The sequence below is a fragment of the Klebsiella sp. CN_Kp066 genome, assembly GCF_040065135.1.
GTDB classification, from domain to species: Bacteria; Pseudomonadota; Gammaproteobacteria; order Enterobacterales; family Enterobacteriaceae; genus Klebsiella; species Klebsiella oxytoca.
Genome location: NZ_JBEAIU010000032.1, coordinates 1 through 57,671 on the forward strand (window position 1 = coordinate 1; position 57,671 = coordinate 57,671).

General features: G+C 56.2%; 50 protein-coding genes, 4 tRNA genes and 1 pseudogene (1 of these 55 running past the window's edge). 17 read left to right on the plus strand and 38 right to left on the minus strand.

Annotated elements, in window-relative coordinates:
- The first annotated feature begins 220 nt into the window (after nt 1-220).
- Nucleotides 221-844: a hypothetical protein gene (locus tag ABLV75_RS11020; RefSeq protein ID WP_004107716.1), complete on the plus strand. Its 624-nt coding sequence runs from the start codon at nt 221-223 to the stop codon at nt 842-844.
- The gene (locus tag ABLV75_RS11025; RefSeq protein ID WP_004107715.1) at nt 844-1,692 is read left to right on the plus strand and encodes a fumarylacetoacetate hydrolase family protein; all 849 of its coding nucleotides are present in this window, start codon (nt 844-846) and stop codon (nt 1,690-1,692) included. The genes ABLV75_RS11020 and ABLV75_RS11025 overlap by 1 nt, the downstream gene beginning before the upstream one ends.
- A gap of 139 nt (nt 1,693-1,831) precedes the next feature.
- On the opposite strand, the gene ABLV75_RS11030 is transcribed toward ABLV75_RS11025, so the two are convergent.
- The 5 genes from ABLV75_RS11030 to metE form a co-directional block, all read right to left on the minus strand.
- Nucleotides 1,832-3,124, minus strand: coding sequence for an anaerobic sulfatase maturase (locus ABLV75_RS11030; protein ID WP_004107713.1), 1,293 nt, complete (start codon nt 3,122-3,124; stop codon nt 1,832-1,834).
- Between the two features lie 40 nt (nt 3,125-3,164).
- Entirely contained in the window at nt 3,165-3,887 is a 723-nt protein-coding gene (locus ABLV75_RS11035) for a GntR family transcriptional regulator (protein ID WP_004107711.1), read from the minus strand.
- Nucleotides 3,888-3,930: 43 nt separating this feature from the next.
- Nucleotides 3,931-5,676: a sulfatase gene (locus ABLV75_RS11040; protein ID WP_004107708.1), complete on the minus strand. Its 1,746-nt coding sequence runs from the start codon at nt 5,674-5,676 to the stop codon at nt 3,931-3,933.
- Between the two features lie 22 nt (nt 5,677-5,698).
- Complete coding sequence (locus tag ABLV75_RS11045; RefSeq protein ID WP_004107706.1) at nt 5,699-7,114, minus strand: PTS transporter subunit EIIC; 1,416 nt, start codon at nt 7,112-7,114, stop codon at nt 5,699-5,701.
- 300 nt (nt 7,115-7,414) lie between these two features.
- Complete coding sequence (gene metE / locus ABLV75_RS11050; RefSeq protein ID WP_004107704.1) at nt 7,415-9,676, minus strand: 5-methyltetrahydropteroyltriglutamate--homocysteine S-methyltransferase; 2,262 nt, start codon at nt 9,674-9,676, stop codon at nt 7,415-7,417.
- Between the two features lie 231 nt (nt 9,677-9,907).
- On the opposite strand from metE, the gene metR reads away from it, so the two are divergent.
- A complete protein-coding gene (gene metR / locus ABLV75_RS11055; RefSeq protein WP_004107703.1) occupies nt 9,908-10,861 on the plus strand; it encodes an HTH-type transcriptional regulator MetR in 954 nt (317 codons plus the stop codon).
- Here metR and ABLV75_RS11060 read toward each other — a convergent pair.
- The 3 genes from ABLV75_RS11060 to pldB form a co-directional block, all read right to left on the minus strand.
- A complete protein-coding gene (locus tag ABLV75_RS11060; RefSeq protein ID WP_004107702.1) occupies nt 10,749-11,648 on the minus strand; it encodes a carboxylate/amino acid/amine transporter in 900 nt (299 codons plus the stop codon). The genes metR and ABLV75_RS11060 overlap by 113 nt on opposite strands.
- Before the next feature lie 67 nt (nt 11,649-11,715).
- Nucleotides 11,716-12,537 (minus strand): sugar/pyridoxal phosphate phosphatase YigL, encoded by an 822-nt coding sequence (gene yigL / locus ABLV75_RS11065; protein WP_348854942.1) that lies wholly within the window; start codon nt 12,535-12,537, stop codon nt 11,716-11,718.
- A 43-nt stretch (nt 12,538-12,580) separates the two neighbouring features.
- Complete coding sequence (gene pldB, locus ABLV75_RS11070) at nt 12,581-13,573, minus strand: lysophospholipase L2 (RefSeq protein WP_004107700.1); 993 nt, start codon at nt 13,571-13,573, stop codon at nt 12,581-12,583.
- Nucleotides 13,574-13,682: 109 nt separating this feature from the next.
- On the opposite strand from pldB, the gene rhtB reads away from it, so the two are divergent.
- Complete coding sequence (gene rhtB / locus ABLV75_RS11075; protein WP_004107699.1) at nt 13,683-14,303, plus strand: homoserine/homoserine lactone efflux protein; 621 nt, start codon at nt 13,683-13,685, stop codon at nt 14,301-14,303.
- Nucleotides 14,304-14,306: 3 nt separating this feature from the next.
- Nucleotides 14,307-14,588 (plus strand): annotated as a pseudogene (locus ABLV75_RS11080) (ISNCY family transposase); the annotation flags it as partial.
- A gap of 42 nt (nt 14,589-14,630) precedes the next feature.
- Here ABLV75_RS11080 and rhtC read toward each other — a convergent pair.
- From rhtC to pldA, 3 genes are all read right to left on the minus strand, one after another.
- Nucleotides 14,631-15,254 (minus strand): threonine export protein RhtC, encoded by a 624-nt coding sequence (gene rhtC / locus ABLV75_RS11085; RefSeq protein ID WP_004107695.1) that lies wholly within the window; start codon nt 15,252-15,254, stop codon nt 14,631-14,633.
- A gap of 61 nt (nt 15,255-15,315) precedes the next feature.
- Nucleotides 15,316-17,142 carry an ATP-dependent DNA helicase RecQ gene (gene recQ, locus ABLV75_RS11090; RefSeq protein ID WP_004107693.1) on the minus strand — a complete coding sequence of 609 codons (1,827 nt, stop codon included), beginning with the start codon at nt 17,140-17,142 and terminating at the stop codon, nt 15,316-15,318.
- Between the two features lie 67 nt (nt 17,143-17,209).
- Nucleotides 17,210-18,082: a phospholipase A gene (gene pldA / locus ABLV75_RS11095; protein ID WP_004107691.1), complete on the minus strand. Its 873-nt coding sequence runs from the start codon at nt 18,080-18,082 to the stop codon at nt 17,210-17,212.
- Between the two features lie 155 nt (nt 18,083-18,237).
- Here pldA and yigI point away from each other — a divergent pair, with 155 nt between their 5' ends.
- Nucleotides 18,238-18,702, plus strand: coding sequence for an acyl-CoA thioesterase YigI (gene yigI, locus ABLV75_RS11100; protein WP_004097567.1), 465 nt, complete (start codon nt 18,238-18,240; stop codon nt 18,700-18,702).
- Between the two features lie 49 nt (nt 18,703-18,751).
- Nucleotides 18,752-19,645: an EamA family transporter RarD gene (rarD, locus tag ABLV75_RS11105; protein WP_004107689.1), complete on the plus strand. Its 894-nt coding sequence runs from the start codon at nt 18,752-18,754 to the stop codon at nt 19,643-19,645.
- A 42-nt stretch (nt 19,646-19,687) separates the two neighbouring features.
- Here rarD and corA read toward each other — a convergent pair whose 3' ends face one another.
- The 7 genes from corA to ABLV75_RS11140 all read right to left on the minus strand — a co-directional run bounded on the left by corA (nt 19,688) and on the right by ABLV75_RS11140 (nt 26,605).
- The gene (corA, locus tag ABLV75_RS11110) at nt 19,688-20,638 is read right to left on the minus strand and encodes a magnesium/cobalt transporter CorA (RefSeq protein ID WP_004107687.1); all 951 of its coding nucleotides are present in this window, start codon (nt 20,636-20,638) and stop codon (nt 19,688-19,690) included.
- A 354-nt stretch (nt 20,639-20,992) separates the two neighbouring features.
- Nucleotides 20,993-23,155, minus strand: coding sequence for a DNA helicase II (uvrD, locus tag ABLV75_RS11115; protein WP_016808216.1), 2,163 nt, complete (start codon nt 23,153-23,155; stop codon nt 20,993-20,995).
- A 77-nt stretch (nt 23,156-23,232) separates the two neighbouring features.
- Nucleotides 23,233-23,949 (minus strand): 5-amino-6-(5-phospho-D-ribitylamino)uracil phosphatase YigB, encoded by a 717-nt coding sequence (yigB, locus tag ABLV75_RS11120; protein WP_016808215.1) that lies wholly within the window; start codon nt 23,947-23,949, stop codon nt 23,233-23,235.
- Nucleotides 23,949-24,851 carry a tyrosine recombinase XerC gene (gene xerC, locus ABLV75_RS11125; RefSeq protein WP_004107682.1) on the minus strand — a complete coding sequence of 301 codons (903 nt, stop codon included), beginning with the start codon at nt 24,849-24,851 and terminating at the stop codon, nt 23,949-23,951. The genes yigB and xerC overlap by 1 nt, the downstream gene beginning before the upstream one ends.
- Complete coding sequence (locus ABLV75_RS11130) at nt 24,848-25,555, minus strand: DUF484 domain-containing protein (RefSeq protein WP_348854943.1); 708 nt, start codon at nt 25,553-25,555, stop codon at nt 24,848-24,850. The genes xerC and ABLV75_RS11130 overlap by 4 nt, the downstream gene beginning before the upstream one ends.
- Nucleotides 25,552-26,376, minus strand: coding sequence for a diaminopimelate epimerase (gene dapF, locus ABLV75_RS11135; protein WP_004107680.1), 825 nt, complete (start codon nt 26,374-26,376; stop codon nt 25,552-25,554). The genes ABLV75_RS11130 and dapF overlap by 4 nt, the downstream gene beginning before the upstream one ends.
- A 25-nt stretch (nt 26,377-26,401) precedes the next feature.
- Nucleotides 26,402-26,605 (minus strand): lipoprotein, encoded by a 204-nt coding sequence (locus ABLV75_RS11140; protein WP_016808214.1) that lies wholly within the window; start codon nt 26,603-26,605, stop codon nt 26,402-26,404.
- Nucleotides 26,606-26,743: 138 nt separating this feature from the next.
- Here ABLV75_RS11140 and cyaY point away from each other — a divergent pair, with 138 nt between their 5' ends.
- Complete coding sequence (gene cyaY, locus ABLV75_RS11145) at nt 26,744-27,064, plus strand: iron donor protein CyaY (RefSeq protein ID WP_004107678.1); 321 nt, start codon at nt 26,744-26,746, stop codon at nt 27,062-27,064.
- Between the two features lie 156 nt (nt 27,065-27,220).
- Here the strand turns inward: cyaY and cyaA are convergent, their stop codons facing one another.
- Complete coding sequence (cyaA, locus tag ABLV75_RS11150) at nt 27,221-29,770, minus strand: class I adenylate cyclase (RefSeq protein ID WP_016808213.1); 2,550 nt, start codon at nt 29,768-29,770, stop codon at nt 27,221-27,223.
- A gap of 346 nt (nt 29,771-30,116) precedes the next feature.
- Between cyaA and hemC the strand changes: the two genes are divergently transcribed.
- Genes hemC through hemY form a run of 4 tightly spaced genes read left to right on the plus strand, consistent with a single transcriptional unit; the run spans nt 30,117 to nt 34,207 of the window.
- Nucleotides 30,117-31,058, plus strand: a complete 942-nt coding sequence (gene hemC / locus ABLV75_RS11155) for a hydroxymethylbilane synthase (RefSeq protein ID WP_016808212.1) — start codon at nt 30,117-30,119, stop codon at nt 31,056-31,058.
- Nucleotides 31,055-31,795, plus strand: a complete 741-nt coding sequence (gene hemD / locus ABLV75_RS11160) for a uroporphyrinogen-III synthase (protein WP_004107673.1) — start codon at nt 31,055-31,057, stop codon at nt 31,793-31,795. Before hemC ends, hemD begins: the two co-directional genes overlap by 4 nt.
- 21 nt (nt 31,796-31,816) lie before the next feature.
- On the plus strand, nt 31,817-33,007 hold the full coding sequence (hemX, locus tag ABLV75_RS11165) for a uroporphyrinogen-III C-methyltransferase (protein ID WP_004107672.1): 1,191 nt from the start codon (nt 31,817-31,819) through the stop codon (nt 33,005-33,007).
- Between the two features lie 3 nt (nt 33,008-33,010).
- Entirely contained in the window at nt 33,011-34,207 is a 1,197-nt protein-coding gene (hemY, locus tag ABLV75_RS11170; protein WP_004107671.1) for a protoheme IX biogenesis protein HemY, read from the plus strand.
- A 583-nt stretch (nt 34,208-34,790) separates the two neighbouring features.
- Here hemY and ABLV75_RS11175 read toward each other — a convergent pair.
- The 19 genes from ABLV75_RS11175 to trxA form a co-directional block, all read right to left on the minus strand.
- A tRNA-Pro gene (locus ABLV75_RS11175) sits at nt 34,791-34,867 on the minus strand.
- 45 nt (nt 34,868-34,912) lie between these two features.
- Nucleotides 34,913-34,999: transfer RNA gene (locus tag ABLV75_RS11180), tRNA-Leu, on the minus strand.
- Between the two features lie 22 nt (nt 35,000-35,021).
- Nucleotides 35,022-35,097, minus strand: a tRNA-His gene (locus ABLV75_RS11185).
- Between the two features lie 55 nt (nt 35,098-35,152).
- Nucleotides 35,153-35,229 (minus strand) — tRNA-Arg (locus tag ABLV75_RS11190).
- Nucleotides 35,230-35,334: 105 nt separating this feature from the next.
- Nucleotides 35,335-36,717, minus strand: a complete 1,383-nt coding sequence (locus ABLV75_RS11195) for an amino acid permease (protein WP_004107670.1) — start codon at nt 36,715-36,717, stop codon at nt 35,335-35,337.
- Nucleotides 36,718-36,948: 231 nt separating this feature from the next.
- Nucleotides 36,949-37,689 carry a lipopolysaccharide N-acetylmannosaminouronosyltransferase gene (gene wecG / locus ABLV75_RS11200; protein WP_004107669.1) on the minus strand — a complete coding sequence of 247 codons (741 nt, stop codon included), beginning with the start codon at nt 37,687-37,689 and terminating at the stop codon, nt 36,949-36,951.
- An 11-nt stretch (nt 37,690-37,700) separates the two neighbouring features.
- The gene (wzyE, locus tag ABLV75_RS11205; protein ID WP_004107667.1) at nt 37,701-39,047 is read right to left on the minus strand and encodes an ECA oligosaccharide polymerase; all 1,347 of its coding nucleotides are present in this window, start codon (nt 39,045-39,047) and stop codon (nt 37,701-37,703) included.
- Entirely contained in the window at nt 39,044-40,123 is a 1,080-nt protein-coding gene (locus tag ABLV75_RS11210) for a TDP-N-acetylfucosamine:lipid II N-acetylfucosaminyltransferase (RefSeq protein ID WP_004107664.1), read from the minus strand. Before ABLV75_RS11210 ends, wzyE begins: the two co-directional genes overlap by 4 nt.
- Nucleotides 40,120-41,370, minus strand: coding sequence for a lipid III flippase WzxE (wzxE, locus tag ABLV75_RS11215; protein ID WP_004107662.1), 1,251 nt, complete (start codon nt 41,368-41,370; stop codon nt 40,120-40,122). Before wzxE ends, ABLV75_RS11210 begins: the two co-directional genes overlap by 4 nt.
- A 1-nt stretch (nt 41,371) precedes the next feature.
- Nucleotides 41,372-42,502 (minus strand): dTDP-4-amino-4,6-dideoxygalactose transaminase, encoded by a 1,131-nt coding sequence (gene rffA, locus ABLV75_RS11220; protein ID WP_004107661.1) that lies wholly within the window; start codon nt 42,500-42,502, stop codon nt 41,372-41,374.
- A 4-nt stretch (nt 42,503-42,506) separates the two neighbouring features.
- Nucleotides 42,507-43,181, minus strand: a complete 675-nt coding sequence (rffC, locus tag ABLV75_RS11225) for a dTDP-4-amino-4,6-dideoxy-D-galactose acyltransferase (RefSeq protein ID WP_004107660.1) — start codon at nt 43,179-43,181, stop codon at nt 42,507-42,509.
- Complete coding sequence (rfbA, locus tag ABLV75_RS11230) at nt 43,159-44,040, minus strand: glucose-1-phosphate thymidylyltransferase RfbA (RefSeq protein WP_004107659.1); 882 nt, start codon at nt 44,038-44,040, stop codon at nt 43,159-43,161. The genes rffC and rfbA overlap by 23 nt, the downstream gene beginning before the upstream one ends.
- A 17-nt stretch (nt 44,041-44,057) precedes the next feature.
- A complete protein-coding gene (gene rffG / locus ABLV75_RS11235; protein ID WP_004116976.1) occupies nt 44,058-45,125 on the minus strand; it encodes a dTDP-glucose 4,6-dehydratase in 1,068 nt (355 codons plus the stop codon).
- Entirely contained in the window at nt 45,122-46,384 is a 1,263-nt protein-coding gene (wecC, locus tag ABLV75_RS11240) for a UDP-N-acetyl-D-mannosamine dehydrogenase (RefSeq protein ID WP_004116973.1), read from the minus strand. The genes rffG and wecC overlap by 4 nt, the downstream gene beginning before the upstream one ends.
- Nucleotides 46,381-47,511, minus strand: a complete 1,131-nt coding sequence (gene wecB, locus ABLV75_RS11245) for a UDP-N-acetylglucosamine 2-epimerase (non-hydrolyzing) (protein WP_004107651.1) — start codon at nt 47,509-47,511, stop codon at nt 46,381-46,383. The genes wecC and wecB overlap by 4 nt, the downstream gene beginning before the upstream one ends.
- 56 nt (nt 47,512-47,567) lie before the next feature.
- Nucleotides 47,568-48,614, minus strand: coding sequence for an ECA polysaccharide chain length modulation protein (gene wzzE / locus ABLV75_RS11250; RefSeq protein ID WP_024274881.1), 1,047 nt, complete (start codon nt 48,612-48,614; stop codon nt 47,568-47,570).
- Between the two features lie 21 nt (nt 48,615-48,635).
- Nucleotides 48,636-49,730 carry a UDP-N-acetylglucosamine--undecaprenyl-phosphate N-acetylglucosaminephosphotransferase gene (wecA, locus tag ABLV75_RS11255; RefSeq protein WP_004107647.1) on the minus strand — a complete coding sequence of 365 codons (1,095 nt, stop codon included), beginning with the start codon at nt 49,728-49,730 and terminating at the stop codon, nt 48,636-48,638.
- 242 nt (nt 49,731-49,972) lie between these two features.
- On the minus strand, nt 49,973-51,232 hold the full coding sequence (gene rho, locus ABLV75_RS11260; protein ID WP_002883293.1) for a transcription termination factor Rho: 1,260 nt from the start codon (nt 51,230-51,232) through the stop codon (nt 49,973-49,975).
- 329 nt (nt 51,233-51,561) lie between these two features.
- Nucleotides 51,562-51,891, minus strand: a complete 330-nt coding sequence (gene trxA / locus ABLV75_RS11265) for a thioredoxin TrxA (protein ID WP_004097507.1) — start codon at nt 51,889-51,891, stop codon at nt 51,562-51,564.
- 343 nt (nt 51,892-52,234) lie between these two features.
- Here trxA and rhlB point away from each other — a divergent pair, with 343 nt between their 5' ends.
- The 5 genes from rhlB to ABLV75_RS11290 form a co-directional block, all read left to right on the plus strand.
- Nucleotides 52,235-53,500, plus strand: a complete 1,266-nt coding sequence (rhlB, locus tag ABLV75_RS11270; protein ID WP_024274880.1) for an ATP-dependent RNA helicase RhlB — start codon at nt 52,235-52,237, stop codon at nt 53,498-53,500.
- A 126-nt stretch (nt 53,501-53,626) separates the two neighbouring features.
- Complete coding sequence (gppA, locus tag ABLV75_RS11275; RefSeq protein ID WP_163470876.1) at nt 53,627-55,135, plus strand: guanosine-5'-triphosphate,3'-diphosphate diphosphatase; 1,509 nt, start codon at nt 53,627-53,629, stop codon at nt 55,133-55,135.
- An 18-nt stretch (nt 55,136-55,153) separates the two neighbouring features.
- On the plus strand, nt 55,154-56,074 hold the full coding sequence (locus ABLV75_RS11280; protein ID WP_016808204.1) for a LysR family transcriptional regulator: 921 nt from the start codon (nt 55,154-55,156) through the stop codon (nt 56,072-56,074).
- A 136-nt stretch (nt 56,075-56,210) separates the two neighbouring features.
- Entirely contained in the window at nt 56,211-57,209 is a 999-nt protein-coding gene (locus ABLV75_RS11285; RefSeq protein ID WP_004116967.1) for an amidohydrolase family protein, read from the plus strand.
- Between the two features lie 61 nt (nt 57,210-57,270).
- Nucleotides 57,271-57,671, plus strand: the 5' portion of a protein-coding gene (locus ABLV75_RS11290) for a DUF554 domain-containing protein (protein WP_047720463.1). 322 nt of this gene lie beyond the right edge of the window; 401 of the gene's 723 nt are visible here — the first part of the coding sequence; it begins with the start codon at nt 57,271-57,273; the stop codon falls past the right edge of the window.

The window sequence follows — 57,671 nt, forward strand, 5'->3', positions numbered from 1 at the left end:
GTGAATCGTTACCTTTCCCCGGATTGCGCCGTAAACGGCTTATCCGGGCTACCGGCCCGCAGACGGCTGTAAACCCGTAGCCCGGGATAAGGCGTCAGCCGCAACCCGGGGATTCTCCCGGAAGCGGCGCTTAACGCGCCTTGTCCGGGCTACCGGACTGCACGGACCCATAGCCCGGTCAGCGCAGCGCCATCGGGAGATTTCCCATAAGGAGAAGAATATGTCTGAAACAACAATGCCCAAATATACTGCCGCCCGGATCACCAGACCCATACTGGCGAGCTACCTTTACCAGTCGCTGGAGCAGGTCTGCGAACTGGCCTCCGGCTTAAAAATACTCCAGCTGCCGGTCAACGACACCACGAGAACCGCGACGGTGCTGACAGAGCCCGTCTACGCGGCCGCCGGGTTACGCCTTGCCCGTCAGCAACCTCTGGCACAAAACCCGCTCTGCGATGATGTTCTGCGGCGTTTTCGTCATGCGCCAGCCCTGACGGCGAATCTGCCCGACCTGATTGAGACCGTGCGCAGCGTAGCGCTGCCGGTCTGGTCACGCCTGCGCCGCGACGGACACAGTGACAATATCGCCGTTCGCCAGACGCTACTGCACATTCTCGCCTGGAGAAGCAAGTCGCCATGGCTGCAGGATCAGGCGCAGAGAATACTCTGGCAGGGTGGCGTGCTGGGTGAAAGGGGGGACCGCGTGCTAGCCTCCCTCGACGATGAAGCGGCCCACCGATGCATCGGGTTCTGCGGGCTGAGTGAACTACTGACCACCACCGGTTTTTTAGTCCACTTTCCGGCAGGGCCTCTGTTTTCTGATGAAAATAGTGAGAGTCATTAATGAAGTTAATCAGTTTTAGCGTAAGCAATATTCCCCGATACGGTTTTCTGCGGGAGGAAGGCGTTGTCGATTTAACCCGCCATTTCCTGCAATATCCGTCGCTAAAATCCTTTCTGGCGGCCATGGATAACATGCCGGCAGAAATGCTTTCGCATATGGAGATCGACTACGCCATGGAGGAGATCGAATTTTTGCCGCTGATCCCTGACCCGCAGAAGATCCTTTGCGTCGGGATGAACTACCAGGCGAAACGGCTGGAGTTTGATGAACAGGATCCCGATCCGACGCTGTTTATTCGCTTCCCCGATTCTCAATGCGGCCATCTGGGCGACATCATTAAGCCGGCCGCCAGCAACGAGTTTGATTATGAAGGCGAGCTGGCGCTGGTTATCGGCAAACGCGGACGCAATATTCCTGTCGCGCGGGCGCTGGAACATGTTGCCGGCTACAGCTGCTATATGGACGGCTCTGCTCGCGACTGGCAGCACGCGTGGTTTACCGCCGGGAAAAACTGGCCGTCGACTGGCGGCTTCGGCCCCTGGCTGGTGACGCGGGATGAAATTACCGATCCGAACGCACTGGCCATCCAAACCCGGCTCAACGGTGTGGAGGTACAGAATGACAATACCGCCAGTATGATCCATCGCGTCCCCGAGCTGATTGCTTATATCAGCACCTTCTGCCTGCTGACGCCGGGCGACGTGATTCTGACCGGCTCGCCGGGCGGCGTAGGCAAAAAGCGCACTCCGCCGTTGTTTTTGCAGGATGGCGATATGATTGAAGTGGAAATTGAAAAAATCGGCTGCCTGCGGAACCGCATCGTTAATGAGGTGCCGGAAGCCGTTTGATACGGGCCCCGGGTCGCGGCTAACGCCTTACCCGGGCTACCGGACCGCTGACAGTTGTAAACCGGTAGCCCGGCTAAGCACAGCGCAAGCCGGGGAGAAGCCGCAGCGCCAGCGTAAGTTTCAGCATTGACCAACAATCTCAATGCTGCGCGCCGCAGCATTTTTTATATTTACGTCCGCTGCCGCAGGGGCAAGGGTCGTTGCGGGAAGCCGTTTTCGGCTGCTGCTCTTCTTGCGCCAGCCACTGCATCATGGCCGGGAGCGGATAGCCGTTTTCCAGAAGCTGCCGCCAGACGTTCATATACGGCGTCACGTGTTTGAAAAAGTGCTGGTAGCCTGCGCACAGGTAGCTATGGCCGGGGCGACCGCTCGGGGAAACGGCGAAGCGATGTTTCGGACAACCGCCGTGGCAGGCAAAGCGAAACTCGCAGCTGCGGCAATCCGCCGTTAGCGTCTCTTGTTTTGCCTGACCAAAGGCGATGGCCTGCTCGCTATTATTCAGCTCGTGGATGCTCTGCTGATGAATATTACCCAGCTTATGCTCCGGATAAACAAAGTGATCGCAGTTATACAGATCGCCGTTCGATTCCAGCGCAAAAGCGTGCCCGCATGTTGGCGAATGTACGCAAAGTACCGGCGGCTGACCGGTCCATGCCGCCAGGGCAACGTCAAACATCTGCACGTAGACGCGATCGACGTCGCGACGAACCCAGATATCGAAAATTTGGTTAAGAAACTCGCCGAACTGCCAGGAGGGTACCGTCCAGGGCGCCAGCCGCGCCGCGCTCTCACCCGGGAGCACCAGCTGGAGCGGCGCCGAGGCGTCGCTGCTCATCCGTTCGACCAGCGGGATAAACTGCATATAGCGCGAACCGGCCGCCAGCAGGAAATCATACACTTCACGGGCATGATCGACGTTATGCTTGCCGACGACGGTCAGGGTATTGAACTCGACGTTATGCGCCTTCAGCAGCGCCATCGCCGCAACAACCTTTTCGTGGGTACCCTTTCCGGCGCGGTTAACGCGGTACTGGTTATGCAGATGCGCCGGGCCGTCTATCGACAAACCCACCAGAAAACCCTGTTCGGCAAAAAAACGCGCCCACTCTTCGTCCACCAGGACGCCGTTAGTTTGCAGCGCATGTTCTATCTTCTTACCGTTGGCGTACTGGCCGCACAGCTCAACGACCCGGCGAAAAAACGGCAGCCCCATCATGGTCGGCTCGCCGCCCTGCCAGGCAAAGGTCACCGCATCGCCGGACTGGGCGGCAATATGCTGGCGAATATAGTTTTCCAGCGTCTCATCGGACATGCGCCAGTTTTTATTCCGTTCCGGATAAAGCGCTTCTTTTTCCAGATAAAAGCAGTAGGTGCAATCGATGTTACACACCGAGCCGCTCGGCTTTGCCATCACGTGGCAGCCATGAATCATGCTAATTTCCCCAGATTTGATGGCCCGGTAAATGCTGCCATTAACTGTTCTCTACAATGTACTGATAGCAGCTGGCGATATGGCGGGCGATGGTATATTCCACCAGCTCGCCGCGATCGTTAAATCCCTGGCGAGTCTTCACCAGCAGCGGCTCGCCTGCGGCAACCTGCAGAATGTCGCAGTCCTGGGCCGTCGGCAGCTCGGCGGTAATGGTGTCTTTATAGCTGTCAATATTCTCGCCGCGCTGTTCCAGCGCACTATACAAACCTTCTTTAAACGCGTCTAAAGTCAGCTCGCCCAGACGCGGCGTCAGCCAGATATAGTTTACCTGCGCGGGCAGTTCATTTTGTCGATAGATCGTGCGGGTGAGACGCTGAATTTTCTGCCCCGCCGGGAGAGCGAAGGCCTGCGCCACTTCCGCCGGCGGCAACAGCTGCTCGAGTGTCAGATTATGTCGCGAAATAGAGTGCTGCTGCTGGCCATCAACCAGCCGGATACGGGTTTTGACGCCCTGTTTCTCTGAGGTGCTGATAACCATAGTGCCGATTCCAGCCTGGCGTTTTACCAGCCCTTTCGCGGCCAGCTCGGCCAGCGCGCGCCGGGCGGTGATGCGGCTGACGCCGAACAGCTCTTCAAACTCGGCTTCGGTCGGCAGGACATCATTCTTTTTGTAGGCCCCGGTTCTCAGCTTTTCCAGCAGGATATCGTGAAGCTGGGCGTACAATGGTTTCGCGCCGCGAGAATAGTCCAGTTCTTCTTTCATTAACTTCGCACTCCTGTTCCCCGGCCGCAGCCGGGGGTACCCCTTAATCAAGTCGCATTTCTAACGCCATCTTATAGTACACGCTCTGATGCTGCTCCTCCGGAACCTCGTTCTGCACGAAAGCCCACAAATTTTGCCGCGCCCAGTCCGGCTGACAGGCGGCCCGCAGTTTGTCAGCCAGAACATGCTGCCCGCTGCCCTCCAGATGCTGCAGTAGCGCAAACAGGCCGTAGCGCACCTGCGGCGTAAAGGCGGCCAGCTCCGGTAGCAGATGCGGATCCAGCCCCAGCAGCGGGCTTTGCGCATCATCCAGGCCATAGCGCGCATACAGCTCAGCGGGCGCATCGTTCTCCTTCATCATGCAGATCATCTGCTCCCGCAGCCGCCGCGCCGCGTGTTCATCCCGGCACTGGGTTTGCTGCGTCGGATCGGTGTGTAAATCATATAGTCGATGACCGAAGCGATCGGCGCCGCGGGTCATCACCGACTCAGCGGGAATTTTCATTACCGGACAGCCCTTGGTAAAGCGAAACGGCGGATGCAGCGTCGTTTCGCGCAGCTCCTGTGGCGTGAAGCGACGATTGATACGGGTCGGCATCAGGGTGTATTCGAACAGGCCATCGACGCCTTGCTCAACGGGCGAGCGCATATAGACGTAGCGACCATCGGTAATATTAATATGGCAACCGTGATAGCCAAACAGAGCATAGTCGCGGACCGGGGTATCGTCGCGCAGCGCGGGCAGCAGCGACACGCCCTGCATATCCGCCGGTTTATTCAGGCCAAAACAATCCAGCAGCGTCGCGGCGATATCGATGGTCTGCGCCAGCGCCTGACGAGACTCGCCCGCGCCGCCATACTGCGGATGCCAGATAAACAGCGGAATATTTGCCACTTCGTTATACAGCGGCATAATATTTTTCCCCCACCACTCGTGCTCGCCGAGCAAAAAACCGTGGTCGGTGTTGACGATCAGCATCGTGTCGCGCCAGAGATCGTAACGATCCATATAGTCCAGCACCTTACCGACGTACGCATCCACCATCGTCAGCAGCGCCATATAGTATTTCTGGATCATGCTCTTGCGTTCGTCGCTTTCGGTGACGAAGTAGTAAGGCGGCCAGCCGTCGAACTGCGCAGGATCGTCAATGCCGTACATCTTGAGATATTTTTCCGGCACGAAAAACGGCTCATGCGGGTCGAAACACTCCAGCTGCAGAAACCAGTTATCGCTGGCATGGTTGGCGTCGATAAAACCCAGCCCTTTGCCGATCGTCTTCGCCAGATGATGATCCTCTTCGTTCTGCATAAACTGCACGTTGATCTGATGCTGAATCCGGCTGGCGATCCGCCGCTGTTTGATCTCCTCCGGCTCGCCGGATTCGTAGCGATATTGTGGCTTATCCACCACCCCTTTCCAGGCATCGCCCTCCTGACCGCGCACAAACTCGTAGGTGCTGTAGCGAGAGTGATAGGTCGCTCCGCCGTCGCGCCAGTAGTGTTTGTGATCCGTCACCAGGTGGGTGTGAATACCGTTCTTCTTCAGCAGCTCGGGAACCGAATCATCGAACGGCTCGATTGGCGACCAGCCGCGATGTAAAAAGTTATAGCGTCCGGTATGCAGCTCCCGGCGTGCGGGCATGCAAGGCATGCTGCCGACATAGCAGTTGTCAAAACGAACCGTACGCTCCCTCAGCCGCTGGAAATTCGGCGTGATCGCCCTGTCGCTGCCGTAGGCCGACAGCAGGCGCTTATTCAGCGAATCAAACATCAACATTATCGCTTTCATGCTTTACTCCTTCACTCTTCCTTCACGCCGTTTCTTTATCGTAACCGCGTACTTTGCCGACGATATAGGTCAGCACGAAGGCTGCAGCGCAGCCGGTTAACCATGAGATGATGTACTGCAAATATTTGCCGTCGGCGATGAGCGGCAGCGCGGACAGCCCGGCGGCGCCAACGCCGTTGGTTGAGACGCCCAGCAGCACCACCATCATTCCGCCGAAACCAGCGCCGATGGAGCCGGTTATAAAGGCAAATCCTGCCGGAATATTGACGCCGAAAATGGTCGGTTCACCCACCGCCAGAATAGAGGTCGGGATCGCCCCTTTAGCGATTTTCTTCATCATCGGGTCGCGCGTCAGCAGCAGCACCGCCGTCGCGGCACCCACCATCCCGGCGTTGGACATAATCTGGATGGCAAAAAGCGGCGCGTGGCCGGTCGCGTTAATCATCTCCAGATGAATAGGGAACAGGCCGTGATGCAGACCAAGCGAAATCAGGAAGGGGAAAAGCGCGGAGAGGACAAACCCAGCCGCAATGCCGCCGGTAGAGAGCAGGCCGTTTAGCCCGTGCAGAATACCGTTAGAAATGACGCCCGCCACGGGCATAATCACCAGCAGCAGCGCCGCTGCCATCACCACCAACACGATAGTTGGCGTGACCACAACATCAACAATATCCGGGACAAAGCGCCGCACCCGTTTTTCCAGCAGGCACATTAGCCAGGCGCAAAGAATGACGCCAATCAGCCCGCCCTGCCCCGGGATCAGCCCCAGCGCGGTAATCTGCGGCACGATGGTGATCGCCCCCAGCAGGCCGCCCATCACCGCGTTTCCGTCAAACTCCTTCGCCGCCGTCGCGCCGGTATAAATGGCGAGGAAGCCGAACAGCGCTTTAGAGACGATATCAAGGAACTGGCTGATGCCGAGCATATGCCGTTGATCGAGCACCACCTGGGTAGGCGACAGGTCTCCCGGCGCCGCCACATGATGCGCCAGCGCCCAGGAAGCGGCTGAGTTCACCAGCACGTTATTAATTCCCATCAGGATACCGGCGGCAATCAACGATGGCAGGATCGGCACAAAAATATTGGCAATATGCTTAAGGATAACTTTGGTGCGGGTCTGTTTTTTCGCCTTTTCCCGCGCCAGCTGAGCTTTTTGCTCAACGTTGCTTAACGGAGTAGCGTCCGCAGGCTGGCCCTTAAGCAGATCGTTAATCACATTTGCGACCTTCGACGATTTTCCCGGCCCGACAATAATCTGCAGGGTATCGTCCTCAACGACCCCGAGTACGCCTTCAATGCTTTTAAGCGCGGCGATATTGACTCGTGTTTGATCGCTTATCGTCATTCGTACGCGCGTCATACAGTTGGTCACATGCAGAAAATTAGCTAAGCCGCCACAGTGCCCCACAATCGCGTTTGCCACCTGGTTGTAGTCCATACAGAGGTTCCTTTATTATTTTACTGGCAATTGTTATAACAATATAATGTTATTATGTTTGTGAGGATCGTCATAAAGGCGCACCAGCGATCGATTTTTGGCAGGGAAGAACAAAAAAGGAGGCCGAAGCCTCCTTGAGCAGAGAGTGGTCAGGATAAGCACATTCGCCGGGTTGCGCTGTGCTTACCCGGGCTACCGGCCCGCAGGCGGCGGCGATCCGTAGCCCCCACCGGGGGAAAGAGCACTGAGTGGCTCAGGGGTTATTATGCTGTCATCCGGACGCCGGAAAGCGTGGTTATACTATGCCTGACGCAGGTTCTGCGCGGCTTTAACCATGTTGGCCAGCGCAGCACGGGTTTCCGCCCAGCCGCGGGTTTTCAGGCCGCAGTCCGGGTTTACCCACAGGCGCTCTGCCGGGATGCGCTGCGCGGCTTTCTTCAGCAGCGCCTCGATCCACTCCACGTCTGGGACGTTCGGCGAGTGAATATCGTACACCCCCGGCCCGATTTCATTCGGATAGTCGAACTCTTCAAACGACTCCAGCAGCTCCATATCAGAGCGCGAGGTTTCGATGGTAATCACGTCCGCATCCAGCGCGGCGATAGAGTCCATGATGTCGTTGAACTCGCAATAGCACATATGGGTATGGATCTGGGTGTCATCTTTCGCCACCGCGGCATTGATGCGAAAAGCTTCCACACCCCACGCCAGATAGTCCTCCCAGTCGCTACGTTTCAGCGGTAGCCCTTCGCGCAGCGCCGGTTCGTCAATCTGGATGATGCCGATACCGGCGGCTTCCAGATCCGCCACTTCGTCGCGCAGCGCCAGGGCAATCTGTTTCGCAATCGTTTCACGGCTGACGTCCTCGCGCGGGAAGGACCAGCAAAGAATGGTCACAGGACCGGTCAACATGCCTTTTACCGGTTTGTCGGTCAGCGACTGTGCGTATTTTGCCCACTCGACGGTGATCGCCTCCGGACGGCTGACGTCGCCAATCACCACCGGCGGCTTAACGCAGCGGGAACCGTAGCTCTGTACCCAGCCGTTCTGGGTGAAGATAAAGCCGTCCAGATGTTCGCCAAAATATTCCACCATGTCGTTACGTTCGGCCTCACCGTGTACCAGCACGTCCAGCCCCAGCCGTTCCTGCTCGACGATCGCCTGCTTGATGTGTTCAGCGATGCCGGTGCGGTAGCGGTTAGCGTCGAGATGGCCTTTTTTGAAGTCCAGACGCAGGCCGCGGATCTCGGGAGTCTGCGGGAAAGAACCGATGGTGGTGGTCGGCCAGGCCGGCAGCTTAAAGCGGGCGCGCTGCGCTTCGGCGCGAACTTCGTAGCCGCTTTGACGCTGACTGTCCTGAGCGGTTATGGCTGCCAGACGCTTCTCTACCGCCGCGTTATGCACGCGGGTTGAATAGCGACGGGCCCGGATCGGTGCGCTCCAGTCAGCAATCGCAGCGGTGTCGCCGCTGTTCAGCGCATCGCGCAGCAGCGCCAGTTCCTGGCATTTTTGCAGGGCGAAGGCAAACCAGCTCTTCACTTCGGCATCAAGCCGCGTTTCCACGCTCAAATCGATCGGGCTGTGCAGCAGGGAGCAGGAAGAGGCGACCCACAGCTCGCGTTTGCCGACAATCCCTTTAACCTGCGCGTATTTTTCGCTCAGATCGGCGCGCCAGACGTTGCGACCGTTGATCAGGCCCGCGGAGAGCAGCCAGTCGGCAGGCAGGCGCTTATGCAGTTCGGCGACATCATCCTGGCCATGGACCAGATCCACATGCAAACCCTGCACCGGCAGCGCGGTAATGGTGTCGAGGTTATCGGTAATACCTTCAAAGTAGGTGGTCAACAGTAGCTTAATCTGGCCATTAAGCGCCTCATAAGCCGGTTTGAAAGCGTCCAGCCACGTCTGCGGCAGCTCGAGCACCAGCGCCGGTTCATCAATCTGCACCCACTCAATGCCGCGTTTTGCCAGCTCCGCCAGCACCTGCTGGTAAACCGGCAGAATATCGTGCAGCAGGTTCAGACGATCGAACGACTCGCCTTTCACCTTACCAAGCCACAGATAGGTGACTGGCCCAAGCAGGACGGGCTTCACTTTGTGGCCCAGCGCCAGCGCTTCGTCCACCTCATCCAACAGCTGGTTCCAGCTCAGTTTGAACTGTTGGCCCTTCACGAATTCCGGCACCATGTAGTGGTAGTTGGTGTTAAACCATTTGGTCATTTCCGCCGCCGCGGCCGGTTCGCCGGTCGGCGCGCGGCCGCGACCCATGCGAAACAGAGTATCGATATCAACGGAGCCGTCTTTGTTCTGATGACGAGCCGGCACGTTGCCAAGCCACAGGCTGGTGGTCAGAACATGGTCGTACCAGGCGAAATCGCCAACCGGCAGCAGATCAACGCCCGCCTGCTTTTGCTGTTCCCAGTGGCGAGCGCGCAGTTCCCGGCCAACGGCCAGCAGTTCTTCGCGGCTGATATTGCCCGCCCAATAGCTTTCTTGCGCTTTCTTCAGCTCGCGACGCAGGCCAACGCGAGGGAAACCGAGGGTGTGATTAATAATTGTCATTTTTTGAGCCTCATAATTGCAATCCGAAAGATTTCGGATTTAGGGAAGGCGGCAAACTTGCTCATCACCAGAAGCTTACTGAAGTAAGTGACTGGGGTGAGGAAGTGCAGCCAACGCACCATAAATTCGAAAGATAAAGGATTTAGCCGTCCAGATGTTTACACATCCATAATTGGCAGTTACTGTATATTCCTCAAGCGCAAATTATTCATGGCGAAGTGAAGGACTTTCATGATCGAAATTAAACACCTGAAAACGCTCCAGGCGTTGCGGAACAGCGGTTCGCTGGCAGGCGCAGCAGCGGCCCTGCACCAGACTCAATCCGCCTTGTCCCACCAGTTCAGCGATCTGGAACAGCGCCTTGGCTTCCGTCTGTTTGTGCGTAAAAGTCAGCCGCTGCGCTTTACGCCGCAGGGTGAAATCCTGCTCCAGCTGGCCAACCAGGTGCTGCCGCAAATCAGCCGCGCCCTGCAGGATTGCAATGAGCCGCAGCAAACTCGTCTGCGTATCGCCATCGAATGCCATAGCTGTATACAATGGCTCACGCCGGCGCTGGAGAGCTTCCGCGCCCGCTGGCCGCATGTGGAAGTGGACTTTCAGTCCGGCGTGATCTTCGACCCGCAGCCGGGCCTGCAGCAGGGTGAGCTGGATCTGGTCATGACCTCCGATATCCTGCCGCGCAGCGGTCTGCACTATTCGCCAATGTTTGATTTCGAAGTGCGTCTGGTGATGGCGCCGGATCATCCGCTGGCGACAAAGACGCGCATTGCGCCTGAGGATTTAGCAACCGAGATGCTGCTGATTTACCCGGTCCAGCGCGCTCGTCTGGATATCTGGCGTCACTTCCTGCAGCCTGCGGGGATCAGCCCGCAGCTGAAGAGCGTCGACAATACGCTGCTGTTAATTCAGATGGTGGCGGCGCGGATGGGCATCGCCGCCCTGCCGCACTGGGTTGTGGAAAGCTTTGAGCGCCAGGGTCTGGTGGTGACCAAAACCCTGGGCGAGGGACTGTGGAGCCGGCTATACGCCGCGGTACGCGACGGCGAACAGCGCCAGCCGGTGACCGAGGCGTTTATTCGCTCAGCGCGGAACCACGCTTGCGACCATTTACCGTTTGTGCGGAGTGCGGAGCGACCCAGCGTCGATGGACCCACAGCGAGGCCAGGATCACCAGAGCTCCCGTAATAAAACTTGGCCAACGGGGCTGCTCCTGCCAGATAGCAAGATTCACCAGCAGCCCGGCAGGTACGTGCATATTGTTCATGATGCCGAGCGTACCGGCATCCACCTGGGTGGCGCCGTAGTTCCACATGAAGTAGCCGATCCCCGATGCCGCCACGCCAAGGAACACCAGAATGCCCCACTGTAGAGAAGTTTCCGGCATTTTCTGCGCATTGCCCAGTATCGACCAGGCAACCGCCGCCACCAGAAACGCCCCGACATAGAACCAGGCGAAGGCATTATGCTGCGGCATCGGACGCGTTTCCATCAGGCGCTTGTAGCCCACCATGCCAATCGCGAAGCTGATATTGGAGAGCTGCACCAGGATCAAACCGGTCCAGAAATGATTTGTCACCTGGTCGTAGCGAATAATACCCGCGCCGATCACCGCCAGCAGCGCGCTGCAGGCGTAGCCCCAGCGCAGGCGGCGGCGGCTCATTACATCATAAATCAGCGTGATATAGAGCGGCGTCAGGACGGTAAACAGCAGGAGTTCAGATACCGTCAGGTACAGATAGGCCTGGAAACTCAGCATATACATAATGCCGAGCTGCATCGCCCCCACCAGCATATACAGGCCGATGGTTGACAGGCTTTGCCCGCGGGTGCGCAGGAAAGGTAAAAAGACCAGCGCCGCCAGACCAACGCGCGCCAGCACCGCGAAATAACTGTCGACGTGACCTGCAAGGTATTCGCCATAGAGGCTAAAAGAGAAGGCCCACAGAATCGTGGTGATTATCAGTAGCGCCACAATGAATGTCTCATAGAGTAAAGAACACTCATTGTAGCGAAGTGACAGGTTGACAACTGTTTAATTATTACTCAGTCATCAAGCTTTTTTCGTCGAGATAGAGTTTACGCAGATAGTGGGGTACGGCGTCATCAGCGTTGCTGCCGATCACTTCCAGCTCTGGATGCAGGTCCTTCAGGCGCTGGTGCGCGTCGGCCATAATGCAGCCCTTGCCCGCCATTGACAGCATTTCCGCATCGTTCATACCGTCGCCGAAGGCGATACACTCTTTCAGGCTATAGCCGAGCATTTTCGCCACGGCCTCCAGCGCATGGCCTTTCGACACGCCGCCCGCCATCACTTCGAGGCAGGTGACGGTAGAGAAGCTCACGTTCACCCGATCGCCCCAGCGGGCATTGATCGCCTGCTCCAGCGGCAGCAGATGCTCATGCTTATCGCAGGTGAAAAAGACTTTGCTGATCCCTTCCGGGTCCAGCTCGCCCGGCTCGTACAGCTTGTAGTTAAACACTGCCTCTTTGAAGAAGCGCATCTCTTCCGGACGGTGGCGGTTCATATACCACTCATCTTCACGATAAACGTTGGTTACGATCGCCGGATCGTTTCGCATCATCTCGAACAGGTCAGCGGCGATATCGCGATCAAGGTTATGAGCGAAGATCTGCTTCCCGTCGCTATCATGTACGCGGGCGCCGTTAGAGGTGATCATATAGGATTTAATGCCGAGATTATCGCGAATTTGCCCAACATCGATGTAGTGGCGGCCGGTCGCGAACACGAAATTGATACCGCGTGCGGTAAGCAGTTTCAGCGTCTCTTTGGCGTAGGGGGTTAAGCAGTGATCGGGAGAAAGCAGCGTGCCATCTAAGTCAGACGCAACAACCTGGTACATAAAAATTTTAACCTCTAAACAGGGCGACGAGCGTTTCGCCGGATTAAGTATGTCGAGCAAAAAAATCGACGATAGCGTTTAGCGCGACCGAGCGCATGGCGTCCTTTTCAAAAAGGATCTCATGGTATGCCCCTTCTATGACAAACGGCTTATTCCCTTCGCAGGGATGGCCGCCTGCGGCGCGAAGTTCACAGTAGCGATCGTGCATACGGTTATCGACTACACGCTCTTCTTCCGCCTGGAGCAATAATGTTGGCGTAACGTCTTTTTCCGCGCCGGCCAGCACCTCTTCGCCCGCAAGGATCCCCTCGCGCACCCAATGGAACGTTGGCCCGCCGACCCGCAGCTGCGGCTCATCGGCGTAAAAACGCAGGTTGCGACGATAGCGTTGACGGCTGTGCGTCAGTACGTTGACCGCAAAGGGCAGCGCCCGCCAGCGGCCGGTACCGAGGGCATACTCTTCACGAATGCGCTGATGGCCCTCAGCCCAATCGAGAATGTGGCGCACCATCCAGTCAGGCAGGCGCATAACAATGCCGAACATCGGCGCGCAGAGCGCCATCGCGTCGCAATGCTGGTGGTGGCGCTGCAAAAATAGCGTCGCAATAGCGCCACCCATGGAATGGGCAAGAATAAACCGTTTCCGCCAGTGCCCCGGCACGACATGTTGTTGCCAGAAAGCGGCGAGATCGTCAACGTAATCGCTGAAATTTACGACGTGCCCGCGGTGGGTATCGGAAAGCATGCGCCCGGAACGCCCCTGGCCGCGATGATCGATAATCATCACGTCAAAGCCGCTGCGGAAAAGATCGTAAGCCAGTTCGGCGTACTTAACGTAGCTTTCAATACGACCCGGACAGATCACCACGACCCGGTCGTGACTTTTGGCGCAGAAGCGCACAAAGCGCACCGGAACGTCATCCACGCCCGTAAATTCAGCCTCTTCCCGCTGACGCCAGAAATCGGTTAGTGGCCCCATGGTAAAAGCCGCAAACGCGTTTTCTCGTGTTTCCCAGTCCTTTTGCTGCAAAAACATCGGGCTTACACCCCTGATAACCGCTGAAAATCGTTTTTTTGTCGTGCATCACACAATGCTTACACAATAGCGTATTGTGGCATAAAAACAGACAATCAGGGAGTTTCTCATGACGTTCGAGTGGTGGTTTGCCTATCTGCTAACATCTATTATTCTCAGCCTGTCGCCGGGCTCCGGGGCAATAAATACCATGACCACCTCTATTAACCACGGCTATCGCGGCGCGGCGGCCTCTATTGCCGGGCTACAGACCGGGCTCGGCATTCACATCGTGCTGGTCGGCGTCGGCCTGGGGACGCTCTTCTCTCGATCGCTGTTAGCTTTTGAAATCCTGAAATGGGCGGGCGCCGCTTATCTTATCTGGCTCGGCATTCAGCAGTGGCGAGCCGCAGGCTCTCTCGATCTGAATACCCTTGCGAAAGCGCAGACCCGCGGCAAACTCTTTAAGCGCGCGGTATTCGTGAATCTGACCAATCCGAAAAGCATCGTATTTCTCGCCGCGCTCTTCCCGCAGTTTATCGTGCCGCACCAGCCTCAGGTAATGCAGTATCTGGTACTTGGCGTTACCACTATCGTGGTCGATATTATCGTCATGATTGGCTACGCCACGCTGGCCCAGCGTATCGCTGCATGGATCAAGGGGCCAAAACAGATGAAGGCGCTGAATAAGGTCTTTGGTTCGCTGTTTATGCTGGTCGGCGCCCTGCTGGCCTCCGCCCGCCACGCGTGATGTATAGATAAACAAAAAATTACCGTACTGATAAAATATAGGGCCCAGGCGGGAGAAGAGCAGGATGTTCGGCCGCTATTCTATGAGCTGGCACAGCGGGTGCCGCAACATGGAGGTGTACTGATGACTCTGGCAGAAAAGTGGCTTGAGGAAGGCATAAAAGAGGGCAAACGCGCTGCGCTACTTAACGTCGCAAAGGCCATGCTCGAGCGGGGTATTGATACTACTGCGGTGATGGAAATGACCGGTCTCACGTCCGACGATTTGCAGCAGCTCCATCATTAATACCCGGCCCGCCCATAACCTCCTGGGCGGGACGCAGAAGGGTTAGCGTGAAATAATCAGATGAATACCGAAGCCGGCGAATAGCGTACCGGCGATGCCGTCGATCCACTTCGCCATCCGCTGATAGCCACGGCGCATGCCCGGCAGGGCGAACAGGCTGGCAACCACCGTGAACCAGGCCAGCGTCTCCAGTACGATCAGCAGAAAAATCCCCCAGCGCGCGCCAGAACTGACGCTATCGCCGACGAACAGCGAGAACACGGAGCCGAAATAGATAATCGCTTTTGGGTTCGCCAGATTAGTCAGCAGCCCTTTCAGAAAGCTCCGGCCGCTGCGCGCCAGCTCAACCTGAGGCTCTACCGCTGCCGCCGCTTCGCCTTTTTTCAGCGCGCCACGCAGCATCTGGAAGCCCATCCAGCACAGATACAGGCCGCCGCCGACCATAATAATGGTATGCAGCCAGGCCATCTTCTCGATAATCAGGTTCAGGCCGAGCAGCGCTACGCCCGCCCATACCATTACCCCGCAGGTGATACCCAGCACGCCCATCATCGCCTCCTTACGAGAGCGGCTAACGGCGGTTTGCGAAACAAAGAAAAAGTCCGGGCCAGGACTCATCAGCGCAATGATATGCACCAGCGCGACGGTGAAGAAAAGCGTCAACATAATTAACTCGCAGGAAAATAGTCAGGACGAAAACTATATTTGCACTTTTTCGTCCGGCTGACTACTCATCATCGCCATCCACGTGCGCGCGGATCAGGGCCATAAACTCTTTACCAAAACGCTCGAGCTTACGCGTGCCGACGCCGTTGACGCTAAGCATCTCGCCGGCCGTCAGCGGCGTTTGCTCAGCCATTTCAATCAGTGTTGCATCGTTAAACACGACGTAGGGTGGGATATTCTCTTCGTCGGCAATCGCCTTACGCAGTTTGCGCAGCTTGGCAAAAAGCTTACGATCGTAATTGCCGCCAAAGGATTTCTGCATCGCTTTTGGCTTCAGCGCCACAATACGCGGCACGGCAAGCTGTAGCGTCACGTCGCCGCGCAGAACCGGACGCGCGGCCTCGGTAAGCTGTAGCGCAGAGTGCTGGGCAATATTCTGCGTGACCAGGCCTAAATGGATCAGCTGGCGGATCACGCTAACCCAATGCTCATGGCTCTGCTCGCGCCCAATGCCGTATACCGGCAGCTTATCATGCCCCATATCGCGAATACGCTGGTTATTGGCGCCGCGCAGCACTTCCACCACGTAGCCCATACCAAAGCGCTGGTTGACGCGGTAAATCGTCGACAGCGCCTTCCGCGCGTCCATTAAACCGTCGTACTGTTTCGGCGGGTCGAGGCAGATATCACAGTTGCCGCACGGCTCCTGGCGCCCCTCGCCAAAGTAGTTGAGCAACACCAGGCGGCGGCAGGTTTGCGCTTCGGCAAAAGCCCCCATCGCGTTGAGCTTATGGCGTTCAATGTCCTGCAGCGGCCCGGCGGGTTTCTCCTCAAGGCAGCGCCTGAGCCACGCCATATCCGCCGGATCGTAAAACAGCATCGCCTCGGCAGGCAGCCCATCGCGCCCGGCGCGGCCGGTCTCCTGGTAATAGGATTCAATATTGCGGGGGATATCGAAATGCACCACAAAACGGACGTTCGGTTTGTTGATCCCCATCCCGAAGGCTACCGTAGCCACCACGATTTGCAGGTCGTCGCGCTGGAATTTCTCCTGTACGTCGGCGCGGATATGATTTTCCAGGCCGGCGTGATAGGCCGCCGCGCTGATGCCGCGACTTTGCAGGCGTGCGGCGGTATCCTCCACTTTCGATCGGCTATTGCAGTAGATAATGCCTGATTTGCCGCGCTGATCCTGTACGTAGCGCATCAGCTGATCCAGCGGCTTAAACTTCTCCATCAGCATGTAGCGGATATTGGGTCGGTCGAAGCTGCTGACCTGGATAAGCGGGTCGCTCAGGCCCAGCAGGCGAACAATGTCGCGACGCGTGGTGTCATCGGCGGTGGCGGTCAGCGCCATAAACGGGATTTGCGGTATCCGCTGGCGCAGCTGCCCTAACGCAGCGTATTCCGGACGGAAATCATGGCCCCACTGGGAAATACAGTGCGCCTCATCCACCGCCACCATCGACAGATTCCAGTGCGTAAGATGCTCGAGGAAGTTATCCAGCATCAGGCGCTCCGGGGCGATATACAGCAGGCGAATCTGCCCGCTGCGGCAGCCGGCCATCACCTCCTGCTGCTGCTCCCGGCTCTGGGTTGAATTCAGGCACGCCGCCGCCACGCCGTTAGCCAGCAGCTGATCGACCTGATCCTTCATCAAGGAGATGAGCGGCGAGACCACGACGGTCAGACCGCCCAGCACCAGCGCCGGCACCTGATAACACAGCGACTTGCCGCCGCCGGTCGGCATCACCACCAGGCAATCGCGCCCGGCCAGTGCCGTATCGATAATGGTTTCCTGGCCCGGGCGAAACTGCTGGTAGCCGAAGGTCTCTTGTAAAACCTGCTTAGCCAGCGATTCCTGATTCAATACTTCCGCCTGCGCCACGTTGACCCCATATGCCTGAAAAGAAAACAGGCGCTATTTTCAGCGCCTGAGAGCCAGAGTGCAACGATTAAAACAGATCGTTGAGCATCAGCCCGACGCCGACGCGGGTTTGATTAAAGTTATAATCGATAAGCGACTCGCCATAACCGCTATAGACCTGAGTATAGACGCGCACGTGTTTGGTGATCGGATAGCTTACCCCAAGCTCGGCGCCGCCGTAGCCGGTATTCCAGTTATATTGCCCCTGAGCGCTGAGAATAGCGTCGCCCAGCTGGTAGCCCACTTTCAGCCGGTAATAACCCATATATTTGGTGATATCCGGGTTATCGTCGGTGCTGCCAATCACGTACCAGGGCTTCACCTCGACCAGCCAGTTGCCATTTTGCGCCATCAGTCGAGTATAGAGGCGATTCCAGCTGCGGGAAGTGGGATCGGAACGACCGTTAGAGTCGTGGTTATAACCCATTTCAACGTCGCGCAGCGTCCAGCCAGCAAATGAGTAATCGGTCGCAAACCCGAGGAACAGCTGCGGCTCGTAGTTGGTTTCGCGAAACGGCGCGGACTCTTTGCTGTTGGAGAGCTGCCACCAGGATTTTTGCGTATAAGAAGCGCCCAGCAGCGAATTCTCGCCCAAAATCCCGCGCCATAATGGAAACGCCAGGCTAAGCTGGAACTTCACTTCGTCTTTACGCGCGTTTTCAGCCCAGTCGTAGCTGCGAATCGCTTCTTTATTGAGATCGCTGGTCCATGTATAGAGCAGATAGTTGCTCTCGTAGGGATAGAGCAGGAAGGGATTATCATGGTCCTGTAACAGGTTGGCGATAATACTCCCGCGAACGGCCGGAGTGTGGTGGACCTGTTTATTCACCGGCGCGTCCTGCGCCAGAACGCCGGCCGGAAGCGCAACAAGCGCCAGCAGGCAGGCCAAAGAGATACGCATTGCTGTTCTCCTGGATGGATATTTATTATTTCTGTTTAACCCAGGCAGCATTCTACCTATTTATACGTCTTCTGACCTGTTATCCGTTCTTAAAGTAGAAATCAATATTTTAGAAGCATAAAATCAACATTTCATTAACCTATGGAAATGTTGTTATGTCTGAACTGACCGCCGCCGCCGCCCTGAAGCTGGTGGGAGAAATCTTCGTCTACCACATGCCCTTTAATCGCGCCTTAGGGCTGGAGCTGGAGCGCTATGAAAAAGAGTTCGCCCAGCTGAGTTTCAACAACCAACCAATGATGGTCGGCAACTGGGCGCAGAGTATTTTACATGGCGGAGTGATTGCCTCAGCGCTGGACGTCGCGGCGGGGCTGGTATGCGTCGGCAGCACCCTGACTCGCCACGACACCATCAATGAAGAAGAGCTGCGCCAGCGCCTGTCGCGGATGGGCACCATCGATCTGCGCGTCGACTACCTGCGTCCGGGTCGTGGGGAGCGCTTTACCGCCACCAGCAGCCTGCTGCGCGCCGGTAACAAGGTGGCGGTGGCCCGCGTCGAACTGCATAACGAAGAGCAGGTGTATATCGCCAGCGCTACGGCGACGTATATGGTGGGTTGATCGGCTTAAATCGAGTAACATCATTCTCTTTGGCAATGGATTTGTACCGATGGACGCTAAACAAACGCGGGTGGGGGTTCTCCTGGCCCTGGCCGCCTATTTTATCTGGGGTATCGCGCCAGCGTACTTCAAGCTTATCTACTATGTTCCCGCCGATGAAATTCTGACTCACCGCGTGATCTGGTCCTTCTTCTTTATGGTCGCGCTAATCAGCATCAGTCGTCAGTGGCCGCAGGTCAAAAGGCTACTGAAAACGCCGAAGAAGGTGTTTCTGCTGGCCCTGTCTGCCGTGCTGGTGGGCGGTAACTGGCTGCTGTTTATCTGGGCGGTCAATAACCATCATATGCTGGAAGCCAGCCTGGGCTACTTTATCAACCCGCTGGTGAATATTCTGCTGGGGATGATCTTCCTCGGGGAGCGTTTTCGTCGGATGCAGTGGCTGGCGGTGCTGCTGGCCGCCTGCGGCGTTCTGGTGCAGCTCTGGACTTTTGGCTCGTTGCCGATTATCGCGCTGGGCCTGGCGTTCAGCTTCGCTTTTTATGGTCTGCTACGTAAAAAGATCGCCGTGGATGCACAAACCGGCATGCTGTTTGAAACGCTCTGGCTGCTGCCGGTCGCCGCGATTTATCTGTTTGGTATAGCCGATAGCCCGACCAGCCATATGGGGCAGAACCCGTGGTCGCTGAACCTGCTGCTGATGGCGGCGGGCGTGGTCACCACTATTCCGCTGCTGTGCTTTACCGGCGCGGCGACCCGCCTGCGCCTTTCTACGCTGGGCTTCTTCCAGTATATCGGCCCAACGCTGATGTTCCTGCTGGCGGTGACCTTCTACGGCGAGGTGCCGGGAGCGGATAAGATGGTGACCTTTGCTTTTATCTGGGTGGCGCTGGCGATTTTCGTAATGGATGCGGTTTACACAATACGTCGTACGCGTAGGGCATAAAGCCAGACCGGTACGCAAAAAAGGAGCCGAAGCTCCTTTTTTTTACAGCCAGTTTTTACGCTTAAAGTACAGATACGGCGCCAGGCCAGCGAGCATCATAAAGACAATCGCGCCGGGATAGCCAAAGCTCCAGTGCAGCTCAGGCATAAACTCAAAGTTCATGCCATAGCTGGAAGCCACCAGGGTCGGCGGCAGGAAGACGACGGAGACGACCGAGAAGATCTTGATGATGCGGTTCTGCTCGATGTTGATAAAACCCATCGCCGCCTGCATCAGGAAGTTAACCTTCTGGAACAGCGATTCATTGTGCGGCAGCAGGGATTCAATATCTCGCAGGATTTCACGCGCCTGCTCCAGCTGCCCTGCCGGCAGACGGGCCTTGCGTACGAGGAAGTTCAGCGCGCGCTGGGTATCCATCAGACACAGGCGGACTTTCCAGCCGATATCTTCCTGTTCCGCCAGCGTAGAGAGCGCCTCGTCGTAATCATCGCCCTGACGACCTTCCATAATCACCCGGCTAAGCTTTTCCAGATCGCTGTAGATGTTTTCGATTTCATCCGCCAGCTGCTCGATTTTGGTTTCGAACAGGTCCAGCAGTAGCTCGTAGGCGTTGCCGTCCACCATCGACTGGTTGCGGGCGCGCATGCGATACAGGCGGAAAGCGGGCAGCTCCCGCTCGCGCAGGGTGAACAGACGGCCTTCGCGGATAGTAAACGCCACGGTAGAGTTACCGGCGTGATCCTCAGCATCTTCAAAAAAGAAAAATGAGTGGATATGCAGACCGTCTTCATCCTCAAAGAAACGCGCTGACGCTTCGATGTCTTCCAGCTCCGGGCGCGTCGCCAGGTTCTGGCCCAATTCCGTTTGCACACGGCTTCGTTCATCGTCGTCAGGCTCGACCAGATCGACCCACACCGAACTGGCGAGGTGCTTGATCTCGTCGGCTTCCAGACGCGTTAAACGATTGTTTTCCAGTTGAAATGCGCTCAGCATGACCGGGACTCCCAATGCAAAAAATTATCGGACAGTTCGGTGGGCACACAGAAACAATTTGGGTTTCAGACCATTAAGCCTGACTCAGAGCGACGGGAATAGAACGGGTCGCCGACAACCGCTAAGGCTATCAGCATAAGAGGATAGCCTTAGGAGTTGTTCCTGATGGGCAGGAAATTGAGCCAGCATCTACTGGGTGTGTCCAAGGCGAATGTCCTCTTAGCGTAATCGTGCGCGCATGTTACGCCAGCGCAAAAACGGCGTCAACACGCAACGGAACGCTAAAGAGCAAATCAAGCTCCTTAACGTATAAAGGTAGCAGAATATTACAAAATAATGATATTTTTCTTACTGTTACACTGTTTCCAGCCGGGCGTACGCCGCGACCAGCCATTTGATCCCCTGCCCCTGAAAGGCAACCTGCAGGCGACTGTGTTCGCCGCTGCCTTCGAGGTTCACAATGGTGCCTTCACCGAATTTGGCGTGGCGGACGCGCTGGCCCAGCTTATAGCCGGTGTCGTTTTCCGCCATCGGCGTCCCCATGCGCTGATGGCTGACCGGCCGGCTCACCGTGGCGCGCAGCCGCACCTCTTCCACGCACGACTCCGGCAGCTCGCCGATAAAGCGCGAGGGGCGATGATAAACCTCTTTGCCGTACAGGCGACGGGTTTCCGCGTAGGTCAGCGTGAGTTTTTGCATGGCACGAGTCACGCCGACGTAGGCCAGGCGGCGTTCTTCCTCCAGGCGGCCGCCCTCATCAAGCGCCATCTGGCTCGGGAACATCCCTTCTTCCACGCCAACGATAAATACCTGCGGAAACTCCAGCCCTTTCGCCGAGTGCAGGGTCATCAGCTGTACCGCATCCTGCCAGGTGTCCGCCTGCCCTTCTCCCGCTTCCAGCGCCGCATGCGAGAGGAACGCCTGCAGCGGCATTAAATCTTCATCTTCTTCGTTGTAGCTAAACTGGCGCGTCGCCGTCACCAGCTCCTCTAAGTTTTCGATACGCGTCTGGCCCTTCTCGCCTTTCTCCTGCTCGTACATCATGCGCAGGCCGGAATCTTTAATGACCCGGTCGGTCTGCACGTGCAGCGGCATGTCGGCTGTCTCCTGCGCCATGGCGTCAATAAGTTCCATAAAACGCTGCAGAGCGCTGGCAGCGCGCCCGGCGAGAACTTTCTCTTTTAACAGCTCGCGACAGGACTGCCACAGCGTCAGCTGCCGGTCGCGCGAGGTCTGGCGCACCACGTCCAGCGTGCGATCGCCAATGCCGCGCGTCGGGGTATTGACCACGCGCTCAAACGCCGCATCGTCGTTACGGTTGGCAATCAGGCGCAGATAGGAGAGCGCATCTTTGATCTCCTGACGTTCGAAGAAGCGCATGCCGCCATAAATACGATAAGGCATGCTGGCCTGCAGCAGCGCCTCTTCCAGCACGCGCGATTGGGCGTTGCTGCGATACAAGATCGCGCACTGCTCCAGCGCCCCGCCGTTTTCCTGCCAGGTTTTGATACGATTGACGACGAAACGCGCCTCATCAAGATCGTTAAACGCGCAGTAGAGCGAAATCGGCTCGCCGTCGGCGCCATCGGTCCACAGCTTTTTCCCCAGCCGTCCGCTGTTGTTCTCAATCAGGGCGTTCGCCGCGCTGAGGATATTGCTGGTCGAGCGATAGTTCTGCTCCAGACGGATAGTTTCCGCGCCGGGGAAGTCATTGAGGAAGCGCTGGATGTTTTCTACCTGCGCGCCGCGCCAGCCATAAATCGACTGATCGTCATCGCCAACGATCATCACCTTACCGGTATCGCCCGCCAGCAGTCGGATCCACGCGTACTGAATATTGTTGGTATCCTGGAATTCATCCACCAGGATATTGGTAAAGCGCTCGCGGTAGTGCTGAAGGATATGCGGCTTGTTAAGCCACAGCTCGTGGGCGCGCAGCAGCAGCTCGGCGAAGTCTACCAGCCCCGCGCGATCGCAGGCTTCCTGATAGGCCTGGTAAACCTTCTGCCAGGTCTGCTCAACCGGATTACCGTAGCTCTGAATATGGTGCGGGCGCAGCCCTTCATCTTTCTGGCCGTTGATGTACCACATCGCCTGCCGCGGCGGCCACTGCTTCTCATCGAGATTCATCGCCTTAATCAGGCGCTTAAGCAGGCGCAGCTGATCTTCGCTGTCGAGGATCTGGAAGTCCTGCGGCAGCCCGGCGTCAAGGTGATGAGCGCGCAGTAGACGGTGCGCCAGACCATGGAAAGTGCCGACCCACATACCGCCCTGAGTGGTGCCCATCAGTTGACCAATACGATGACGCATTTCCGCCGCCGCTTTGTTGGTAAAGGTCACCGCCATGATGGAGTAAGGGGAACAGTTCTCAACGCTCAGCAGCCAGGCGATGCGGTGTACCAGGACGCGCGTCTTGCCGCTGCCCGCTCCTGCCAGAACCAGCATATTAGTACGTGATGCCGCAACGGCTTCACGCTGTTTGTCATTGAGGCTGTCGAGCAGGTAAGAAACGTCCATTGGCACCGCCGGAAATGAGGCGCCCGGCAACGTTTGGCTCGCCGGGCTACTGTTAATTTATACAGAACTACTGACGATTATATCAGCGAGGTCAGAGATGCCAACCGTGAAATTTCGATGTGCGGTAGCAGGCGGCCATCGGCGGCGCGCATCAGGTCTGCGCCCTGCGGTTTGATCCAACAGGCCTGCATGCCGCAGCGAATAGCGCCTGCGACATCGGTCGTCAGATCGTCCCCGACGTGCAGAATCTGCCCCAGAGGAAGCTCCAGCCGCTCCGCTGCGAGATGATACATATCGGCAAAGGGCTTAGAGCGCCCGTCAGGGCCCGCGCGCAGCACGAAGCGGAAGTAGTCGCTCAGGCCAAAGAGTTCCGGCTGGGCGTTGCCGTTGGTAATGGCCACCAGCGGCCACTTTTCCGCCAGCTGCGCCAGCGTATCGTGCGTCTCCTGCGGAACGTCAATCAGGCTGCGCCAGTGAGCGAAATTCGCCATCGCTTCATCGGCCCCCGTTTTCGCCAGCGTCGCTGAAAGCCCGGCGTTGATCATCCCCAGCTCCAGCGCGCGGCGGCGCCATTCGGTCACATCGTGGTAAATTTCCGGCTCTGACGCCAGCAGCGTCTGGCGCAGCCGGTTAAGCTCGCTGGCGTCAAATTGGCTCAGAGAAGGGTGGTAGCTGCGCACAAAGCTCAGCGACTCATGCAGCGTCCGGTCAATCACCGGGCGGTTGTCATAAAGGGTATCGTCCAGGTCAAACGTCAATGCTGAAATCTGGCCCAGAGGTCGGTAAAAACGCATCATTTCCCCCGTTTGGCGCGCGGATGTGCCGCATCGTACACCGACGCAAGGTGTTGAAAATCGAGATGGGTATAGATTTGAGTGGTGGAAAGGTTAGCATGGCCCAGCAGCTCCTGCACCCCGCGCAGATCGCCGCTCGACTCCAGCATATGGGTCGCGAAGGAGTGGCGCAGCTTATGCGGGTGCACGTGGCTGTTGAGCCCCTGCTTTATGCCCCATTCGGCAAAGCGCTTTTGCACGTTGCGCGCGGAAATTCGCTTCCCCAGTTTAGATAAGAACAGGGCGTCCTCATCGGCACCGAACAGTCCGCGCAGATCGAGCCAGTGCTCAATCCACACCACCGCATTGCGGCCAATCGGCAGGCGGCGCTCTTTGCTGCCTTTGCCCATCACCCACACCTCGCCGGATTCCAGATCGAGGTGCTTAATATCGAGATTCACCAGCTCCGAAAGACGCAACCCCGCGCCGTACATCACTTCCAGCATCGCTCTGTCGCGTACCGCCAGCGGATCGTTGAGATCGATATCCAGCAGCCGATTAACGTCGTCGACGTCGATATTTTTCGGTAGATGGCGGGGTATTTTCGGCGCCGAAATCCCCTTCGCCGGATTCGCGGCCAGTTCACCCTGGCTCACCAGCCAGTCAAAGAAGCTGCGTAAGGCCGAGAGACGTAAGGCCAGGCTGGCAGGCCCCAGCCCCTGACGACGGCTGCGCACCGCCAGGCTACGGACCTGGGCGGCATCACACTGCTGCCAGCTTTTCAGCCCGGCGCTATCCGCCAGCGCGATAAGCGTTTCCAGCTGGCGGCGATAGTTCAGCAGCGTTATCGGGCTCAGCTGACGCTCGACGCCGAGATAGCGTAAGAAGCGTTCTACGGGAGCAAACAGAGGCGAGTCGGTCATGCGCGTTCAATCCAGCGCTCCAGCAATCCCGGGAGCATCGACGCGATTTCCTGCAATAGCTGCGTTCCCTGCCCTTGCTGATAGTGCTGGGGGTCGCGACTGCTGAATATCATCACACCGGGAGCGTCGTCTCCCCCCAGCAGCGACATCGCCACCGATCCGATGGCTTTAGCTTCCGGCAGCACGACCAGCAGCTCGGGGCCGTTTAAAGCGCCAAGATAATGGCGCTGTTGTCCAAGACGCTGAATGCGAATAGGCTCAAACGCCTGACGGCTTATCGCCAGATGAGTGAATTTGGAAGGCGCGCCGAGCCGCCAGCGGTCGGGAAACAGGCGCACCGTGGCGCCCGCCAGACCCAGCTCGCGCGCCCAGCGATGAAAGCGGTTCAGCATTTCGTCAAGGCTATCGGCCGCCGCCAGCCGCGTTTGCAGGTGAAACAGGCGCTGAAACAGGCTTTCGTTAGCCGTCGCCTGCTCCGTCAGCAGCGTCATATTTTCTTCCAGCACGTTGATATGGTTCCGCGCCCGCGCCATGTGCCACTCCACCAGCGAGACCGAACCACGCACCGGATGCGGCACTGACATGTGTTCCACCAGCGCCGCATTACGAATAAAGAATTCAGGATGTTGCAACAGATAGTCCACCACTGCGCGATCGTTTAGCTCGCTGGCAAGTTCCTGTTGTTCTTCCCCGACTTGTTTCATAAATGAATAAATCCGTCATAGACATGTGCCGCCGGGCCAGTCATATACAACGGTTGGCCCGGACCTTTCCAGGCGATATCCAGACGCCCGCCGGGTAATTCCACGCGGACCTCCTCGCCCAGTAATCCCTGCTGGATACCGACTGCCGCCGCCGCACAGGCGCCGCTGCCGCAGGCCTGAGTTTCCCCCGCACCGCGTTCATACACGCGCAGGCGAATATGAGAGCGGCTGATCACCTGCATAAAGCCGATGTTCGCCCGCTCCGGGAAGCGCTCGTGGTTTTCCATCACCGGGCCGAGCGTTTCCACCGTCGCGGTTTCCACATCATCAACCTGGATAACGCAGTGCGGGTTACCCATCGACACCACGCCGCACAATACTGTCTGTTCAGCGGCGCGCATAATATAGGTCTTTTCCGCTTTGTTGGCGCGGAACGGCACCTGGGACGGTTCGAAGTTTGGCTCACCCATATTGACGCGCACCAGATCGTCTTCCGTGACGCTTAATACCATACGGCCATTCGAGGTACTGACGCGGATATCACGTTTATTGGTCAGGCCTTTCAGACGCACAAAGCGGGCGAAACAGCGCGCGCCGTTGCCGCATTGCGCCACTTCGCTACCGTCGGCATTGAAGATACGATAGTGGAAGTCGAGCTCCGGATCGTAAGGCGGCTCCACCACCAGCAGCTGATCGAAACCCACGCCAAGATGCCGATCCGCCAGACGACGGATCAGTTCAGGTGAGAAAAAAACATTCTGCGTTACTGCGTCAACGACCATAAAGTCGTTACCCAGGCCATGCATTTTAGAGAACTGCATTTTCTACTCCAGCTGCGCGGAACTGTCAGTAATTCACCTGGGTCGGGCCACCGCTATCGCCGCGATCGTTACGATCCGGCGTAGAGCTCTGGATACCGCTATCAACCGGCTTAGTCGGCGGAGGCGCCGTTTTATCCGCCGGCGGGAAGTAAAGCGGCCCTTTCAGACCACAGCCGCTAAGGCTGAGAACCGCTAATAAAACGGCAAGCGCTGGGAAAACGTTTTTCATGGATAGTTGCCCGTGATTCATTCTTACTGCTTTCTATCATCGCAGGAGAAGACGTAAAAGCAAGCGTTTAGCATCCCACTGCGCGCGCTTTTGTTTCGCGCTATACTGCCGCCACTATCAAAAAAGCGGGAAAGAACCATGAACGACAGTGAATTCCATCGCCTGGCCGATACCCTGTGGATGACCATCGAAGAACGCCTTGACGACTGGGACGGCGACAGCGATATCGACTGTGAAATCAACGGCGGCGTACTGACTATCAGTTTTGAAAACGGCAGCAAGATTATTATCAACCGTCAGGAACCGCTACATCAGGTGTGGCTGGCAACGAAACAAGGCGGCTACCATTTCGACTTAAAAGGCGACGAGTGGGTATGCGACCGCAGCGGCGAAACCTTCTGGGATCTGCTGGAACAGGCGGCGACCATGCAGGCCGGTGAAGCGGTGAGTTTTCGCTAAGAGAGCGTGATACGAATTCCCCGGATTGCGGCTAACGCCTTATCCGGGCTACAACAATCCCTATCGCCCTGTAGCCCGGGCAAGCGCAGCGCCCCCGGCAAGTCCACCCGTAGAAGATTTCAAACCTATTACACCCTCAAGGCCCGCAGTTCAGGCTCAGGAGTAGTGCTGTAGCATCGGTGATGAGGCAGCATCCTGACCGGCTGAAGCGGTGGCAGCGGCAATCACCTGGCTGCGGAACGGAATCACCTGCTCGCGACCGTCAACGTCGACGATTTGATAAAACTGCGGCAGGTTAAAGTTGATAAAGCTGGAACCGTAGGTAAAACGGTCATGGGATGAAGAGTAGAAGCGGCTGACGTCGCGCACCAGCTCCTCTTTGCTACCTTCGCAGTGGTGATACACCTCGGCGCGGTTGCTCTCATCGAGGATATAGATGTTAAAACCGTTATCGTTATCCGCATCTTCGAAGAAGAACTGAATAATCCCTTCGCTGGCAAAGCCGTCCACTACCTGCGGCAGCCTGACGTGGTTAGTTTCCACCTGCACCGACAGCCCGTGCAATTTGTTATGCGAAATCGCGCCATAGAATTCGATGGCGTTTTCCAGTTTCTGAACCGAAACGTTAAGACGCTCGAAGAACAACCCCCAGGTCTGCCCGGAAACGCGTAGCGCTTTAAAGCGGCCGGTATCCTGACGGGTGCTGGAAAGACGCAGCTCAACGCATTCAGACACCAGCTGCTGTACGCGAGTGCGGATCAGACCGCGCAGATGCTGGCTATAGCAGAAAACCTCCACGCTATCCGGCGGCGCGGCGTCCTGGTGCATCTTGCCAAGAATGGTTTTCAGCGCTTCGATCATCGCCTGCTCGCCGTTAAAGTGCAGCGTACGCACCTCGTTCCACGAGTTGCGGTACAGCAGGTCGATGCTGCCAATCAGGCACTTTTGCTCTTCGCCGAAGCTGAAAACATCCAGCTTGCGGAAGTCAAAATGCACCACCTGATTGCGGAAGGCCGCCGTCGGGTCATATTCCAGGTTGACGATAATCGCCAGATGGCGGATTTCGCACGGACTGTACAGCGCTTTCGGCGTCGGAGAAGGCAGGCGCAGCGGGAAGTGATGCGCCACATCGGCCACCATCTCCTGCAGCTTCGCCAGATCGACAATGCCGTTGCCCTTAATAAACAGGCGCGTACGTGACGTCAACAGGCCGTTAAACCAGGCCCAGGCCACCAGCTTATTAAGATAACGGTTATATTCCAGCGGCTGATGGCTGATGATCGATTCCATGTCCGGCGCCCGGTTATAGACATACCAACCGGTGCGGTTGGCGCGGCCCGGCGGCACGTGGATAAAGGTCAGATTCGGCTCAGACAGATCCGGTGAAATTTGCGGGTTTACCAGGGTGACTTTCCCCGGCAGCGCTTCAAAGGCGGCGTACAGCTTACGCGTCAGCACGCCAATATCCTGCGGGCTGGCGGAAACGCTCAGGTTATTGCGGCGCGCAAAACGAATCAGGTTGCGATAGCTCTGCATCATCGCATCAAGCAGTTCGTTGTGCGCTTTACGGACTTCGTCGATCTTCCAGTTGGCCCGGTTGTCGAGCATCATCAGACGCTTTTCATCCCAGCCCCACTCTTTCACCAGGTGACTGACGACTTCGCGACGCCAGCCGACGCAGGCGCGCTCGCGGCTCAGCTTCTCGCAGACTTTTAAATAGAAACATCGACGCACCAGATCGAGGCGCGTTTCATCTTCGATGGCCTGCAGATAGAGCGTCACGCGCTCCAGCATCATGCAGTAAGGATCGAGGCCAAACGAAACGATCTCACCGTCATGCAGGCGCTGTTTGATATCTTTCGCCAGCAGGCGGTTATTGGGGTACTCCCAGGAGTACGCTTCCAGCAGCAGCGTTTTCAGCACGGCCTTATAGGGCGAGTCGATGCTTTTATACAGCTGCCAGAGGCTGGCGCCGAAGTACTCTTCGGCCGACAGAGAACTCAGGCCGCCGAGATCCAGCCATTCATTCGGCGTCAGTACGCCCTGCGCGTAGAGGCTCATGACGTAATCGTCGTAATGCTCTTCTTCATCGCACGGCACCATATTCCACAGAATACGTTTGCCGGCAAGGCGCACCGCGGTACGGTAAAACTCATCCAGCAGCAGGATATGCTGGGTGGAGCCGCAGTCTTCGCCGCCCAGGCTGCCGCTTTCGTTATGACGGAAGCGGTTTTCGTCGATCAGGAAGAAGCTGACCTCGACGCCCAGCGATGCCGCCCAGCTCTCCAGCAGGCTACATTTACGCTGCAGCAGCTGACGCTCTTCAGTGTCAAGCCAGGACTGGTGGCAAACCCAGATATCCAGGTCAGACGAACAGCTTTGGCCGACGGAAGATGTGCTGCCCATAGAGTAAAGGCCGGTGATCGGCAGCTCGCCTTTCGGCGGCTCCTTGGCCAGCATGCCACGGTTGAGCTCGAGCTCATCAAGATAGTGACGTTGGGTTTCATCAGGCGTGTAGAGGCAAATGCCACGGGGAACGTTACCGTCAAGGTAACCCGGCATCAGCGGATGATGATAATGTAGTAATGTCGGCAGTAGACTGTAAACCTGCTGGAAAGCGGGTCCCATGGCAGCAAGGGCGCGATCCACGCGCAATTGGTTGATGGCATCCAGTCTCTGTTTCAGTGTCTCAATATAGAGGTACAAGACATATCGCCTGATGTTCAAAAACCCGACGTACAATAGTACGGAGAGTTTCAGTATTTCAACAAAAACCGTCACCATTCGTCGTCGGTGTGGTTGTGGTGAACTGCTGACTGACAAATGGTTTAAAACGTGATCAATCTAACACCTTGCTGATTGACCGTAAAGAAAGATGCGCTACATACAAGTGTAGCACCCTTTACTACGTGTAAATTCTTCACTACGTTTGCGGCAACCCGCAAACGCATGAAAGGCTAAAAAGATGGCCGCGACCCTTAACCCCACAAAACTAACATCCCTAAGACAACAATGTTAGGATGGTTAGTGGTCGACAATGACGGTAACAAGCATGTTAGACAAAGTTTTGAGAATTGCCACACGGCAAAGCCCGCTTGCGCTATGGCAGGCACATTATGTGAAAGAGCGTCTGGAGTCCTGCCACCCGGGGCTTTCCGTTGAACTGGTGCCTATGGTCACCCGCGGCGACGTGATCCTTGATACGCCCCTTGCAAAAGTGGGCGGTAAGGGTCTGTTTGTGAAAGAGTTAGAGCTGGCGATGCTGGAAGGCCGCGCCGACATCGCCGTCCATTCGATGAAAGACGTACCGGTGGAGTTTCCCGCAGGGCTTGGGCTGGTGACCATCTGCGAGCGTGAAGATCCGCGCGATGCGTTTGTCTCAAACCACTACGCTTCCATTGATGAACTGCCGCACGGCAGCATCGTTGGCACGTCAAGTTTACGCCGTCAGTGTCAGCTGGCCGCAGCGCGGCCGGATCTCACGATCCGCTCCCTGCGCGGCAACGTAGGCACGCGTCTGGGCAAGCTTGATAGCGGCGAGTATGACGCCATTATTCTTGCCGCCGCAGGGCTTAAACGCCTGAACCTGGAGGCGCGTATTCGTCAACCGCTATCGCCGGAGCAATCGCTGCCCGCCGTTGGCCAGGGCGCGGTCGGCATCGAGTGTCGCCTTGACGACGAATGGACCAAAGCGCTACTGGCCCCGTTGAATCATACGGAAACGGCCATACGCGTACGCGCTGAACGGGCGATGAACACCCGGCTGGAAGGCGGCTGTCAGGTGCCGATCGGCAGCTATGCCGAACTGATCGACGGTGAGCTATGGCTGCGCGCGCTGGTTGGCGCGCCGGATGGCTCACAAATGGTGCGCGGCGAGCGGCGCGGCCGTGCGGAAGAGGCAGAAACGCTCGGCGTCTCTCTTGCCGAAGAGCTTCTGAATAACGGCGCTCGCGACATACTTGCCGTCGTCTATGCAGGAGAAGGTCCACAATGAGTATCCTGGTCACCCGTCCGCTGCCGCAAGGCGAAGAGTTAGTCAGCCGCCTGCGCGCGCTGGGGCGCGTGGCCTGGAGCTTTCCGCTCATTGAATTTACCCCTGGACGTCAGCTTCCTGAGCTGGGCGGCCAGCTGGAAAACCTCGCGGCTGGCGATTTGCTCTTCGCACTGTCCCAGCACGCCGTTGAGTTTGCCCACTCTCGCCTCCAGCAGCAAAGGCTGCGCTGGCCTTCGGCGCCTGACTATTTTGCCATTGGCCGCACCACCGCGCTGGCCCTGCATAAAGTCAGCAATCGTCATGTTCGCTATCCGTTAGATCGGGAAATCAGCGAAGTCTTGCTACAATTACCTGAATTACAAAACATTGCGGGGAAAAGAGCGCTCATCCTGCGCGGTAACGGCGGGCGGGAATTACTCGGTGATACGCTTCGCGAACGCGGTGCTGATGTCACTTTTTGTGAATGTTATCAACGTAGTGCAAGGCACTATGATGGCGCAGAAGAAGCAATGCGCTGGCAGTCTCGCGGTATTTCAACGCTGGTCATTACCAGCGGCGAGATGCTGCAGCAGCTCTGGACGCTGATACCACAGTGGTATCGCGAACGTTGGCTCCTGAGCTGTCGCATTTTAGTTGTCAGTGAACGTCTGGCCGAGCAGGCCAGAGAATTGGGCTGGCAGGATATCCAGGTTGCCGATAGCGCCGACAACGATGCGCTGCTACGCGCATTACAATAACTCTCAACATTGGAAGCCATAATGACGGAACAACAGAATCAATCCGCCGTGGTTGAAGAGACCAGGGAGGCCGTGGACACGACGTCACAGCCAGAAAATAACGTAGAAAAGAAAAACGGCGGCAGTAAAACCAGCCTCGCGCTGAGCGCAATAGCTATTGCTATCGCCCTCGCCGCTGGCATAGGTCTTTATGGCCTGACGAAGACCCAGGCAACCCGCCAGAGCGAAGCCAGCGCCGGGCTATCCAGCCAGATCGCCGCGCTGCAAAAAGCCCAGGAAAGCCAAAAAAGCGAACTCGAAGGCATTATTAAGCAGCAGGCCGACCAGTTGACGGAAGCGCAGCGTCAGCAGGAGGCTCTGGCGAAGAAGCTGGAAGAAGTTCAGGAGAAGGTTGCGGTTATTTCCGGCAGCGACGCAAAAACCTGGCTGCTCGCGCAGGCGGATTTCCTCGTGAAACTGGCCGGACGTAAGCTGTGGAGCGATCAGGACGTAACGACCGCTGCCGCGCTGCTGAAAAGCGCCGACGCCAGCCTCGCCGATATGAACGATCCGAGCCTGATCGCCGCGCGCCGCGCCATTACCGACGATATTGCCTCGCTTTCTGCCGTGAGTCAGGTCGACTACGACGGCATCATTCTGAAGGTGAACCAGCTCGCCAACCAGATCGATAATCTCCGTCTGGCGGACAACAACGATGACGACACGCCGATGGATTCCGATAGCGATGAGCTATCCAGCTCCATTACCGAATGGCGTGTAAACCTGCAAAAAAGCTGGCAGAACTTTATGGACAGCTTTATTACCGTTCGCCGCCGCGATGAAACCGCCGTGCCGCTGCTGGCGCCGAACCAGGACGTCTACCTGCGCGAAAATATTCGCTCCCGTCTGCTGGTCGCAGCGCAGGCTGTCCCTCGCCATCAGGAAGAAACCTACAAACAGGCTCTGGATAACGTCTCGACCTGGGTTCGCGCTTACTACGACACGGAAGACGCCACCACCAAAGCCTTCCTTGAGGATGTGGATAAGCTCAGCCAGCAAAGCATCACCATGAACGTACCGGAAAACCTGCAAAGCCAGGCGCTGCTTGAGAAACTAATGCAGACGCGAGTGCGTAATCTGATGGCGCAGCCGGCTGAACCCCAGACCAGCGCGCCGGCACCTGCCCCTGCACCTGCAGCCCACGCGCCAACGCCTGCGCCACAAGGAGAGTAACGCATGTTGAAAATTCTCTTACTCTTCGCGCTGCTGCTTGCCGGGATTGTGGTCGGGCCGATGATCGCGGGTCATCAGGGCTACGTGCTAATCCAGACCGATAACTACAATATTGAAACCAGCGTGACCGGGCTTGCGATCATCCTGATCCTCACCATGGTGGTACTGTTTGCCATTGAGTGGCTACTGCGGCGGATTTTCCGCACCGGCGCACACACCCGCGGCTGGTTCGTTGGCCGTAAGCGTCGTCGCGCCCGTAAGCAAACCGAGCAGGCGCTGCTGAAGCTGGCGGAAGGTGATTACCAGCAGGTTGAGAAGCTGATGGCGAAAAATGCCGATCACGCTGAACAGCCCGTTGTGAACTACCTGCTGGCAGCGGAAGCCGCCCAGCAGCGTGGAGATGAAGCTCGCGCTAACCAACATCTGGAGCGCGCTGCTGAATTAGCCGGTGACGATCTGATCCCTGTCGAAATAACCCGCGTACGTCTGCAGCTGGCGCGTAATGAAAACCACGCCGCCCGCCACGGTATTGACAGGCTGCTGGAGATCACGCCGCGTCATCCGGAGGTTCTGCGCCTTGCCGAGCAGGCCTACATCCGTACCGGCGCCTGGAATTCGCTGCTGGATATCATTCCGTCAATGGCGAAAGCCAACGTCAGCGATGAAGAGCATCGCGCTGAGCTGGAACAGCTGGCGTGGATTGGTCTGATGGATAAAACGCTGGCCGACGGCGGTAGCGAAGGTTTGCGCGACTGGTGGAAAAGCCAGAGCCGTAAAACCCGCAGCCAGGTGGCGCTACAGGTGGCGATGGCGAATCGTCTTATCGAAAGCGACGATCATGATACCGCGCAGCAGATTATTATCGAAGGCCTGAAAAAGCACTATGACGACCGTCTGGTTATGCCGATTCCGCGGCTGAAAACCAATAACCCTGAGCAGCTGGAAAAAGTGCTGCGTCAGCAGCTTAAAACGGTCGGCGATCGTCCGCTGCTGTGGAGTACGCTGGGGCAATCGCTGATGCGCCACGGTGAGTGGCAGGAGGCCAGCATCGCGTTCCGCGCAGCCCTCAAGCAGCGCCCGGATGCGTTTGACTACGCATGGCTGGCGGATACTCTTGACCGCCTGCATCAGCCGGAAGAAGCGGCGACGATGCGTCGCGACGGCCTGCTGTTAACCCTGCAAAACAATCCGCAGCAGTAATGTCACTCTCGCCTCCGCCGGGGGCGAGAATCACTTCCTCTCCCGCCGGAACGTTTCCCGCTCCCTGAAAAGAAAAAAACGCCTGCTCTGAAACCAGGGCAGGCGTTAAAACAGGTCTGTTTGACAACAAATTGGGTGCTTCACTCAACGTAGTGTCCATGGTGTTTGATGAGGCTATATGCTTCATCCTTCATGCTGTCTCTTCGTTAGCTGCACACGCTCACTCCAGTCACTTACCTTTGTAAGCTCCTGGGGATTCCCGTGCTGGCCGTCTCGACACATCATGAATGATTTAGCATATAAAATGCGACATCTGTCAGTGGACGATAAGCACCGTAAAACGGCTCTGCATCATTCCTGAGTTTATGAGGCACTAAGGCGAACATAAGAGATGGAATGAGCATCTACCCGATTATTATCGCACAGGATCAGGAGAAGATGCATCTATCTGAACAAAGAATTGGGACTATTCTGGACAATAAATGACGTCAGGGTTAACGAAGTATTGTTTGCGATATCAGGGAGATAAACGTTTTTTGCAGAATCAGAAAACAAAAAACCCCGCCGAAGCGGGGTTCAAAATTGGTCGGCGAGAGAGGATTCGAACCTCCGACCCACTGGTCCCAAACCAGTTGCGCTACCAAGCTGCGCTACTCGCCGATGTACTGCTTTTTTGAATTTTTAGTTCAATTCTTTATAAAGTCGTGGTGCGAGGGGGGGGACTTGAACCCCCACGTCCGTAAGAACACTAACACCTGAAGCTAGCGCGTCTACCAATTCCGCCACCTTCGCAATTTCACAACTTTCTAAATAATGGGGTGGCTAATGGGATTCGAACCCACGACAACTGGAATCACAATCCAGGGCTCTACCAACTGAGCTATAGCCACCACTGCAAATCTTTTACGCGGTATTGAAACCACCGCAGCTCCAGCACCGGGTAAATGGTGCGCCCGACAGGATTCGAACCTGAGACCTCTGCCTCCGGAGGGCAGCGCTCTATCCAGCTGAGCTACGGGCGCTTAGCGCCGTTGCGGGGTCGGATAATACGGACTTCCTACCCCGCTGTCTAGTGCCTTTTAAAAGAAAATTATCGTTTGCTCATGCTTTGTGCGTTTTGTCGCTTATTACGCCACATTATCAACATTTCCGCGTCGACCAAGGCCAAATACCTTATAAATAAGCGTCACGGCGGCGAGGAAAATAATTCCGACAAAGAGCGACATACGCGTATCGTCGTTAAATCCCATCCCTATCAGCACGCAAACCAGGAACGCCATGGTTAAATAGTTTGCCCACGGGAATAGCAGCGAGCGGAAAGGATGGCTGGCCATCGCTTCTTTATGTACCAGACGAAAACGTAGCTGGCTAATCAGAATTACGAACCATGGCACCATTCCCGGCAGCACGCTGGCGCTGTAGACGTAAACAAATACCCGCTGTGGATTAGGAATAATGTAGTTCAGGCACGAACCGACCAGCAGAATCAGGATCGACAGCGCCACGCCCGCCGACGGCACGCCGTTGCGCGAAACTCTGGCGATGGCCGCAGGCAGCTGGCGATTTTTTGCCAGCGCGTAGAGCATCCGTCCACAGCTATACATTCCGCTGTTACAACCGGAAAGCGCCGCCGTCAGCACCACAAAGTTGATAATCCCTGCCGCTGCGGTGATACCGATTTTGGCAAAGGTCAGCACGAACGGACTGCCGTTGGAGCCTATCTGATCCCACGGGAAAATAGTGACGATCACAAAAATCGCCCCGACATAGAAAATCAGGATTCGCCACAGCACTTTGCCGACCGCGCTACGCAGAGTGACCTGCGGATTTTTCGCTTCACCGGCGGTGATCCCGATAAGCTCGACGCCCTGATAGGAAGCGACCACGATGCATAGCGCCGTCAGAAAGCCCTTCCAGCCGCCGGCAAAGAAACCGCCGTGCTCGGTCAGATTGCTAAAGCCAATGGAGTGTCCGCCGTTGCCAAAGCCAAAGAAGATGACGCCCAGCCCCACCACGATCATGACAATAATGGTGGTCACTTTAATCATGGCAAACCAGAATTCAATTTCGCCGTACAGACGTACCGCCGCCAGATTCGCCAGCGCGACCAGCCCAACCGCGATAAGCGCCGGTATCCACTGCGCCATCTCCGGGAACCAGAACTGGACATAGACCCCGATCGCCGTAATCTCCGATATCCCGACCGCCATCCACATAAACCAGTAGGACCAGGCGGTCAGATAGCCAAAAAACGGGCTCATATAGCGGTGCGCATAAACAGCGAACGAGCCGGTAACCGGTTCGAGGAACAGCATTTCGCCCATCGAACGCATAATAAAGAAGACGAAGAGCCCCGCGATAATATACGCCAGCAGAACCGAAGGTCCGGCCCACTTCAGCGTACTTGCCGCCCCCATAAATAGTCCCACGCCAATCGTGCCGCCAAGGGCGATTAGCTCAATGTGCCGCGCCTCCAGTCCCCGCTGAAGTTCCGCTTTTTTCTCAGTCATATAGCCTCTTGTGTTTGCCCTGCTCCGGATTTAAGCGCATCCCAGGCGAGATGGGCTTATGCCGGTTATTTTTATGAACGAATAGCCCTGCCTGCGCGACGATAAACCTGACCGTCGCGTTTTAAGCATGCGAATGGTTAATGAATTTGAGGGAAATGGCAAATAAAGTATCAGGCGAGTGAAGACATTACACAGAATATCCAGGTAAACCCGCCCGCTCGCAGTGGAATATCAAAGCTTATCGGTATAATACCAGCGTAAATAGCGCAGCAGACGCGCCTGCCTTTTTATTCGGCTCGGCTGCGAAACCAGGCGATAAAACCACTCAAGCCCCAGGTCCTGCCAGAACTTCGGCGCTCGCTGAACATGGCCGGTAAAGACATCGTAGGTTCCGCCTACGCCCATATAAAGCGCTTGCGGATAAACTTCCCGGCAATCGCGCATCAGGATCTCCTGACGCGGCGACCCCATCGCCACGGTGACGATCTTCGCCCCGCTATCGCGAATACGTTCAAACAGCGCCTGACGCTGGTCAGCAGCGAAATAGCCGTCCTGGCTGCCGACGATGTTTACGTTCCAGCGCTGACGAAGCTGCTGTTCCGTCTGCGCCAGCACTTCGGGCTTACCGCCGATCAGAAATACCGGCGTTCCCTGAGCGCCAGCGCGCGCCATCAGCGCTTCCCATAAATCAGCCCCGGCGACGCGCGATACCTGCGCCTGAGGGTATTTTTTACGTAATGAGCGCACCACGCTGATGCCGTCAGCATATTTAAACTCTGCGGCTTCGATCAGCGCCCGAACTTCGGGGTTATCCTCTACCGCCAGCATCTTCTCTGCATTAATCGCCACCAGCGTACCCGTACGGATCTCGCCATCGGCATACAGATAGTCCAGAGCATGTTGCATATCGCGCCAACCAATGAGTTGCAACCCTCTCAGCAGGTACAACGGCGCGGATGTAGTCTCAGTCATGTACACCCTTATCAGACTTGAGGTTGCGTCAACGGTTTAGCCCGCTTATGAATCAGCCCGACGCTATCGAGGAACCAGTACAGCAGTTTCGCCGCCAGTAGGCAGATCCCAAAGATAACGAGGAAAAAAACCACGCGAGAGCCAAAGGAATCCAGCCCTTCACGCGCCAGCACGATCATGTTGAAGATAGCGCCAAAACAGAAACTGTGCAGGATCGCCGCTTTATAGCGGTTCGTTTCCCGGTTGCCAAGCTCGTACAGCCAGTCAAACCATTTAATAATCAGCCCAACCGCTACCGCGCCCAGCGGCACGAACCAGACGCCCCCCATTACCACCAGCGAGCCAATCAGGGTTGGCGAAATCGCCAGGCCAGAATGGTTATTCAGCACTTCCCAGGTGAAATAGTTCGCGGTATTGAGCACCATTGTCGGTCGACCGTGCCACAACCAGCTGGGGATAAAAACATAGAAATCGCGGACGATTGGCGCCAGGCCCTGAAACTCAATCTTGTCGTAATTTTGCAGCAGCAGAGCCAGGTTCTCCCACGGCGAGAAGGTATCGCGGGTCAGATAGAGGAAAGTATAAAACGCTTCATCGCCGCTGACGTTCATTCCGTAGCGTTTGAGCGCCAGCCAGAACATGCCGACGATGCCCAGTACGCCCGCCGCCGCCAGTATCCACAGACTTATCCAGCCGCGAATGATGCCAATAAACAGGAAGATAGCAAACGCAATGATGATATTCGCCCGGGTCCCGCCAACGATGGCATAAGTCAGCAGACCAAATGCGACGGTGCTGACGAGGAAGAATATCCACGCTTTATAATCCTGACGCAGAAAATAGACCACCAGCATTGCCGGAATGAAAAAGTAGAAGAAACGCTTTAGCGCCACGCCGGAAACTTCGCTGGAGAAGATCTGGCTATAGGAATTGAGCTTGAATAACAGAAAGCCGTTATGCGCAAAGAAGATCCCGACGCAGAGCAGTGCCAGTCCCAGCAAAATCCCCCAGGCCAGATGGGTCTCCACGCGGTTCATCGTAAACAGCGGACGATGCTGATGGCTCTGCGCCGCCGAGCGTAGCCGCGTTTTATAAGTCACGTAGTAAACCGCATAAAAACAGACGGAAACCAGCAGAGTTTGCAACAGAATTTCCGGCGGGGCGACCGCCACGTCGAAGCGAAACACCAGAATACTGGTCAGCGGAAAGCCAAAGAAAAAGGTCAGCAGAAACAGCAGCGAGAAAAAGACGTTGAAGTTGAAGCGCACCCGACGAAATTCAAACCAGGTGGCGGTGGCGATAAAAAGCGTCGACAGCAGCCAAACCAGCAGCAGTCCGCTAAATTGCATTAATGTCATGCATCCACCCCCGCGGCAATCCGCAACGCCCGTCGCCAGCCCGTCAGATAATTAGGACGGAAGAAGGCAATCTGATTCTTATCCACGCCGGCCAGCTGGCGCTGCGCTTCACGCACCACGGCCGCGTCCAGCGTATCGCTGGTAAAGAGTACCGGAATATGCTGCTCCGACATATCCTGCCAGAAGGGATTCTCCCGGTTCAGCACGCAGGGGATCCCCGCCTGAATCAGCAGACACAGCGTGCCGATCCCCTGCTGGCGGGCAAACAGGAAGTAGCCAAGATCGCAGCGGCGCAGCAGGGCCAGATAGTCATCAAACGCCAGCTTATCGCCCAGTACCTGAAGATGCGGCGGGCTGAACAGCGCCGCGCCGGCCGCGCGAACTTCATTGATGTAGTCGCTATTATTGGCCGGATAACCCATCGGCACGACAACGTTGACCGTATCGCCAAACTGCTGATGAATCGCGCGCAGCGCGGCGATATGCTCGTTGCTGCGGTCGCCGGAATTCCCCACCAGGATAGTCAGCGTCTCGCCGCGCGGCGCGCTTTCAGCAAGCGAGTTCAGCGCCGGATCCATGCGGGTCGGGAAATAGAGCAGTTCGCCCGGCACGCCCGAATGCCGGGCGGCGAACCAACTGAGATCGCCGCGGGTCGCAAAGACGCGCCCTACCCGCCCCTGCGCCAGGCGCCGCAGCGGATAAAACAAGCGAAACTTCAGGCTGGCGGAATTCTCATACAGATCCGCGCCCCAGATGTGCCAGTTAAACTGCGCCGGGCGGATCCCCCCGCTGAGCAGCGCCAGCCACAGGCCGGTATTAAACTGGCCGTGAAAGAAAAAGCGCTGCTGCCGGTTCGCCTTTGCCAGCGCGATAACCGCCTTTGCCAGCGACTTCTTCCCCGGATAGCAGCTGATGGAGAGCGCGGGGTACGCTTCGCGAATTCCTGTCGCATCACCGACGACCATAAACAGGCGAGCCTGCTCGTCATTGACGGCCAGCTCATCATTAAAGAACCGCAGAACGGTCTGGTTGTGGTGCGGGATATCCGATCCCAGTACATGTATCAGTGCTGTCATGCCCGTTTACGCCAAAGTAAAAACACGCCGCTACAGAGGGCGAAATAAACAATATAAGTAGCCATATACGCCTGCGCCGCGCCGATAGCGCCGTGCGCCGGTATAAGCCAGTGCGAGAATGCGGTCAACAGCGTGAACTGGCTGATTTCCGTCAGAATATAAAAACGCAGCGAGGCTTTGGCGATCACCAGATAGCCATAAACATATGCCCCGACCTTCAACACATCGCCCACCAACTGCCAGGCAAACAGATCGCGCATTGCCGTAAAGCGGTCGGAAAACAGCAGCCAGATAGCGAAATCGCGCAGCAGCCATACGGTCAGGCTGGCTGCAGCTACCGCCGGGAGAACAAATTTTAACGATTTGCCAATCTCACGGGTGATATCCGCTTTCGCCGTCAAGCGGGACAATGTCGGTAACAGATAAACGCTAAATGATGCGGTGATAAACTGTAAATAAGCGTCGGAGATGCTGCTTACCCCCTGCCAGATCCCCACCGCGTCCCAGCCATAGTGGGCCGCCAGCAGGTTACGCATCATCACGTAGGCTACCGGCAGCGTCACCGAAGTAATCAGCGCCATCAGGGTAAATTTCGACAGCTGCCCTGCGAGGCCGTTGTCCCAGCGCGGACGCAGCGCGCTCAGCGGTATATTGCCGCGTCGCCACAGTACGATAGCCGCCGGCACGACCACCAGCGCAGGTACCAGCGCCAGTCCCAGCAATGCGCCCTGATAGCCGCCGAAACGGTAGCAGGCATAGTACGCCGCCACGCCAATCAGGCTCCCGGCGATAAGCGACAGCGCATTGCCCGCCGCATCGCGAAACCCCTTCATCAGCGCTAACAGGAAGTTCGCCCAGGCAATGCCCATCTGTACCAGCGCTACCAGCCGTACCAGATTCTGATAATGCTGATGACCGAACAGACCCTGGCTTATCGGCGCCGCCGCCAGCAGGAATATCAGCGCCAGCAGGGTGGAGAACCCCAGCACCATCGCTGAAGCGGTGCCGACGACGTTGTGCAACTGCCGGCGATCGTCATGATGCTGGGCTACCAGCTTCGTGACGCCGTTAAAGATTCCGGCCCCCGCCAGCACGCCAAGCACGGTCACCAGCTGGCGGAAGTTGCCCGCCTGCCCCACGCCTGCCGGGCCGAACGACACCGCCAGCAGTTTAACCACCAGCAGACCGGCGCCGATTTTGACCAGCGTGGACGCTGCGGTCCACAGAGAAGCTTTAGCCAGCGACATATCAGGAGAAATAGCTCAGCAGCGAGTTAATCACCGTGCGCTGGTTTACGCTCGACAGGTTGTAGAATAACGGCAAACGCAGCAGGCGTTCGCTCTCCTGAGTCGTGAAGCGATCCGTCCCGTGGAACACACCGAAGTTCTCCCCGGCCGGGCAGCTATGCAGCGGAATATAGTGGAACACGGCCAGAATCTCCGCCTCTTTCAGCCAGGCAATCAGCTTACTGCGATCGTCAATATCGCGCAGCTTGATGTAGAACATATGCGCATTGTGCCCGCAGTCGGCAGGCACGATCGGCAGCTCGATACGCCCGGCGCGCGCCAGCGGCAGCAGGGCCTCGTAGTAGTTCTGCCACAGCGCCAGGCGCTGCTGGTTAATTCGCTCCGCCGCTTCCAGCTGCGCCCACAGATAGGCCGCCTGTAAATCGGACATCAGGTAGCTGGAGCCGATATCGCGCCAGGTGTATTTATCCACCAGACCACGGAAAAACTGGCTGCGGTTGGTGCCTTTTTCTCGAATGATCTCCGCGCGCTCTACCAGCTTGCGATCGTTAATCAGCGTCGCGCCACCTTCACCGCCCGCGGTGTAGTTTTTGGTTTCATGGAAGCTGAAGCAGCCAATATGGCCGATAGTACCGAGCGCCCGGCCTTTATAGGTCGACATCACGCCCTGAGCGGCATCTTCCACGACAAACAGATTATGTTTGCTGGCGATAGCCATAATGGTGTCCATTTCGCAGGCCACGCCGGCGTAGTGGACCGGCACAATCGCGCGGGTTTTGTCGGTGATCGCCGCTTCAATCAGCGTTTCATCAATATTCATGGTGTCGCGACGAATATCAACGAAGACGATTTTTGCGCCACGCAGCACAAAGGCGTTGGCGGTGGAGACGAAGGTATAGCTCGGCATAATCACTTCATCGCCCGGCTGGATATCCAGCAGCAGCGCCGCCATTTCCAGCGAAGCGGTGCAGGACGGCGTCAGCAGGGCTTTGGCAGTACCGAAGCGCTGCTCCATCCACTGCTGGCAGCGGCGGGTAAAACCGCCATCGCCGCACAGCTTGCCGCTTCCCATCGCGGACTGCATATAATCAAGCTCGGTTCCCACCACCGGCGGCGCGTTAAATGGAATCATCATGTCACCTGTATAACCAGTACGCGGTGCTTTCGACATTCGCACCGCTAAGAATGTAACGTTTAAGCGCGGCGGTGTTGCCCATCTGGGTCGCCACCCGCAGTGTCTTCAGCCCGCGCAGCGCGGTCCAGCCCTGAGCTGCCTGCATTAATTCCGCTCCGGCTCCGCGTCCGGCCAGCAGGCCAATCCTTGCCTCGTGCGCGCTGAGCTGGCGCAGGGAGACAAACGCGCGGATATCGCCGCCAGGGGCGCGAAACACCAGACACTGATGATCGAAGGTGCCGCGCACCGCATTTTCAATCCACTGGGCATAGAAACGGCCGCTGGCATCGGCTGCGTACCAGGGCGCGCGAAAACGGCTCTGCGCAAAGGCCAGCGCTGCCAGTTCACGCAGCCGGGGAATATCCGCCTCGGTCGCCGGCTCGGCGCCACTATCACCATAAGCGGCTGGCGAAAGCGCGAGATCGACCTCGCCCTCCACCAGTCGGAAGCCCAATGCCTGCAGCGCATCCAGGCGTGCGGTATCATCCGCCGCAACTTTCGCCTGTACCCGCGACCAGTTCGTCAGCGCGTCCACCGTCAGCGGCGGCGCATCATCGCCAAAGCGCAGGATAGCGCTATTGACGCCGAAGAAGCGGTTTTCCCACTCCAGGGACTCAATACTGGCGCGGGCGGGCACGGAGTAAATCCAGTAAGTATTGACCGTAGCCGGTTTTTTCCAGCCGTTTCGCCGCGCGCTTCACGCCGTCGTCGTCCAGCCAGCCGTTGCGCCAGGCGATCTCTTCCAGGCAGGCAATCTTGAAACCCTGACGCTTTTCCACCGTTTGCACAAACATGCTGGCTTCGATCAGGCTATCGTGCGTGCCGGTATCGAGCCAGGCAAAACCGCGGCCCAGCAGCTCAACCGTTAGCGCGCCATCGTCGAGATACATTTGATTGATGGAGGTGATCTCCAGCTCGCCGCGCGCCGAGGGTTTAACCCGTTTTGCGTATTCCGCGACTTTACCGTCGTAGAAATAGAGGCCGGTTACCGCCCAGTTGGATTTGGGCTGCTTTGGCTTCTCCTCCAGCGAAATCGCGCGGAAATCATCATCAAATTCCACCACGCCAAAGCGTTCCGGGTCCATCACCTGATAACCAAACACCGTCGCCCCGGAAGTGCGGGACGCGACGCTACGGAGCTTCGGGCTAAAACCCTGGCCGAAAAAGATATTATCGCCGAGCACCAGGCATGAGGGCTCACCGTTGAGGAACGCCTCGCCGATGATAAAGGCCTGCGCCAGCCCGTCCGGGCTTGGCTGCGCGGCGTAGCTGAGCTGAACGCCGAACTCCGAACCATCGCCAAGCAGGCGCTGGAAATCGCGCTGGTCGTCCGGGGTGGTAATGATCAGCACTTCGCGAATCCCGGCCAGCATCAGCACCGAGAGCGGATAGTAGATCATCGGCTTATCGTAGATGGGTAGCAGCTGTTTTGAGACGCCGCGCGTGATCGGATGCAGGCGGGTACCCGATCCGCCTGCCAGAATAATACCTTTCATTTTACCCCCTCAAGCGCTCAGGCTTGCAGCCCCAGGCGTTCACCCTGATAGCTGCCGTCCAGCACCTGCTGCCACCAGGCTTCATTAGCCAGGTACCACGCAACGGTTTTGCGCATCCCGCTGGTGAACGTTTCGGCCGGCGTCCAGCCCAGTTCACGCGCTATTTTCGCCGCATCAATAGCGTAGCGCAGGTCGTGGCCGGGACGATCGGCAACAAAGGTGATGAGATCGCGATAGCGCGCAAGGCCTTCCGGTTTGCGCGGCGCCAGCTCTTCCAGCAGATCGCAAATGGTTTCCACTACCTCGATATTTTTCCGCTCGTTATGGCCGCCGATATTGTAAGTTTCGCCCGGCTCACCGCTCGTTGCCACCCGATAGAGCGCCCTGGCGTGATCTTCAACGTACAACCAGTCGCGGATCTGCTGCCCGTTGCCATAAACCGGCAGCGGTTTACCCGCCAGCGCGTTCAGGATAGTCAGCGGGATCAGTTTTTCCGGGAAATGATACGGTCCGTAGTTATTCGAGCAGTTGGTGACCAGCGTTGGCAGGCCATAGGTTCTCTTCCAGGCGCGCACCAGATGATCGCTGCTGGCTTTCGACGCCGAATAGGGGCTGCTGGGCGCATAGGGCGTGGTTTCGGTAAAAAACGCGCCGCTGTCGTGCAGATCGCCATAGACCTCATCCGTTGAGATGTGGTGGAAACGAAAGGCGGATTTTTTATCGTTCGCCAGCGTATTCCACCAGGCCCTGGCCGCTTCCAGCAGCGTCCAGGTACCGACAATGTTGGTTTCGATAAACGCCGCCGGGCCGTCAATAGAGCGGTCAACGTGGCTTTCAGCGGCCAGATGCATCACCGTATCGGGCTGATAGTGGCGAAATACCCGGTCCAGTTCAGCGCGATCGCAGATATCCACCTGTTCAAAAGCAAAACGCGGATCCCCGGCGACAGGCGCCAGCGACATCAGATTCCCCGCGTAGGTCAGCTTATCAACCACCACCACGTTATCGCTGGTTGCAGTGATGATTTCACGCACCACCGCAGAACCGATAAAACCGGCGCCGCCGGTGACCAGAATCGTTCTCACCGCCATACCCCTTTGGTATCGACGATAAACTGCTGGCTGACGCTATCCCCGCTAATCGCTTTAAATTCTTTATGATCGACCAGCATCACCAGCACATCGGCGCTCGCCAGCGCTTCGTCGAGCAACGCCAGAGCGCACAGGCCATCAAGCTTCTTCGGCAACTGGTGGATATTCGGCTCAACAACCAGGGTTTCGCCGCCGTGCCAGCGGGCGATTTGTGCGGCAATGGCCATGGCCGGGCTTTCGCGCAGATCATCAATATTCGGCTTAAACGCCAGGCCAAAGCAGGCGATTTTTATCTCGCTGGCGCGTTTGTTGCTGGCGGCAAGGCAGTCGGCGACCCGCGCTTTAACTTCATCGATCACCCACTCTGGTTTATGGTCGTTAACTTCACGCGCGGTACGGATAAGCCGCGCCTGCTGCGGGTTTTGCGCCACGATAAACCACGGGTCGACCGCGATGCAGTGACCGCCAACGCCCGGACCGGGCTGGAGAATGTTCACGCGCGGATGGCGATTCGCCAGGCGAATCAGTTCCCAGACGTTAATCCCCTGATCGGCGCAAATCAGCGAAAGTTCATTGGCAAAAGCGATATTAACGTCGCGGAAGCTGTTTTCTGTCAGCTTGCACATTTCGGCGGTGCGAGAGTTAGTCACCACACATTCGCCTTCGAGGAAAATTTTATACAGCTCGCTGGCGCGGGCTGAGCAAACCGGCGACATACCCCCGATCACGCGATCGTTTTTGATCAGCTCAACCATGACCTGACCCGGCAAAACGCGCTCCGGGCAGTAGGCGATATTCACGTCCGCCGCTTCGCCAGCCTGCTGCGGGAAGCTCAAATCGGGGCGCATTTCCGCCAGCCAGTCCGCCATCTGTTCGGTTGAACCTACCGGCGAAGTGGACTCGAGGATAACCAGCGAACCTTTCTTCAGCGTCGGCGCGATAGATTTAGCCGCCGACTCGACGAAAACCATATCCGGTTCGTGCAGGTCTTTAAACGGCGTCGGCACCGCAATCAGATAGGCGTCAGCTTCTACTGGCGCGGTGGTGGCGCTCAGATAGCCCTGCTCGACCGCTGTTTTAACGACGCTCGCCAGATCCGGCTCCACGATATGAATTTCACCACGGTTAATGGTCTCCACGGCGTGTTGATTGACATCAACGCCGACCACCCGCTTTTGCCGGGAGGCGAACGCGGCAGCGGTTGGCAGGCCAATATATCCAAGGCCAATCACTGAAATGGTAGAAAAATTCATAGCGTTACCTGATTATTTTTAAGTGCAGACAAAATACGATGACACGCTTGTCCATCGCCGTACGGGTTATGCGCCCGGCTCATGGCCTGCCAGGCGGACTCATCATGCAGCAAGCGCGTGACTTCATTGACGATGCGCTGGCTGTCGGTACCCACCAGGCATACGGTTCCCGCGCTGACCGCTTCCGGACGCTCGGTCATTTCGCGCATTACCAGCACCGGTTTGCCGAGCGATGGCGCCTCTTCCTGGATACCGCCGGAATCGGTCAGAATCAACCACGCGCGATTCATCAGCCAGACGAACGGCAGATAATCCTGCGGCTCAATAAGCATGACGTTCTCAACGTGGCCGAGAATACGGTTAACCGGTTCGCTGACGTTCGGGTTCAGATGCACCGGATAGACAATCTGTACGTCTGGGTTATTGGCAGCGATCTCTGCCAGCGCGTGGCAGATTTGCTCAAAACCGCGGCCAAAGCTTTCCCGACGATGCCCGGTGACCAGAATCATCTTCTTACCGTTGGCGAGAAAAGGATAACGCTGAGTCAGCTCGTTACGCAGCGCTTCATCGCTCAGTACCCGATCGCGCACCCAAAACAGCGCATCAATAACCGTATTGCCGGTTATCGTGATCCGATTATCGGCAATATTTTCCCGCAGCAGGTTCTGCCGCGAGGTTTCCGTCGGCGCAAAATGGTACGTTGCCAGATGCCCGGTCAACGTGCGGTTCCCCTCTTCCGGCCACGGCGAGCTCAGATCGCCCGTGCGCAGTCCGGCTTCCACGTGCCCCACCGGAATGCGCTGATAGAAAGCGGCAAGGCTTGCCGCCATCGTCGTGGTGGTATCGCCATGCACCAGCACCACATCTGGCTTAAACGACTCCAGCACCGGCTTTAAGCCCTCAAGGATGCGACAGGTAATCTCCGTCAACCCCTGACCCGGCTGCATAATGTTAAGGTCGTAGTCCGGAACAATAGAAAAAAGTTTCAACACCTGATCGAGCATCTCCCGATGCTGCGCGGTCACGCAAACTTTCGCCTCAAAATGAGGATCCCTTGCCAGCGCATGAACCAGAGGCGCCATTTTGATGGCTTCTGGTCTCGTGCCAAATACCGTTAGTACTTTCACATCGATTCTCTTCGATTAGGCGATGAAGGCTGGATGTCCTTCACCACAGGTCGCATTCACTGGACACGGCGACGCGTTAACGCAACGCCTGCGCCGATGAGCGCGCCCACAATCCCCCACATCACCATCAGAAACGCGCGGCGCGGGCTATCGCGTTTTACCGGTTCTTCAGGCGTTCGCAAATACCTGTAAGTCTGAAAACGCGGGTCCAGGGTCGGTCCCACGTTTAACGTCGTTAACATGGCGCGGCTTTGGTCATAATCAAGATCGTACTGCGGCCCGACCGCCTGCAGATTTTCCAGACGGGCCTGCAGCATCGGCCGGCCCAGTAAAAACAGTTCGGAATCCGGCAGCTGGTCTGGTGGAATGTCGGTTTCGCTGCGGGAAATATTGTGTTGCTGGGCGACTTTCAGCGCCTGCTCCACGCTATGCATGCGGCGATTGAAAATTTCGCGCGCCACCTCTTCCTGGCGCTTAACCTGCGCTTTCATCTGCACGGTTCGCGCGGCCCAGGCGCCCTTAAGCTCGTCATTCAGGTGACCCGCCGCGCGCTGGCTGGCGAAGGCGACATACTGACGCAGCAGATTATTGGCATCCGGGGCGGTTTCCGCCGTCAGCTTCACGCTGTCGTTAACGCTTTTGAGCGCATCGCCGGGCATAAACTGAATGTCGTTAATCAGATCGTCCAGCAAAGCGGCATCGGCGCGGGCGTTACCCGACTGGCGCTGCTTGTAGTAGTCCGTTTGCAGCCAGAAATCGCGGCGGGTATCCCATGACGCCTGCTGCATAATGAACTCTTTATACGCTTCATCCATTACCGAAGGTTGATCGACCGAGACGAGATTGGCCTTGATATCGAGATTGCGTAAAAACTGCTGTTGCGAATAGTACCCGCCCAGCATGTTCACCGTCGGCCGGTCGGTAATTGCCGTCGCGCTCCACTCCTGGCGAGCAAAGAAGGTATAGACCAGAACAATCAGTGCAAAGAGCACCGCGAAACCTGCTATCCAGCTTTTTCCTGCCCACAGGGCGCGAAACAGCCCGCGAATATCCAGCTCATTCTCAACGTTCACTGTTTGTGCTCCCGGTAATGGTTGAGTCATCACGTCCCCAGATTGACTTGGTTAATTTGGATTATTGCCGCTGTGTCGCCGTATTCTGCGTCTAATGCGCTTAACCATGCGCGCCACTTTCCAGGCGCGTTTAATACAGTAGCCATAAAGAAAGAAGGCCACCAAAAAGAGTATTAACATCACCCATTCAGGAACAATACGGGTGTATTCCGCTGCCACCCCAACCAGCGCCAGCAGCGCGGCGGCCAGGGTGATCAGCACGAATGCCTGGCGGGAAGTAAACCCGGCGCGCATGATCAAGTGATGAATATGCTGACGGTCCGGGGAGAACGGACTCATTCCTTTACGCAGGCGGCGGTACATAATCGCCACCATATCCATCAACGGGATCGCAATAATCCATAGCGCAGTGACAGGGCTAATGGGATGCGTCTTTCCCTGCGTGGTCTCCAGCAGGATCCAGATGATAGTGAAGCCAATCATGGTGCTGCCGGCGTCACCCATAAAGACTTTATAGCGACGGCCAAGCGCCCCGAGGTTAAGTAAAATATAGGGCAAAATGGCGGCAATCATCGCAAAACACCACATTGCCAGGCTGTACTGGCCATCAAACCACAGAATGATACCGGTTGCCGCAAAAGAGACGGAGGAGAGGCCGCCCAGCAGGCCATCGATGCCATCAACCATATTGAAGGCGTTGATCGCGGCCCAAACGGCGAAAAGCGTGAGGAAGAAGCCAAAGGGGCCGAGCACCAGCTCCCATGAGCCAAATATAAAGCCGAGGCTACTTAGATGAAGATTTCCCACCATCATCATAATGACGGCGATGGCGGCCTGAATTACCGCGCGAATTTTTACGCTGATATCAAAGCGGTCGTCTAACGCGCCGACCAGCACAAGCACCCCGGCACACCCCAGGTATAACTTTGCGTGGGGAATGTAATAATCGGCGATGGCAAACGTAAAACAAATACCTGCGAAAACTGAAATACCACCGACTAACGGAATCAAACCCTGATGCCGTTTACGATAGTTAGGTTTATCCACGAGCCCAACTCTTTTTGCCGCCTTGCGGGCGACAAATATAAACAGGGTGGTGAATAAGAAAATACTGATTAATTCAGTAATAGCAGTGAGTAAATTCACAACGCATGTGCTCTCAGCATAGTTAATCCGGGAAGTATAACGACGATGCCTCAACTCCAGAAGGGGCAAAGCAGAACATTACAAATTTATTGTAGAAATTTTAGACTGTTAAAGCTGTCTCTGCCTGCCATCCTGCTGCGCACATCATACGTTAACGCCCATTTTGTTTTCCCTTCCTGGATCATACAAACCCGGAAAACAAAACGCCACGCAATAGCGTGGCGTTCTCTGGCTTTTTTAACTTACGAGCGCTTCATCATATCGAAGAAGTCGTCGTTAGTTTTGGTCATCGCCAGTTTATTGATGAGGAATTCCATCGCGTCGATTTCACCCATCGGGTGAATGATTTTACGCAGGATCCACATCTTCTGCAGCTCTTCCTGAGTGGTGAGCAGCTCTTCTTTACGGGTACCGGAACGGTTGTAGTCGATAGCCGGGAAGACGCGTTTCTCAGCGATCTTACGTGAGAGGTGAAGCTCCATGTTACCGGTGCCTTTAAACTCTTCGTAGATAACTTCGTCCATTTTAGAACCGGTATCGATCAGCGCTGTTGCGATGATGGTCAGGCTACCGCCCTCTTCCACGTTACGCGCGGCGCCGAAGAAACGCTTCGGACGATGCAGGGCGTTGGCGTCCACACCACCGGTCAACACTTTACCGGAAGCCGGAACTACGGTGTTGTAGGCGCGCGCCAGACGGGTAATCGAGTCGAGGAGGATGATAACGTCTTTCTTGTGTTCAACCAGACGCTTCGCCTTCTCGATAACCATTTCGGCAACCTGAACGTGGCGAGAGGCCGGTTCGTCAAAGGTAGAAGCAACCACTTCGCCTTTAACCAGACGCTGCATCTCGGTCACTTCTTCCGGACGTTCGTCGATCAGCAGTACCATCAGCACGCAATCAGGATGGTTGTACGCAATGCTCTGCGCAATATTCTGCAGCAGCATGGTTTTACCCGCCTTCGGCGGCGCAACAATCAGACCACGCTGACCGCGGCCGATCGGCGATGCCAGATCCAGCACGCGAGCGGTTAAGTCTTCCGTTGAGCCATTACCGCGTTCCATACGCAGACGTGAATTTGCGTGCAGCGGGGTTAAGTTCTCAAACAGAATCTTGTTACGGGCGTTTTCCGGCTTATCGTAGTTAACTTCGTTAACTTTCAACAACGCAAAGTAACGCTCACCCTCTTTAGGAGGACGAATCTTACCGGAAATGGTGTCACCAGTGCGGAGGTTGAAGCGGCGGATTTGGCTGGGAGATACGTAGATGTCGTCGGGACCGGCGAGGTAGGAGCTGTCTGCTGAACGGAGGAAACCAAATCCATCCTGCAGTATCTCCAGTACGCCATCGCCAAAGATATCTTCGCCACTCTTCGAATGCTGCTTGAGGATGGCAAAAATAATATCCTGCTTACGCATACGGGCCAGGTTTTCCAGCCCCATATTTTCGCCGAGAGTAATCAGCTCAGAAACCGGCGTATTCTTTAATTCGGTAAGATTCATAATGGTGTGGGTTCTTAAACTCGGGGTAATTCTCGAACTTAATGTTGTGAATGGTATGGCAGGAACATCCATGCCTGTTAACGGCCTTCATCTCGTGTCTGTACGTTGCCTGGTCACAGGAAAGAACGCAGAACTGAAACGACTAAACGGAATGAGTGATAAGCCCGGATTATAAGCCTCACGCGCATTTTTGCGGGACGCTTTGGGTAAAACAAGATTCAAACAAAGGTATGTTTAAAACGAAGTCTGAGATTAACTTAGCACGACTCTCGCCGGGCGTCCAGAGATCCGCAAAAAATAGGAGCCTGGACGCCGGAACAGCAAGCCGCTTACGCCAGGTTGGCGTCAAGGAACTCTTTCAGCTGGCCTTTAGACAGCGCGCCGACTTTAGTCGCTGCAACTTCACCATTTTTGAACAGCAGCAGGGTCGGGATGCCGCGAATGCCGTATTTCGGCGCAGTACCCGGGTTCTGATCGATGTTCAGCTTCGCAATGGTCAGTTTGCCCTGATACTCTTCAGCGATCTCATCCAGAATCGGGGCGATCATTTTGCACGGACCACACCACTCTGCCCAGAAATCGACGAGGGTTAGCCCGTCAGCCTTGAGTACGTCCGTGTCAAAACTGTCGTCAGTCAGGTGAATAATTTTATCGCTCATATTTAACTCCACAGGAATAAGCCTGGTGTGTTGGTGTCGCAGTCATCAACGACGTGTCAATGCTACGTTATGCACGCTGTTCTTCAGAATGCCTCTTTTATAACGCTCTGCGTCACAATGTCCATCATGAACTTTGTCCCACAGAAGTTAAAGCAACCAGCGTTCAAACCGGCTTATCGCAGATTTGTCACCCTCGCCTTGCTTAGTAGTCTAAGCTTTCGAAGATTCGTTCAGTTGCCGCAGACGCACCTTGAATAATTTCATACATAGCCAACGAAAGGTTGACGTTATTTCACCGGATACGCTTTCTTAATGCAATAGTTAGCTGATATTCTACCACACTATGAGCAAAACACATTTAACAGAACAGAAGTTTTCCGACTTCGCCCTGCACCCGGCAGTGATTGAAGCCCTTGAAAAGAAAGGGTTTCATAATTGTACACCCATTCAGGCCCTCGCTCTCCCGCTAACGCTGGAAGGTCGCGATGTCGCCGGGCAGGCGCAAACCGGTACCGGTAAAACGATGGCGTTTCTGACGTCAACGTTTCATTATCTTCTCACACACCCGGCTATCGCTGACCGTCAGGTCAATCAGCCGCGGGCGCTAATCATGGCGCCGACGCGTGAACTGGCGGTACAGATCCATGCCGACGCTGAACCACTGGCGCAGGCGACCGGTCTGAAGCTGGGACTCGCGTACGGCGGCGACGGCTACGATAAGCAGCTGAAAGTGCTGGAAAGCGGCGTGGATATTCTGATCGGTACCACCGGTCGCCTTATCGATTACGCTAAACAGAACCATATTAACCTCGGCGCTATTCAGGTTGTCGTGCTCGACGAAGCCGATCGCATGTACGATCTCGGCTTTATTAAAGATATTCGTTGGCTGTTCCGCCGTATGCCGCCCGCGAATCAGCGCCTGAACATGCTTTTCTCCGCCACCCTTTCTTATCGCGTACGTGAACTGGCGTTCGAACAAATGAACAACGCCGAGTACGTTGAAGTTGAGCCAGAGCAGAAAACCGGCCACCGAATTAAAGAAGAACTGTTCTACCCTTCCAATGAAGAAAAAATGCGCCTGCTGCAGACGCTGCTGGAAGAAGAGTGGCCCGATCGCGCGATTATTTTCGCCAATACCAAGCATCGCTGTGAAGATATCTGGGGTCACCTGGCGGCGGACGGCCATCGCGTTGGCCTGTTAACCGGCGACGTCGCGCAGAAAAAACGTCTGCGTATTCTTGACGAATTTACCCGCGGCGAAATCGATATTCTGGTCGCAACCGACGTAGCTGCTCGCGGTCTGCATATTCCAGCCGTGACGCACGTCTTTAACTACGATCTGCCGGACGATTGCGAAGACTACGTTCACCGTATTGGCCGTACCGGCCGCGCTGGCGCCAGCGGTCACTCCATCAGCCTGGCCTGTGAAGAGTACGCGCTGAACCTTCCGGCGATTGAAACCTATATTGGTCATTCGATTCCGGTGAGCAAATACAATTCGGACGCGCTCATGACTGACCTGCCTAAGCCGCTGCGCCTCACGCGCCCGCGTCCGGGCAACGGCCCGCGCCGCAACGGTCCGCCACGTAATCGTCGTCGTTCAGGTTAAAGAAATATGCCATACACAAAATCGTTCAAGCAGCATCAAGGCCGCAAGAAAGCGAATCGCAACAAGCTGACGCTGGTCAGCGATTCGGGTACAGAGAACGCAGCCAACACAGAGGCAGTTTGAAAGATGAAGTGTATGAGTTCCACCTCGCTCTATGCCGCTATCGATCTGGGATCTAATAGCTTTCATATGCTGGTTGTACGCGAGGTGGCCGGAAGCATCCAGACCCTGAGTCGCATCAAACGCAAAGTACGTCTGGCCGCAGGCCTGAACAGCGACAACACGCTCTCTGCGGAAGCTATGGAACGCGGCTGGCAATGTTTACGCCTGTTTGCCGAGCGTTTGCAGGATATTCCTCCGGCGCAAACCCGCGTGGTGGCTACCGCGACGCTGCGGCTGGCGGTTAACGCCGGCGAGTTTCTGGAGAAAGCGCGGGACATTCTCGGCTGCCCGGTGCAGGTTATCAGCGGTGAAGAGGAAGCACGCCTGATTTATCAGGGTGTGGCCCATACTACCGGCGGTGCAGATCAGCGTCTGGTCGTGGATATTGGCGGCGCCAGTACCGAACTGGTTACCGGCACCGGTGCGCAAACGACCTCGCTTTTCAGCCTGTCGATGGGCTGTGTGACCTGGCTGGAACGCTACTTTGCCGATCGCAGCCTGACCAAAGAGAACTTTAGCCAGGCCGAAACCGCTGCGCGTGAAGTGCTGCGCCCCGTCGCCGATGTTCTGCGCTACCACGGTTGGAAAGTGTGCGTCGGCGCATCCGGCACCGTGCAGGCGTTACAGGAAATCATGATGGCGCAGGGGATGGATGAACGCATCACCTTAGCCAAGCTACAACAGCTCAAACAGCGCGCGATTCAGTGCGGACGTCTGGAAGAGCTCGAAATTGAAGGCCTGACGCTTGAACGCGCGCTCGTCTTTCCTAGTGGCCTGGCTATTCTGATTGCCATTTTCAGCGAGCTCAATATTCAGTGCATGACTCTCGCGGGCGGGGCGCTGCGCGAAGGCCTCGTTTACGGCATGCTGCATCTGTCGGTCGATCAGGATATTCGCAGCCGTACGTTACGCAATATTCAGCGCCGGTTTTTGGTAGATACCGAGCAGGCACAGCGCGTTGCTCAGTTAGCCGCCCATTTCGCTCATCAGGTAGAAAAGAGCTGGGAAATTGAGCCGTTATGCTTTGATTTGCTGCAAAGCGCCTGCCAGTTGCATGAAATCGGTTTGAGCGTAGAGTACAAACAGGCGCCGCTGCACGCCGCGTGGCTGGTGCGCAACCTGGACCTGCCCGGCTTTACCCCCGCGCAAAAGAAGCTGCTGGCGACGTTGCTGTTAAACCAAACCAACGCAGTCGATCTTTCTTCCATTCATCAACAGAACGCGGTGCCGCCGAGAGTCGCTGAGCATATGTGCCGTCTGCTGCGCCTGGCTATTTTATTTGCCAACCGCCGACGCGACGATCTGCTGCCGATGATGACGCTGGCCGCTGAAGATGAGTGCCTGACGCTGACCCTGCCGCAGGGATGGCTGGAAAACCATCCTCTTGGTCGGGAAATGGTCGAGCAAGAGTGCCAGTGGCAGAGCTACGTTCACTGGCCGCTGCAGATTATCGAGGATAGCGCAGCAATATAGCCCAATCAGGGGGATACCATGCGAGAAGAACTGGACTTCAAATCGCTGCGTTTTTTTTCCGCCCTCTTCCGTCTGGGCAATGTCTCTCCCGCCGCCGAAGCGCTTAATATCAGCCAGCCGACCGGCAGCTTATTGTTGAAAAAACTTCGCGAGCATTTCGACGATCCCCTGTTTGTGCGAATCGGACAGCGTATGGTGCCCACGCCGCGCGCAGATGATATTGCTCAGACCGTTTTTACTATTCTTCAACTGGTCGATAACCAGCTCCCTGGCAACCCTGAATTTAACCCCCAAGCCAGCACACGTAATTTCACTATCGGCATGACTGATATCAGCCAGATGACGTTGTTGCCGCCGTTGCAGGCACAGCTACAGCAGCTTAACGCCGAAGGCATTACTATTTCGGTGCTGAATATCGATGATCAAACGCTGGGTGCGCTTGAGTCTGGGAAGTGCGATTTAGCTATAGGCTATCTTAGGCAGCTACCGGATAACATTTACCAGCAGCGCCTGTTTGATCAATCCTACGTATGCCTGACAGCAGAAAACCATCCGCGGATCCGAGCCGCGTTTACCGCCGAGAACTGGCGCCAGGAAAAGCATCTGGCCGTTCACGTCAACGGGACCGGGCATGGCGATATCGATAGATTACTTAACGAATACGGTATGCCGCGACGCATCGCCCTCACTCTTCCCAGCTTTTTAGGCGCAGGCGAGCTGGTTGCGGGCAGTGAATTGATTGCCGTCGTCCCCGAGCAGCTGGCAAATCATATTATTACTCGCTATCCCTGCTGCAGCTGGCCGCTGCCATTTTCGCTGCCGGAAATTGCTATTCGCCAGGTCTGGCATCAGCGTCTGCACCGCGATCCCGGGCACATCTGGTTGCGGTCGCTGATCGTAAACTTACCCACAACCGGCAGTAGCAAAATTCCCTATTAATTTTCCGGCTCCCGGAGGTCATGCTGTATTAGCTTTTCTGATACCCTGTATTGCATTCTGTTTATTGCTGCCAGTACGTAAAAAATCCTATTCTCCTCGCATCAGGTCATATTAAAACCAAATAGAGGAATAGAGTATGCGTGGAAAAATCGCGTTAGAAGAACACGTTTCAACACCTAAAAACAACAGCCTTTGGGACTCTACTGGTGAAGCCTCAAGAAACGGTTCAGAATATATGATGGACGTTGAGCGCCGCTTATTAGATCGTAGCTATCAACTGGATGAAATGGCCCAGAGAAATATCGACCATGTTATTCTTTCTCTAACTTCCCCTGGCGCCCAATCTATTTTGGATAAAGCCACAGCCGTATCTTTTGCGCGCGAAACCAACGACTACATCATCGAGAATTATGTTAAACCTAATCCGGATAAATTTAGCGCATTCGCTACTCTGGCACTACAAAACCCCGAAGCTGCGGCCGAAGAACTGGAGCGTGCGGTAAAAAAATTGGGCATGAAAGGCGCGCTGATTAACGGTTACACCAACGTCAAGGATAACGAGCACGGTCTGTACCTGGATGATGAATCAATGCTGGTATTCTGGGATAAAGTCAACGAACTGAACGTTCCCGTTTATCTGCATCCGCGTGAGCCCTTAGAAGGCCCGGCGCGCGGCATCTACACCGGTTATGAAAGCCTGATCGGATCCGCCTGGGGCTTTGCCCAGGAAACCGCGGTTCATGCGATTCGCCTGATGATGAGCGGGTTGTTCGATCGCTATCCCAATCTGAATCTGGTGTTGGGTCACTTAGGCGAAGGCCTGGTTCATATGCTGCCACGCACCCAACACCGTCTCTATCGTCAGCGTTTCGGCTGCGGTCTGGGCAAAGCAGAAAAACCGTTAATGCACTATTTGCAGAATAACTTTATCGTCACCACCAGCGGCCATTTTAATACCTACTCTCTGCAAAATGCGCTAGCTATTATGGGTCCGGATCGCGTGATGTTCTCCGTCGATTATCCGTATGAAGATATTCATCAGGCCTGTGATTGGTTCGATCCTCTGGAAATGGATAGTGAACTGAAGAATAAAATCGCCTGGGGTAATGCCAGCCGCGTATTTAACATTAAATAATTCCATCCTGTATTAATGAAAGGGCCTGACAACAGGCCCTTTCAATTATGGAGAATATATCATGCCGGTAGGAATCTTTGTTTGCAGTGGCTCGCTACTTGTCGGCGCAATTTTTGGCGCATCACTCAATCGATTTATTCCCGAACATTTAAAAAAGACCTTACCTTTAATCGCCGGGTTAATTTCTATTAGCATGGGCGTGTTTTTTCTCAATAAGCTGATGAATCTCCCGCCCATTGCCCTGGCTGTCATCATCGGCACCATTATCGGTAGCCTGCTGCATATCGAAAAAGTTATCGAAAATGCTGGTATAAAGCTTCGGGGCCCCGTTGAGAAAGTATTTCCCGGCAAAGGCAGCGCCGATATTGATCCCCAGGATTTCACTAATCAGTTTATCGCCGTACTGATCCTGTTTTGCGCCAGCGGAACCGGTATTTTTGGCGCATTAACCGAAGGTATGAC

What these genes read in the sequence shown, in the direction of transcription:
- ABLV75_RS11020 (WP_004107716.1), top strand. Translation starts at nt 221, where the DNA reads ATGTCTGAAACAACAATGCCCAAATATACTGCCGCCCGGATCACCAGA.
- ABLV75_RS11025 (WP_004107715.1), top strand. Translation starts at nt 844, where the DNA reads ATGAAGTTAATCAGTTTTAGCGTAAGCAATATTCCCCGATACGGTTTT.
- ABLV75_RS11030 (WP_004107713.1), bottom strand. Translation starts at nt 3,124, where the DNA reads ATGATTCATGGCTGCCACGTGATGGCAAAGCCGAGCGGCTCGGTGTGT.
- ABLV75_RS11035 (WP_004107711.1), bottom strand. Translation starts at nt 3,887, where the DNA reads ATGAAAGAAGAACTGGACTATTCTCGCGGCGCGAAACCATTGTACGCC.
- ABLV75_RS11040 (WP_004107708.1), bottom strand. Translation starts at nt 5,676, where the DNA reads ATGAAAGCGATAATGTTGATGTTTGATTCGCTGAATAAGCGCCTGCTG.
- ABLV75_RS11045 (WP_004107706.1), bottom strand. Translation starts at nt 7,114, where the DNA reads ATGGACTACAACCAGGTGGCAAACGCGATTGTGGGGCACTGTGGCGGC.
- metE (WP_004107704.1), bottom strand. Translation starts at nt 9,676, where the DNA reads ATGACAATTATTAATCACACCCTCGGTTTCCCTCGCGTTGGCCTGCGT.
- metR (WP_004107703.1), top strand. Translation starts at nt 9,908, where the DNA reads ATGATCGAAATTAAACACCTGAAAACGCTCCAGGCGTTGCGGAACAGC.
- yigL (WP_348854942.1), bottom strand. Translation starts at nt 12,537, where the DNA reads ATGTACCAGGTTGTTGCGTCTGACTTAGATGGCACGCTGCTTTCTCCC.
- pldB (WP_004107700.1), bottom strand. Translation starts at nt 13,573, where the DNA reads ATGTTTTTGCAGCAAAAGGACTGGGAAACACGAGAAAACGCGTTTGCG.
- rhtB (WP_004107699.1), top strand. Translation starts at nt 13,683, where the DNA reads ATGACGTTCGAGTGGTGGTTTGCCTATCTGCTAACATCTATTATTCTC.
- rhtC (WP_004107695.1), bottom strand. Translation starts at nt 15,254, where the DNA reads ATGTTGACGCTTTTCTTCACCGTCGCGCTGGTGCATATCATTGCGCTG.
- pldA (WP_004107691.1), bottom strand. Translation starts at nt 18,082, where the DNA reads ATGCGTATCTCTTTGGCCTGCCTGCTGGCGCTTGTTGCGCTTCCGGCC.
- yigI (WP_004097567.1), top strand. Translation starts at nt 18,238, where the DNA reads ATGTCTGAACTGACCGCCGCCGCCGCCCTGAAGCTGGTGGGAGAAATC.
- rarD (WP_004107689.1), top strand. Translation starts at nt 18,752, where the DNA reads ATGGACGCTAAACAAACGCGGGTGGGGGTTCTCCTGGCCCTGGCCGCC.
- corA (WP_004107687.1), bottom strand. Translation starts at nt 20,638, where the DNA reads ATGCTGAGCGCATTTCAACTGGAAAACAATCGTTTAACGCGTCTGGAA.
- uvrD (WP_016808216.1), bottom strand. Translation starts at nt 23,155, where the DNA reads ATGGACGTTTCTTACCTGCTCGACAGCCTCAATGACAAACAGCGTGAA.
- yigB (WP_016808215.1), bottom strand. Translation starts at nt 23,949, where the DNA reads ATGCGTTTTTACCGACCTCTGGGCCAGATTTCAGCATTGACGTTTGAC.
- xerC (WP_004107682.1), bottom strand. Translation starts at nt 24,851, where the DNA reads ATGACCGACTCGCCTCTGTTTGCTCCCGTAGAACGCTTCTTACGCTAT.
- ABLV75_RS11130 (WP_348854943.1), bottom strand. Translation starts at nt 25,555, where the DNA reads ATGAAACAAGTCGGGGAAGAACAACAGGAACTTGCCAGCGAGCTAAAC.
- dapF (WP_004107680.1), bottom strand. Translation starts at nt 26,376, where the DNA reads ATGCAGTTCTCTAAAATGCATGGCCTGGGTAACGACTTTATGGTCGTT.
- ABLV75_RS11140 (WP_016808214.1), bottom strand. Translation starts at nt 26,605, where the DNA reads ATGAAAAACGTTTTCCCAGCGCTTGCCGTTTTATTAGCGGTTCTCAGC.
- cyaY (WP_004107678.1), top strand. Translation starts at nt 26,744, where the DNA reads ATGAACGACAGTGAATTCCATCGCCTGGCCGATACCCTGTGGATGACC.
- hemC (WP_016808212.1), top strand. Translation starts at nt 30,117, where the DNA reads ATGTTAGACAAAGTTTTGAGAATTGCCACACGGCAAAGCCCGCTTGCG.
- hemD (WP_004107673.1), top strand. Translation starts at nt 31,055, where the DNA reads ATGAGTATCCTGGTCACCCGTCCGCTGCCGCAAGGCGAAGAGTTAGTC.
- hemX (WP_004107672.1), top strand. Translation starts at nt 31,817, where the DNA reads ATGACGGAACAACAGAATCAATCCGCCGTGGTTGAAGAGACCAGGGAG.
- hemY (WP_004107671.1), top strand. Translation starts at nt 33,011, where the DNA reads ATGTTGAAAATTCTCTTACTCTTCGCGCTGCTGCTTGCCGGGATTGTG.
- ABLV75_RS11195 (WP_004107670.1), bottom strand. Translation starts at nt 36,717, where the DNA reads ATGACTGAGAAAAAAGCGGAACTTCAGCGGGGACTGGAGGCGCGGCAC.
- wecG (WP_004107669.1), bottom strand. Translation starts at nt 37,689, where the DNA reads ATGACTGAGACTACATCCGCGCCGTTGTACCTGCTGAGAGGGTTGCAA.
- wzyE (WP_004107667.1), bottom strand. Translation starts at nt 39,047, where the DNA reads ATGACATTAATGCAATTTAGCGGACTGCTGCTGGTTTGGCTGCTGTCG.
- ABLV75_RS11210 (WP_004107664.1), bottom strand. Translation starts at nt 40,123, where the DNA reads ATGACAGCACTGATACATGTACTGGGATCGGATATCCCGCACCACAAC.
- wzxE (WP_004107662.1), bottom strand. Translation starts at nt 41,370, where the DNA reads ATGTCGCTGGCTAAAGCTTCTCTGTGGACCGCAGCGTCCACGCTGGTC.
- rffA (WP_004107661.1), bottom strand. Translation starts at nt 42,502, where the DNA reads ATGATTCCATTTAACGCGCCGCCGGTGGTGGGAACCGAGCTTGATTAT.
- rfbA (WP_004107659.1), bottom strand. Translation starts at nt 44,040, where the DNA reads ATGAAAGGTATTATTCTGGCAGGCGGATCGGGTACCCGCCTGCATCCG.
- wecC (WP_004116973.1), bottom strand. Translation starts at nt 46,384, where the DNA reads ATGAATTTTTCTACCATTTCAGTGATTGGCCTTGGATATATTGGCCTG.
- wzzE (WP_024274881.1), bottom strand. Translation starts at nt 48,614, where the DNA reads ATGACTCAACCATTACCGGGAGCACAAACAGTGAACGTTGAGAATGAG.
- rho (WP_002883293.1), bottom strand. Translation starts at nt 51,232, where the DNA reads ATGAATCTTACCGAATTAAAGAATACGCCGGTTTCTGAGCTGATTACT.
- trxA (WP_004097507.1), bottom strand. Translation starts at nt 51,891, where the DNA reads ATGAGCGATAAAATTATTCACCTGACTGACGACAGTTTTGACACGGAC.
- rhlB (WP_024274880.1), top strand. Translation starts at nt 52,235, where the DNA reads ATGAGCAAAACACATTTAACAGAACAGAAGTTTTCCGACTTCGCCCTG.
- gppA (WP_163470876.1), top strand. Translation starts at nt 53,627, where the DNA reads ATGAAGTGTATGAGTTCCACCTCGCTCTATGCCGCTATCGATCTGGGA.
- ABLV75_RS11280 (WP_016808204.1), top strand. Translation starts at nt 55,154, where the DNA reads ATGCGAGAAGAACTGGACTTCAAATCGCTGCGTTTTTTTTCCGCCCTC.
- ABLV75_RS11285 (WP_004116967.1), top strand. Translation starts at nt 56,211, where the DNA reads ATGCGTGGAAAAATCGCGTTAGAAGAACACGTTTCAACACCTAAAAAC.